Raw genomic sequence first — 56,248 nt, forward strand, 5'->3', positions numbered from 1 at the left:
ATCTGCTGCCAAAACAGATTGAGCGTAACGCACTGAAAGCCAACGAACTGACCGTCGAGGACAGCGCGATTATCGGCATCATTCGCTACTACACTCGCGAAGCGGGCGTGCGTAGCCTTGAGCGTGAAATCTCGAAACTGTGCCGTAAAGCGGTGAAACAGCTGTTGCTGGATAAGAGCCTGAAGCACATCACCATTAACGGCGACAATCTGCATGCCTATCTGGGCGTTCAGCGTTTCGACTATGGTCGTGCGGACAACGAAAACCGCGTGGGTCAGGTCACCGGTCTGGCATGGACGGAAGTGGGCGGCGATCTGCTGACCATCGAAACCGCCTGTGTGCCAGGTAAAGGTAAGCTGACCTACACCGGTTCTCTGGGTGAAGTCATGCAGGAGTCTATCCAGGCGGCCTTGACCGTGGTTCGCGCACGTGCGGAGAAACTGGGGATCAACCCGGATTTCTACGAAAAACGTGACATCCACGTTCACGTCCCGGAAGGGGCAACGCCGAAAGATGGCCCAAGCGCCGGTATCGCGATGTGTACCGCGCTGGTCTCCTGTCTCACAGGGAACCCGGTGCGCGCTGATGTCGCAATGACCGGTGAAATTACCCTGCGTGGTCAGGTTCTGCCAATTGGTGGGTTAAAAGAAAAACTGCTGGCGGCACATCGTGGTGGGATCAAAACCGTATTGATTCCTTACGAAAATAAACGCGATCTGGAAGAAATTCCGGACAACGTGATTGCCGATCTGCAGATTCATCCTGTTAAGCGAATTGAGGAGGTTCTTACTCTCGCATTGCAGAATGAACCCTCCGGAATGCAGGTTGTGACCGCAAAATAGTGACCTCGCGCAAAGAGCGTCAATAAAAACAAGGCTGGTAAGTCATTTCGCACTTGCCAGCCTTTTTTTGTATAGCTAATTTAGATTGCTGATTAGGTCAGCCATCAACAACGGGTGTTGTAAGGTCATGGCAGGCCTGATATAACTGCTGCGCGGTCGCGTTGTGAAGGATTCAGGCGCGATATAAATTATAAAGAGAGGAAGAGAACAGTGAATAAATCTCAACTGATTGACAAAATTGCTGCTGGTGCTGATATTTCTAAAGCTGCAGCTGGACGTGCGTTAGATGCATTAATTGCTTCTGTTACTGAATCTCTGCAGGCTGGGGACGACGTTGCACTGGTAGGCTTCGGTACTTTTGCTGTTAAAGAGCGTGCTGCCCGTACTGGCCGCAACCCTCAGACCGGTAAAGAGATCACCATTGCTGCCGCTAAAGTGCCGGGTTTCCGTGCAGGTAAAGCGCTGAAAGACGCAGTAAACTGATTGCTTTCCCGTTTCAGGGAAGCTGAAAAGTACAAGGGCGCATCATTTGATGTGCCTTTTTTATTTGTCCAGACCTGATTTGTGCGAGTTTATGCGAGTTGTGGGCTGACAATCGCCCCGTTTTCTTGTCACAATACGCCTTTACGCGCGACGGTCAGGATTTTCCGTTAGCGTCAGGTAACCAGTCACCTACAGCGGAGTGTTGTTACACCATGATGGACAGCTTACGCACGGCTGCTAACAGTCTCGTGCTCAAGATTATTTTCGGTATCATTATCGTGTCGTTCATATTGACCGGCGTGAGCAGTTACCTTATCGGCGGTGGCGCAAACTATGCCGCAAAAGTGAACGGCCAGGAAATCAGCCGCGGTCAGTTCGAGAACGCGTTTGCCGGTGAACGTAACCGTATGCAGCAACAGCTGGGCGACCAATTCTCTGAGCTGGCTGCGAACGAAGGATACATGAAAACCCTGCGCCAGCAGACGCTGAACCGCCTGATTGACGAAGCGCTCCTCGATCAATATGCCAAAAAACTGGGTCTGGGTATCAGCGATGAGCAGGTTAAAAAAGCCATCTTCTCGACTCAGGCTTTCCAGTCTAACGGCAAGTTCGACAACGCTCGCTATAACAGCATTGTGAATCAGATGGGCATGACGGCCGATCAATACGCGCAGGCGCTGCGTAACCAGCTGACGACACAACAGCTCATCAATGCGGTGGTTGGTACTGATTTCATGCTCAAAGGTGAAACTGACGAACTGGCAGCCCTGGTGGCACAGCAGCGTGTTGTGCGTCAGGCGACCATCGATGTGAATGCGCTCGCGGCGAAGCAGCAGGTGAGCGACGCAGAGGTTAATGCCTGGTACGAGCAGAATAAAAACAGCTTTGTTGCACCTGAGCAGTTCCGCGTGAGCTATATCAAGCTGGATGCTGCTGCGTTGCAGGAAACCGCGACTGATGCAGAAATCCAGTCTTACTACGATCAGCATCAGGATCAGTTCACTCAGCCCCAGCGTAACCGCTACAGCGTGATTCAGACCAAAACCGAAGCCGATGCCAAAGCGGTGCTGGATGAGCTGAACAAAGGCGCAGATTTCGCCACCGTCGCGAAAGCAAAATCCACCGACATCATCTCTGCCAAAAATGGCGGCGATATGGGCTGGCTGGAAGCGGCGACTACGCCGGATGAGCTGAAAAATGCCGGTCTGAAAGACAAGGGCCAGCTGTCGGGTGTGATTAAATCGTCCGTTGGTTTCCTGGTTGCGCGTCTGGATGATATCGAAGCCGCTAAAACCAAACCTCTGGCTGAGGTGCGTGATGATATCGCCGCCAAAGTGAAGCAGGAAAAAGCGCTTGATGCGTACTATGCCCTGCAGCAGAAAGTGAGCGATGCGGCGAGCAACGACAACGAATCTCTGGCCGGTGCAGAGCAGGCTGCTGGCGTGAAAGCGGTTGAGACCGGCTGGTTTGGCCGTGACAACCTGCCGGAAGAGCTGAACTTCAAACCGGTTTCGGATGCCATCTTCAACGGTGGTCTGGTGGGTGAGAACGGTACGCCGGGCAGCAACTCCGATATCATTACCGTTGACGGTGACCGTGCGTTTGTTCTGCGCGTGAGCGAGCACAAGCCTGAAGCGGTAAAACCGCTGGCGGAAGTGAAAGATCAGGTTGTGGCGCAGGTTAAACATAGCAAAGCGGAACAGCAGGCAAAACTGGATGCTGAGAAGATCCTGGCTGACCTGAAAGCCGGTAAAGAAGACGCCCTGAAAGCGGCGGGTCTGAGCTTCGGTGACGCGAAAACGCTGAGCCGTACCGGTCAGGACCCAATCAGCCAGGCTGTGTTTGGTCTGAGCCTGCCAGCGAAAGACAAACCGAGCTTCGGGACAACAACCGACATGCAGGGGAACGTCGTTCTGCTGGCGCTGGATGAAGTGAAAGCCGGCACCATGCCAGAAGCGCAAAAGAAAGCAATGGTTCAGGGTATCACCCAGAACAATGCCCAGATTGCTTTCGAAGCGATGATGAGCAACCTGCGTAAAGAAGCCAAAATCAAGCTGGGCGATGCCATCACTCAGCAGCAATAATTACATGTCTGCTCGCAGATTTTCGTAACGCTCTGCAAACCCTGAAGGCCGCTTTCGCGGCCTTTTCCATTTCTGCAAACGCATGTTTGAGCCTCCTTTGGCTGACGGCTATGGTGACATGGCTGTCAACAAACAAGGAGATAACAGCATGAAATGTGGAATCAAAGCACTGCTAATCACACTGGCTATTGCCACTACCGGAATGAGCGCAGGCGCACTGGCGGCGTCCCCCGCAGCCAAAACGCAGTCTGTACAGAGCAAAACTGACCCCGCTGCACAAGCATCTGCCCAAACTAAAGCCGCTGAACCTGGCAAAAGCACAGAGGACGACGGTACACGCGTCAGCATCAACACGGCCTCGGCTGAAGATCTCGCCCGCGTGATGAACGGCGTAGGGCTCAAAAAAGCGCAGGCTATCGTCAGTTACCGTGAAGAGTACGGCCCGTTTAAAACGGTTGACGACCTCAGGCAGGTTCCGGGGATGGGCAGTTCACTGGTTGAGCGCAATCTCTCACACCTGACGTTGTAATTTCAGTTTTACTTGCACAGCAGCAAAAGTTTGCCAGGATAAAGAGGTCATACCAGTCTTGACCTCTTATCCTATAACAACAGTAAAGGCTATTGCGCTATGCAGACAAAAATCAAAGTACGCGGTTTTCATCTTGATGTTTACCAGCACGTGAATAACGCCCGCTATCTCGAATTTCTTGAAGAGGCGCGCTGGGATGGGCTGGAAAACAGCGAAAGCTTCCAATGGCTGACCGCGCACAACATCGCGTTCGTGGTCGTCAACATCAATATCAACTACCGTCGCCCGGCCGTGCTGGGGGATGTGCTTACAGTGACCAGCCAGGTGCAACAGCTAAACGGGAAGAGCGGCGTGCTCAGTCAGGTCGTGACGCTGGATCCGGAAGGGCAGGTGGTAGCCGATGCGCTGATCACCTTCGTTTGTATCGATCTGAAAACGCAGAAAGCACTGCCGCTGGAAGGGGAGTTGCGGGAAAAGCTGGAGCTGATGATCGTGTGATTTTTTGTCTTTTATAAAAGACAAAGTGTTTTTCCAGGGATAGAATAATGGACAGGGACTATGTTGTTGAGCGTTATCGGACCCGTGACGGCAAAGTGCCGTTTGAGGAGTGGATAACCAGGATGCGTAGAAAGGATCCGGAGACTGTTTTACGGATCCTTATGCGTATTAACCGTGCAATAAAGCATAATTTTGGTGATTACAAATACCTTAGAGAAGGTGTTTGGGAGATGCGAATTGATAGTGGTCCCGGTTACAGGATCTATTTTGCCGTAGAGCATCAGAGGGTCTTGTTGTTACTCATCGGTGGTGACAAGAAGAGTCAAAAACAAGATGTTAAACAGGCGGTAGATTTCTTGAAAGATCATCTATCTAAAGGAAAAACAGATGAGCACTTCTAAACGACACTATTCAAGTTCTGTTAACCATCACGATGCGGTTGTAAAAATGCTTCGTGAAAACCCTTCCTACGCTCAACTTTACCTGCAAATAGCACTGGAAGAAATTTATGAGGATCAGGGGATCCCTGCCTATCTCATTGCACTCCGCCAGGTCATCGAATCCCGCGGCGGCATAGGTGAAATTGCTGCCAAAGCAGGTCTTTCCCGCCAGCAGCTATACCGAACCTTGTCTGATAATGGCAATCCAACACTGACGACGCTAATGAAAGTCACGCGTGCTGCCGGTGTAAAACTGTTCGACAGCACGGTCAAATAACCCTATTTCAGCCCGGTTTTTTTCTGCATTGCGGCCATCACACCGGCTTTATCTGCCAGGTAGTGATTCAAGCCATTGGCACGCAGGTTACAGGCGGCGCACTGGCCGCATCCGTCGCCCTTAATGCCGTTGTAGCAGGTCAGGGTTTCGCTGCGAACCAGATCCAACTTGCCCCAGTAGTCCGCCAGTGCCCAGGTTTCCGCTTTATCAAGCCACATTAGCGGCGTTTCAAAGCGCGTCTCCTTGGCCATCCCCAGATTTACCGCATGATTAAGCGCTTTTACAAACTCGTCGCGGCAGTCCGGGTAACCGGAGAAGTCGGTTTCGCAAACGCCGGTGATCACCGCTTCGGCTTGCACTTGGTAGGCATAGATGGCCGTCAGGGTCAGAAAAAGAATATTACGCCCTGGCACAAAGGTATTGGGAATACCGCTGGCGTCAGGTTTGTAATCAGGAACAGGAATACTGTCGCGGGTGAGGCTGCTGACGGCCAGTTCGTTTAACAGCGTGACGTCCAGCACCTTATGCGCGCGTGCGCCCAGTTTCAGCGCCAGTTCGCGGGCAACGTCGATTTCAGCGCGATGGCGCTGGCCATAATCGAAAGTGACACAATGCACTTCATCGTACTGGTGAAGCGCCTGAACCAGGCAGGTAGTGGAATCTTGTCCTCCGCTGAACACGACGACGGCACGTTTCATAAATCATCTCGACAGTTACGGTAAAAACATTATGTTACCGTCTGACTTCGGCGACGACCAGCTTCTTCACGACCGGGGGGCTGGAAGCCAGGCTTCAGTGAAATCAAACCAGCCACGGGTATTCAGTCGTATTCCGTTTACTCCCGGTGGCGCGCTAATTTGATACTGGTAGTTAAACAGCGGCGTCAGCACCGCATTGTCCATCAGCCGGGTAAAGATGGCTCTCAGGCCAGCGTGTCTTGCCTGCTCATCGGCCTGAGTCTGTACGGCATCCAGCGTGGCCTGCAGATGCGCAACTTGCGGCGCGCTTAGCAGATGCGGCCAGAGGGTATCGCACCGAAGCCACTGTTCAAGCGTGTACTCCGGCGCTTCGCCAATCAGCCTGTCTCCCATCATCATGTCCGCATCGGCAAGCTGCGGACATCCGTCCCACGTCTTCGCATCGTGAAAGATAACGGTCAGTTCGCAGCCCTGCTGCGCAAGATACTGTTTTAGCTGGTTTGCCATGGTGTGTAACTCAACGGGCAAATGGTAGACGAGGGTTAACGCTGCCGGTAAAGGAACGTGCGTTAAATCCGGCCACCGGGGAATAGGCAGGCCTGGAAGCAGCTCTTCTGTTGGGGTAATCAACCCTTCGTTCAGCGGGAGCGTATGCAGCAGCGTTGAGAGATGGATGATATTGATTAGCCGTCGAGCCTGCAGTTCGCTCATCCGGTCGCTCTGTTTCAGGGTGAGATAACAGAAGCCCAGGCTGGTGCTGTTACTTACCAGCCGCAGGCTCTCCAGTTCATCAGGCTCGCCAATGGCAATCTGGACCGGATGACGACAACTGGTCCCCAGTCCGTAATCAAATAGCGTCGGCGTGATCCAGTATTCAATCGCCTTGATCAGCGGGTGGCTAAGATGGTACTGCTCGTGGCTTTCCAGACGCACCAGCTCGGAATCAAATACGCTCAGCCTGAAAGGGCCGCTGCCCGTCATGGGCTGGTCAGGGTGGGCCAGACGGCTACAGTAGGTCGCCAGACGATGGGGCAACCAGTAGTCCGGTTGATGCAGGGTAAACGTCAGGCACTGCGGGTGAGTGACCTCGATGTCTAATACGCTCTGGAACAGTTTGCGCAGGGCTGGCAGCATAAGCAGGGCCTTCAGGCTCCGCTGCAACTGCGCTGTCTCAATTTTGTCGCCGTTATGCCAGTGCAGGGTCGAGCGGATATAAAAATGCCAGCGCAGGCCGCCATCCGTGACTTCCCAGTGATGGGCAAGATCGCCTGTTGGTTCGCTGCTGTTACCGTTAAAGCGCGTCAGCCCGGAGAAAACCTGGCCTGCCAGGTGCTGCTCCGCCCGGCCGGGTAAAAAGCCAGGCTGTAGCGCATCCAGTGAGCGGTAATAGGGAATGCGCAGCGTCGGCGTATCGTTTTGCCACTGTCCGCCCAAAAAGGGATGCAGCAACTCCCGCAACTCTTCCGGCGCAAGCTGGGCCAGCTCCAGGGCGTTATGCTGCTGCCCATGCTTCAGCGCTTCTTCCATCATCGTATTGCGCAGTGATTCCGGGCTGACATAAAACCTGAGCTCGCCGCGCTTGCCGCGACCAGACTGCGCATGCCAGTTCAGCCAGCCAGCCTCCTGCGCCTGACGCAGCAGGGTGCGCACATGCCGCTCGCTGCAAAAACAGCGGCTGGCGAGCTCCGCAATGGTGACCTGCTGCGGTGCCCCTTCGGAGGGCTGCCACAGGCGTTGATACTGTTTGAGGCGGTTGAGCTGGCGCATAATAAACCCGGAACAATAATTCTCATCTATTCACTATTACTTCCGTATATCTCAAGCAATACTGATGCACAAGTTAATCGCATCACATTTCGGGAGTTATGATGGCTCGGCTCGCTGCATTTGATATGGACGGCACGTTGTTAATGCCGGATCACCGTTTAGGGGAGAAAACCCTGAACACCCTTAAGCGCCTGCGTGAGCGTGATGTAACCCTGACGTTTGCCACTGGCCGTCATGTGCTGGAGATGCGCCATCTGCTGGGCGCATTTTCCCTGGATGCATTTCTGATTACCGGCAACGGAACACGAATTCATTCGGTCGAAGGGGAGATGCTGCACCGTCAGGATCTCAACCCGGAAGTGGCGGATATTGTGCTGCACAGTACCTGGGATACCCAGGCCAGCGTTCATGTCTTTAACGATAACGGCTGGTTTACCGGGCGTGAAATCCCTCAACTTCTCCATGCGCATGTCTACAGCGGTTTTCGCTATCAGTTGATGGATCTGCGCCGCATACCTGCCCACGCGGTGACCAAGATCTGTTTTTGTGGCGATCACGACGATCTCTGCCGCTTACGTATTCAGTTGAATGAGGCGTTAGGCGACCGGGCCCATCTGACCTTTTCGGCGGTGGATTGTCTGGAAGTGTTGCCGGTGGGGTGTAACAAAGGTTCTGCCCTGGCGGTCCTGAGCGACCACCTGGGCTTGACGCTGCAGGAGTGTATGGCGTTTGGTGACGCCATGAACGACCGCGAGATGCTGGGCAGCGTCGGGCGCGGTTTGATTATGGGGAATGCTATGCCGCAGCTGATCTCTGCGCTTCCTCATCTGCCGGTTATCGGACACTGCCGTAATGAAGCTGTGTCCCATTTTTTAACACATTGGCTGGACAACAACACCCTCCCATATTCCCCCGAATAGTGAGACCCTTCCAGCAAGCCAGACTTCGGTCTGGCTTTTTTTATTTCACCAGCTGTGCAATTTGCGCTTGCCACGGCGCAATATCGCCGATGTTTGCCTGCACCCACTCCGCGTTGTAATAGGTTTCCAGGTAGCGCTCCCCGCTGTCGCACAGCAGCGTGATGATAGAGCCCGTGCGGCCCTCTTCACGCATGCGTGCTGCCAGCTGCAGCGCACCCCACATATTGGTACCGGTAGAGGCACCCACCTTGCGGCCCAGCTGCGTCTCCAGCCAGTGCGCCGTCGCGACGCTGGCGGCATCCGGTACGCGGAGCATTTCATCCACCACATCAGGAATGAACGACGGCTCAACGCGCGGGCGGCCAATCCCTTCAATTTTACTGCCCACCGGACTGCGCAGGTCGGCATTGCGGCTTTGCCAGTAGTCGAGGAAGACCGAGTTTTGCGGATCAACCACCATCAGTTGCGTATCGTAGCCCTGACAGCGGATATAGCGGCCAATGGTGGCCGAGGTTCCGCCCGTACCGGCGCTCATGACGATATATGACGGAACCGGATGGGGCTCATGAGTCATCTGACGGAAAATACTGTCCGCTATATTGTTATTGCCACGCCAGTCGGTTGCACGCTCGGCGAAGGTGAACTGGTCCATATAGTGGCCGTTCAGCTCACGGGCCAGCATTTCCGAGGCGGCGTAAATTTCGCAGGCGCTTTCTACAAAGTGGCAGCGTCCGCCATAAAATTCGATCTGTTCGATTTTGCGTTTCGCGGTGCAGGAGGGCATCACGGCGATAAACGGCAGGCCCAGCAGGCGGGCGAAATAGGCTTCGGAGACGGCGGTTGAACCGGATGACGATTCAATAATTGTCGTGCCTTCTTTAATCCAGCCGTTACACAAGCCATACAGGAACAGCGAACGCGCCAGACGATGCTTCAGGCTCCCCGTAGGATGGGTGCTTTCATCTTTCAGATACAGCTGAATCCCCGCAAACCCCGGCAGGGCGAGGCGGATTAAATGGGTGTCGGCCGAGCGCTGGTAGTCGGCATTGATTTCGCTGATGGCATGTTTAACCCAGTTGCTATTCATCGTAATTATCCGTTTGTCATTTTGTGCCCAGCATAGCGAAAAGCACAGAAAAAATTGTTGCTATCTGGCCTTTAAAATAGAATGAAGGGAGAAAAATTTTCTCTGTGAGGTGGGTATGCTAGATAAAATTGACCGCAAGCTGCTTTCATTGCTGCAAAGTGACTGCACCCTCTCTTTGCAGGCGCTGGCAGATGCCGTTAATCTGACCACCACACCGTGCTGGAAGCGCCTCAAGAAGCTGGAAGATGACGGCATTCTGCTGGGGCGTGTCGCGTTATTAGATCCCGAAAAACTGGGGCTGGGCCTGACGGCCTTTGTCCTGATAAAAACGCAGCACCACAGCAGCGAATGGTATTGCCGCTTCGTAAACCAGGTCTCTGACATGCCGGAGGTCCTCGGCTTCTGGCGTATGGCCGGGGAGTACGATTATCTGATGCGTGTCCAGGTGGCAGACATGAAGCGCTATGATGATTTCTACAAGCGGCTGGTGAATAGCGTACCGGGCTTGTCGGACGTCACCTCAAGCTTCGCCATGGAACAGATTAAATACACCACAGCGTTACCCATTGAATAACTCCATAAAATACCTTCAGGAACAAACCGCGTGCGATTATTTGCCCAACTAAGCTGGTACTTTCGTCGGGAGTGGCAGCGCTACCTCGGCGCAGTTCTCCTGCTTATCATCATTGCCATTTTGCAGCTGATCCCGCCGAAGGTGGTGGGCTACGTCGTGGATGGCGTTACGGAACAGCATTACACCACCGCACGGGTGTTGATGTGGATTGGCACGCTGGTGCTGACGGCCGTCATCGTCTATTTGCTGCGTTACGTCTGGCGCGTGCTGCTGTTTGGCGCGTCCTATCAGCTTGCCGTTGAGCTGCGCGAGGATTTTTACCGTCAGCTGAGTCGCCAGCACCCCGAGTTTTACCTGCGCCACCGCACCGGGGATCTCATCGCCCGCGCCACCAACGACGTCGATCGCGTGGTGTTCGCCGCCGGGGAAGGGGTGTTAACGCTGGTGGATTCGCTGGTGATGGGCTGCGCGGTTCTGATTGTGATGTCCACTCAGATCAGCTGGCAACTTACCCTGCTGGCATTGCTGCCGATGCCGCTGATGGCGCTGGCGATCAACCGTTATGGCGAACAACTGCACGAGCGTTTCAAGCTGGCGCAGGCGGCGTTTTCGTCGCTAAACGATCGCACGCAGGAGAGTATGACCAGTATCCGCATGATCAAAGCCTTTGGTCTGGAGGATCGGCAATCTGCCCTGTTTGCGGCCGATGCCGCAGACACCGGCGCAAAAAACATGCGCGTTGCGCGTATTGATGCGCGCTTTGATCCGACCATCTATATCGCCATTGGCATGGCCAACCTGTTGGCCGTCGGTGGCGGGAGCTGGATGGTGGTGCAGGGCACCTTGACCCTGGGGCAGTTAACCAGTTTTGCCATGTACCTGGGGCTGATGATTTGGCCGATGCTGGCGCTGGCCTGGATGTTTAATATCGTGGAGCGCGGCAGTGCCGCCTATAGCCGCATTCGCGCCATGCTGTCTGAAGCGCCAGTGGTCAACGACGGTACCGAACCGGTACCGGAAGGGCGTGGGGTGATGAACGTCGACATCCGTACGTTTGTTTATCCGCAGACGGAACATCCGGTGCTGGAAAACGTCAGCTTTACGCTGCAACCGGGGCAAATGCTCGGGATCTGTGGCCCGACGGGATCCGGTAAAAGTACCGTTCTTTCACTACTCCAGCGTCACTTTGATGTCACGCAGGGGGACATTCGTTTCCACAATCTTCCTCTCACGACACTGCAACTAGACGACTGGCGTCGCCGTTTGGCCGTGGTCAGCCAGACGCCGTTTCTCTTTTCTGACACCGTGGCGAACAACATAGCCCTTGGCTGTCCGTTGGCCACGCAGGAAGAGATTGAGCATGTGGCGCGCTTAGCCAGCGTACATGACGATATTTTGCGTCTGCCGCAGGGGTATGAAACGGAGGTGGGTGAACGTGGCGTTATGCTCTCTGGTGGGCAAAAACAGCGAATTTCCATTGCCCGTGCGCTGCTGCTCAATGCTGAAATCCTGATCCTGGATGATGCGCTTTCTGCTGTGGATGGTCGAACCGAGCACCAGATCCTGCATAACCTTCGCCAGTGGAGCGACGGACGGACGGTGATCATCAGTGCCCACCGTTTGTCGGCGCTGACAGAAGCCAGTGAAATTCTGGTGTTGCAGCACGGGCACATTGCCCAGCGCGGGCAGCATGACCAGCTTGCGGAGCAACCGGGCTGGTATCGCGATATGTATCGCTATCAGCAGCTTGAAGCGGCACTCGACGATGCCCCGGAACAGGAAGAGGAGGACGCTAATGCGTAAATCAAAAACGCAGTGGCCGACGCTAAAACGCCTGCTGGCCTACGGTTCGCCATGGCGAAAACCCCTTGCTCTTGCCGTCGTGCTGCTGTGGATTGCGGCGATTGCAGAAGTGAGCGGTCCGCTGCTCATCAGTTATTTCATCGACAATATGGTTGCGAAAAGCTATTTGCCGCTGGGGCTGGTGGCGGGGTTAGGCGTGGCCTATGTGGGGCTACAGCTGGCAGCGGCTGGCCTGCACTATGCGCAGTCGCTACTCTTTAACCGGGCGGCGGTGGGCGTGGTTCAGAAGCTGCGTACCGACGTTATGGATGCTGCTCTGCGCCAGCCGCTGAGCGAGTTTGATATCCAGCCGGTCGGGCAGGTGATTTCGCGGGTGACCAACGATACCGAGGTGATCCGCGATCTGTATGTGACGGTCGTGGCGACCGTGCTGCGCAGTGCCGCGTTGATTGGCGCCATGCTGGTGGCGATGTTCAGCCTTGACTGGCGCATGGCGCTGGTGGCGATCGCGATTTTCCCGGCGGTGCTGATTGTGATGGTGATCTATCAGCGCTACAGCACGCCCATTGTACGTCGGGTGCGGACCTACCTGGCCGATATTAACGATGGCTTCAACGAAGTGATCAACGGCATGAGCGTCATCCAGCAGTTCCGCCAGCAGGCTCGCTTTGGCGAGCGCATGGGCGAAGCCAGCCGTTCGCACTATATGGCGCGTATGCAGACGCTGCGCCTTGATGGTTTTCTGCTGCGTCCGCTGCTGAGCCTCTTCTCGGCGCTGGTGCTTTGCGGCCTGCTGATGCTCTTTGGCCTGAGCCCGGGCGGAACGATTGAAGTGGGGGTTCTGTATGCTTTTATCAGCTATCTGGGACGCCTGAACGAGCCGCTGATTGAACTCACAACCCAACAATCCATGTTGCAGCAGGCGGTGGTTGCCGGAGAGCGCGTCTTTGAACTGATGGACAGACCGCGTCAGACCTATGGTGAGGACACAGCACCGCTGCAAAGCGGGGCGATTACGTTTGACCATGTCTCGTTTGCCTACCGTGAAGACAGGCTGGTGTTGCAGGACATCAATCTTGATGTGCCGTCGCGCGGCTTTGTGGCGCTGGTGGGGCATACCGGCAGCGGCAAGAGTACGCTTGCAAGCCTGTTGATGGGCTACTACCCGTTAACGAAAGGCGAAATTCGTCTGGATGGACGTCCGCTGGCGTCGCTCAGCCACAGCGTATTGCGTAAAGGTGTAGCGATGGTGCAGCAAGATCCGGTTGTGCTGGCCGATACCTTTTACGCCAACGTGACCCTGGGGCGTGATTATACCGAGGAGCAGGTCTGGGCAGTGCTGGAAAAAGTGCAGCTCGCGGAGCTGGCACGCGGATTCAGCGACGGAATCAACACCCGGCTGGGCGAGCAGGGGAATAATCTTTCTGTCGGGCAAAAACAGCTTCTGGCGCTGGCGCGTGTGCTGATTGAAACGCCACAGGTGCTGATTCTGGATGAAGCGACGGCCAGCATCGACTCCGGTACTGAACAGGCTATCCAGCAGGCACTGGCCGCCGTGCGCGATCACACGACGCTGGTGGTTATCGCGCACCGTCTTTCAACGATTGTCGACGCAGATACCATTCTGGTGCTGCATCGCGGACAGGCCGTTGAACGCGGTACGCACCGGGCGCTCCTGGAGGCGAAAGGCCGCTACTGGCAGATGTATCAGCTGCAACTGGCGGGTGAAGAGCTGGCGGCCAGCGTCCGGGAGGAAGAGTCGCTTAGCGCCTGATGCACCAAAAACAGGCAACGTGCTAACAGTCACCGCTGTTGGTGCAAAACCGAAACGCGCCATGCACTGCCATGGTGCGTTTTTTTTCACCTGTTGACCATGAATGGTCTTTTAACGCGCATTGCGCCGCTTTTCCCTTCCGTTTTCATTTCTGGCACACCCCTTGCAATGTCTCCTGCGTGTTAGCTGCGGCCATTACCGAATTCTGACTGGAGGGGATCTATGAAGCTGGTTACGGTGGTAATCAAACCATTCAAACTCGAAGACGTGCGTGAAGCGTTGTCTTCAATGGGTATTCAGGGACTGACTGTCACCGAAGTGAAAGGCTTCGGTCGTCAGAAGGGTCATGCCGAGCTTTATCGCGGGGCGGAATACAGCGTTAACTTCCTGCCAAAAGTAAAAATTGATGTCGCGATTGCTGATGACCAGCTTGATGAAGTCATCGATGTGATCAGCAAAGCGGCCTATACCGGCAAAATTGGCGACGGCAAAATTTTCGTTGCCGAACTGCAGCGCGTCATTCGCATCCGTACCGGCGAATCTGACGAAGCGGCACTGTAAGTAACTCCTGGCACACAGTGATAGGGATCGAGAAAATGAAGATAGCAACAATCAAAACGGGTCTGGGTTCGCTGGCACTGCTGCCGGGCCTGGCAATGGCTGCTCCTGCGGTGGCAGACAAAGCCGATAACGCCTTTATGATGATCAGCACCGCGCTGGTGCTGTTCATGTCTATTCCGGGCATCGCGCTGTTTTACGGCGGCCTGATCCGTGGCAAAAACGTTCTCTCCATGCTGACGCAGGTTGCCGTGACGTTCGCGCTGGTTTGCGTGCTGTGGGTGGTTTACGGCTACTCTCTGGCCTTCGGTGAAGGTAACGCTTTCTTCGGCAACTTCAACTGGGCCATGTTGAAAAATATTGAACTGACCGCGGTGATGGGCAGTTTCTATCAGTACATCCACGTTGCGTTCCAGGGATCGTTCGCCTGTATCACCGTGGGGCTGATTGTGGGTGCGCTGGCTGAGCGTATTCGCTTCTCTGCCGTTCTGATCTTTGTAGTGGTCTGGCTGACACTCTCCTATGTGCCGATTGCACACATGGTCTGGGGTGGCGGTCTGCTGGCGTCGCACGGCGCGCTGGATTTCGCAGGCGGTACCGTTGTTCACATCAACGCCGCGGTAGCGGGTCTGGTGGGTGCATACCTGATTGGCAAACGCGTGGGCTTTGGCAAAGAAGCGTTCAAACCACACAATCTGCCGATGGTCTTTACCGGTACAGCAATCCTCTATTTTGGCTGGTTCGGCTTCAACGCCGGCTCTGCGAGCGCTGCTAACGAAATCGCTGCGCTGGCCTTCGTGAATACCGTGGTGGCCACGGCGGGTGCAATCCTCTCATGGGTGTTTGGTGAGTGGGCGGTTCGCGGTAAACCTTCTCTGCTGGGCGCGTGCTCGGGTGCCATTGCCGGTCTGGTGGGGATCACCCCAGCATGTGGTTACGTCGGTGTCGGTGGTGCGCTGCTTGTCGGCCTGGTGTCAGGTCTGGCGGGTCTGTGGGGGGTGACGGCGCTGAAACGTCTTCTGCGCGTGGATGACCCTTGCGATGTCTTTGGCGTGCACGGCGTGTGCGGTATCGTCGGTTGTATCATGACCGGTATCTTCGCCGCGAAATCGCTGGGCGGAGTGGGTTACGCTGAGGGCGTTGACATGGTTCACCAGGTGCTGGTGCAGCTGGAAAGTATCGCCATTACCGTTGTGTGGTCTGCTGTGGTGGCCTTCATTGGCTACAAACTGGCGGACATGACTGTGGGTCTGCGCGTACCGGAAGAGCAGGAGCGCGAAGGTCTCGACGTCAACAGCCACGGCGAGAATGCGTACAACGCATAATAAACAGCAAAACGGCAATCTCCGATTGCCGTTTTTAGTGTTTATTCCCTCTCCCCGTGGGCTGAGGGCCAGGGTGAGGGCATCAGGCCGCACAAGGCAAAAGCAAAACGGCAATCCTTGATTGCCGTTTTTAGTGTTTATTCCCTCTCCCGGTGGGAGAGGGCCAGGGTGAGGGCATCAGGCCACACAAGGTAAAAGCAAAACGGCAATCTCCGATTGCCGTTTTTAGTATTTATTCCCTCTCCCAGTGGGAGAGGGCCAGGGTGAGGGCATCATCACCCGCGATTACGCATCACCCCTTCCTGCACCGTCGAGGCGACCAGCACGCCGTCCTGCGTATAAAACTCTCCACGTACAAACCCGCGAGCGCTGGACGCCGAGGTGCTTTCCACGCTGTAGAGTAGCCAGTCATTCATGTTAAATGGACGATGGAACCACATCGAGTGATCGATCGTCGCAACCTGCATCCCTTTTTCAAGGAACCCCACGCCGTGCGGCTGCAGTGCAACCGGCAGGAAGTTAAAATCTGACGCATAGCCCAGCAGATACTGATGCACGCGGAAATCCTCTGGTACGGTGCCGTTGGCGCGGATCCAGACCTGGCGTTTCGGCTCGGCCGTATGGCCCTTCATCGGGTTATGGAATTCGACCGGGCGGATCTCCAGAGGTTTATCACAAAGGAACTTCTCTTTGACCTGCGGTGGCAGTAAGTGGGCCAGCGCGCGGGCGATATCGGTCTCCGATTTGAGATCGTCCGGCGACGGTGCCGCTGGCATCGTTTTCTGGTGCTCATAACCCGGTTCCGGTGCCTGGAAAGAGGCGGTCATGTAAAAGATGGGCTTGCCATTCTGAATGGCCGCCACGCGGCGCGCGCTAAAGCTGTTGCCGTCACGCAGCACTTCCACATCGTACACAATGGGTTTTGCGCTATCGCCAGGACGCAGAAAATAGCTGTGAAAGGAGTGCACCAGACGGTCTGCCGGGACGGTCTCCTTGGCAGCGTACAGTGCCTGTCCGACGACCTGCCCGCCAAAGACCTGACGCAAGCCCAAATCTTCGCTCTGTCCGCGAAAGAGTCCTTCCTCAATTTTTTCCAGATTCAGTAATGTCAGCAGATTGCTCAGTGCCTGACTCATAGTTGTCCTCAATAAACGCCGTGGCGAAAGATAGGCAGAGTATAACGCAGAAATGAAAGTGGTCCGACGGGTAGAATTATCTGAATATCAGGGAGAATTTAGGCATTAATCAGTGATCTGTGCCACACTTGAATACGATATGTGTTTGAAACGACATCGGATGGGATCGATCCCGCTGGTGCATTGATGATAAGGAGACTTCAATGAAACTCGTGCCCATGCTAAGTGGTGTAGCTATTGCGGTGGCGTTGTCCGCCTGTGCAGGTAAGAGCGCCCAGGTGCCGGTGCCAGCAGCAGATCCAAATGGGATTAATACACTCTCACAGCAATCCATTCAGCAACCTAATGTTTCCGGTACTATCTGGATCAAACAGCGAGTCGCTTTACCACCGGATGCGGTATTAACGGTCACGCTGTCTGATGCTTCTCTGGCCGACGCGCCGTCGAAAGTGGTGGCCCAGCGTGCTGTTCGTACCGAAGGTAAGCAGGCACCGTTTAGCTTCGTGCTGCCGTATAACCCGGCAGACGTACAGCCGAACGCCCGTATCCTTCTGAGCGCTGCGGTAACCATCAACGGTAAGCTGGTGTTTATTACCGATACGGTTCAGGAAGCCATCAACAACGGTGGGACGAAAATCGACCTGAACCTGGTGCCGGTGCAGCAAACCGAAGTGCCGATTGCGCCACAGACGAACCAACCGTCTGTACCTACCCCACCGACTCAGCTGTAATGTGTTCCCCTCTCCTTCGGGGGAGGGGCTCAATACACCCAGCGATACTTCTGCAAATCAATCTGCCCTGACCCGGACACCTGTACCCCTTCTGAAAGTAATGCCTGCCTCTGGCGCTGCAAATCCGGCCCGGTGAGCGAGATGGCACCATGACGATTCACAACCCGATGCCAGGGCAATGTACTGCCTTCAGGAAGCCGTTTTAGCACGCCACCCACCTGACGCGCCGCGCGGGGGGAGCCAGCAAGACGTGCGACGTCACCATAGGTTGTCACGTAGCCCTCCGGAATGGAGGCCACAATTTGCCACACTCGCTGTGGAAAGGAGTCGTGTTCGTCCATCAGTACACCTGTGGGGATGAGTGAAGTGCCATGTTAAACGAAGATTGCGCCGATTGCTGTGCCTGTTTGCGCAAGAAACCACCATCCGGTTGCTGGCAGCTTGCAATTGACCGTTAGCACAGGGATAATGCGCCAGCGCGTTGGGTAACAACGCTCACAATGGGGGCTCTGTTGGTTCTCCCGCAACGCTACTCTGTTCACCAGGTCAGGTCCGGAAGGAAGCAGCCAGGGCAGACGACGTGTGTGCCGGGATGTAGCTGGCAGGGCCCCCACCCATTTGTGCTTCTGGCAACATCTCCCCGTTTTTTACTTCCTTCCGGCATGGCTATTCCACAGAATTAACAAGGTTTAATTCGTGATGTAATATATATTTCATCGCGCTGAAATATTACTGTCATAAACCTGTAATAATAGACTGTCATTTTATTTCTGGGCGTCTTTTTTCTGTCATAAGTTAAAAATATATATCTGGATTACATTGTTAACATCGTGTATTAAATAAAGCACTTATTCCGAAGGGAAGTGACAATCATGGCTACTGCGGTATTAAACGTTAAGATTGACGAAGCGCTAAAAGAAAGACTTCGCCACTATGCGGAAGTGAATAACGAGAACTTAAGCGTGACCACAGAGAAGTTGCTGCTGCTGGCATTTGAAGCCGCAGACGAGGTGGGAGTATCGGAAGAGGATATTGATAATCAGCATACGGAAGAAGAGAATGTAACGCCTTTTACTCCTAAAGAAATCAAAGCTCTACGTAAACTTCTGAAGAAGAGAAAATGAAACAACAACTATCGACCGCCAGTGACTACAAAGAAGCCTGCGATCTGTTGCGTTCAGGCTACGTAAAGCATGTCCGTCTTGGCTGGAATGTAGGAAGTGATGAGTTCTTTCGTATTGCGTCTGACTGGTGTGATACCGGCGCAAAAATAAAGAAAGACGGTGAAAGTTTTGTTATTTCACTGAAAGGTTTTCCTATTCCTCCTCAGCACTGATTCCTGACTGGTGAAAACTGCTGACTGCCGTATGACAGTCAGCAGTTTTTATTTTATGATCCACTTCAAACTTTTATATTAAACAAGACTGCGTTTTACCGACGGCGCGGTTTTATTTAATGCGAGCCAAACCGGTTTGATTCGTAGCAACGCCTGCTCAAGCTCTGCCGACTCAAGCGAGAAGGGCATGCGTAAGTAGCGGTCAAACGCACCCGATAAACCAAAGCGTGTGCCGGTTCCCAGATTAATCCCCAGCATTTCTGCACGTGCGGCGAGCTGTGTCGCCAGCATGCCCGGCAGCTCAATCCAGTAGGATAGCCCGCCTTCCGCCTCCTGAAACCGCCACTGGGGAAAATGTTCGCGCAGCAGTTCACCGCAGCGGTCGCGTCGCTCCTTCAGTATTTTCCGGCGCGCAGGCAGAAATGTCTCGCTATTGTTGATGAGCCACAGCGTGGCCAGCTGTTCCAGCAGCGGCGAGCCTAAATCCAGCGTATCCCGCGTCTGGGCAAGTGTGGCAATGGTGCGCGACGAGGCGCGGATCCAGCCGAGGCGCAGCCCACCCCAGTAACTTTTTCCCGCCGAACCCAGGGTGATCACCGTAGCCTGCTGGTTAAACGACGCCAGCGGCGGCGGGGGCGGTGCTTCAAACCAGAGATCGACCATCGTTTCATCGACCACCAGCGTGGTACGGGTGCGAGCGGCAATGTCGGTTATTGCCTGACGGGTGGCGATATCCATGCATCGCCCTGTTGGATTGTGAAAATCCGGCATCAGGTACGCCAGGCGCGGTGCCGTCTGCGCCAGCGTGGCGGCAAAGCCATCCGTATCCCAGCCGCTTTCCGGCAGCGACACGCCCACCGGCCGACACGATGCCCCCTGGATGGCAGCAATCGCCAGCGGATAGGTGGGATGATCGACCACGACGCGATCGCCCGGGCCGGCCATCATCCGCAGTACCAGCGCAAACCCGCTGACGGCACCATTAACCACCATCACTTCGTCTGCGCGGGTCGGCAGCCCGCGTGCGGTATAGCGAGCGGCAATGGCGTCGCGCAGAGCCGCCAGGCCGAGCTGATCGTAACCGGTCAGCGCGAGGTGCTGGGTGATCGCGGTGAGCGCCCAGGTGTAAGCCTGGTGGATCTCTGGCCCGGCATTCAGGGCGGCAGTGGAGAGATCCAGCGCTGCGCTTGCCGCTGAAAGCGTCGGTATGGCACGGGTATCGGGCAGGATCACGCGTGAACCGCTGCCGTGGCGGCTCTCCAGATACCCTTCTTCTCGCAGATGGGCCAGCGCGCTGCTGATGGTCGTCCGGCTTACATCTAACGCCGTGGCCAGTTCACGTTCACCGGGCAGGCGCGTGCTCAACGCCAGCCTGCCGTCGAGGATCAGCAGGCGCAACGCGTCGGCCAGCTGTCGCCAGAGTGGGGTTCGGGACGGGGTTTGTTGCCAGTGGCCCAAAAGGCGAACCAGCGACTGACTTCCGAAACGGCGTGATGACATATGCAGTCCACTATTTGAAAACTGGACATTAATCATAGTGCCATTTTCGAACAAGATGAAAGCCTGGTTCACTGGAGAAGCTAAAATGGTACGTCGTCTGCTGCAACTGTACGTTGGTTTAGGCCTGTACGGGCTTTCAACCGCGATGTTTATTCGTTCGGATCTGGGGGTTGACCCATGGGATGTGTTTCACCTTGGGGTGGGATTACAGCTGGGGATGACCATCGGTACGGTGATTATTTTGACCGGTGCCGCGGTGCTGCTGCTGTGGATCCCGCTGCGTCAGATGCCTGGGCTGGGAACGCTCAGTAACGTAGTCTGTATTGGCCTGGCGGCGGATGCCTCGATGGCCCTTATCCCCGAGCTGGATTTTCTCCCCATTCGGATTGCTCTGCTGGTTGGGGGCATTGTGCTGAACGCGATAGCAACCGGTATGTATATCGGTGCCGGGTTCGGGGCGGGCCCACGCGATGGACTGATGACCGGCATTCACGCCCGGCTGGGGTGGTCAATCCGCAGCGTTCGAACCTCAATTGAAGTGAGTGTTCTGCTGATTGGCTGCGTCCTTGGCGGAACGTTTGGCGTCGGGACGGTACTGTATGCCCTGACCATCGGCCCGCTTATCCAGCTCTGTTTGCCGTGGTTCCGTCAGAAGCCGCGTACGGATAACGTTCCTCAGACAGAGCGGGTTGTTTAATTTTGCGAAGCGCTCACAGGTATTAATGGCCGCGCTGTGCCACAATAGACGGCTCTGTTAACACCAAGCCGGAACGCATGAAAGCCATTACCCTCTATGATGTTGCCCTCCTTGCGGGGGTGTCTTATCAAACCGTTTCCCGTGTGATCAACGACGCGGAGCATGTTTCTGCCCGGACACGGGAAAAGGTGCAGCAGGCCATGGCGGAGCTGCACTATGTTCCTAACCGTGGCGCGCAGCAGTTGGCGGGTAAGCGCACCCGTACGCTGGGACTGATCACTACCGATCTGGCGCTGCATGCGCCTTCGCAAATTGTCTCTGCGGTTAAATCCCGGGCGGTAGAAAAGGGGGCGAGCGTACTGATCTCAATGGTGGAACATCCGCAACAGTGCCAGGCCGCGCTTCAGGAACTTCTGGCGCAGCGTGTGGAAGCCCTGCTGGTGAACGTGCCGCTTGACGATCCCCACGCCGAACAACTCAAGGCACTGGCGTCGCCCGTGCCGGTGCTGTTTCTGGATGTCTCTCCGTCGGCAGCGGTCAACAGCCTGGTGTTCAATGCTGAACAGGGTGCTCGTCTGGGCGTTGAACATTTGCTGTCGCTCGGGCATCAGCGTATTGCATTGCTGAGCGGGCCGGAAAGCTCTGTTTCCGCTCGTGCCCGTCTGGCGGCATGGAAAGCCGCGCTGGAGGAAGCCGGCCTTGAGGCGGCGGCGGTGGCCTACGGCGACTGGAGCGCAGCCTGCGGTTATGAGAAGGGGCATGCGCTGTTGTCTGCTGCAACGTTACCGGATGCCATTCTGGTGGCTAACGATCAAATGGCGCTGGGGGTGATGCGGGCCTGCGCGGAAAAAGGGGTGACGATCCCGGGCCAGATATCGATAGTGGGGTTTGACGATACCGCCGACAGCGCCTGGTTTTCACCTCCGCTTACCACCATCCGTCAGGCATTTCGCGAGGCAGGTGAACAAAGTGTGGAGTGGCTGCTGGCTCCCGCCCGCCATGAAGCCTGCTGGCAGGTTCAGTTGCCCGTCACGTTGATTAGCCGACAATCCAGTGCTCGTCGCACCCCGCAGCAGGCCGATCGTGAGGATCTTGCGCAGCAGCTGAGAAGCCTGGCCCTGCTGGCAGAGCAACTTGCTCGCCAGTAACACTTTTGTGATCTGACTCGCTACACGGCGATCCCACGCTTTACCGCGGCAGTTTGCCAGGGCATGTTGAGTAAAATTGTGAGCGCTTCGCAAAGAGGAAAACATGTCCAATACTGTCTCACTGACTCTCAGCGCACTTCTGGCCCGTCGGGACTGGGAAAATCCCGGCGTCACCCAGTGGAACCGGCTGGCGGCGCATGCGCCATTTCATAGCTGGCGTAATGAACACGCCGCCAGAGAGGACGCGGCATCCATCAGCCGACGTTCCCTGAATGGGGAGTGGCGATTTAGCTTCTTTTCTGCACCTGAGCAGGTTCCGCAGGCATGGACAGGCGAAGATTGCCCGGATGCCGTTGCGATGCCGGTGCCGTCAAACTGGCAGATGCAGGGGTTTGATACACCTGTTTACACCAACGTCACCTATCCCATTCCCGTCAATCCGCCCTTTGTTCCGGCAGAGAATCCGGTCGGTTGTTACTCGCTCACATTTGAGGTGGAGGACGCGTGGCTCGAGGGCGGGCAAACCCGCATTATCTTTGATGGCGTGAACTCGGCGTTTCATCTCTGGTGCAACGGTCAGTGGGTGGGGTATTCCCAGGACAGCCGTCTGCCGGCCGAATTCGATCTCTCGGACGTGTTGCGTGCTGGTCAGAACCGTCTGGCCGTGATGGTTTTGCGCTGGTGCGACGGAAGCTATCTGGAAGATCAGGACATGTGGCGCATGAGCGGGATTTTCCGCGATGTGTCGCTGCTGCATAAGCCGGAGACGTACATCGCGGATTATCAGGTGGTCACCGACCTCAATGCGGAGCTGGATCGCGCCGTGCTGAAGGTGGATGTCGCCCTGGCGGGCGCTCACTTTACGGAGTGCGAGGTGGCAATAACGCTCTGGCGCAACGGTGAACGCTGTGCCAGCGCCACCCGGCAGCCAGGCTCGGCCATTGTGGATGAACGCGGCAACTGGGCCGAGCGGTTGACGGTGGCGATCCCGGTTGCGTCACCCGCCTTATGGAATGCTGAGACCCCAGCGCTTTATCGGCTGACGATCGCACTGCTGGACCCGCAGGGTGAGGTGCTGGAGATTGAAGCCTGTGATGTGGGCTTCCGCCGCGTTGAAATCAGCAATGGCCTGCTGAAGCTCAACGGCAAGCCACTGCTGATCCGCGGGGTCAACCGGCATGAACATCACCCGGAATACGGCCAGGTGATGGACGAAGCGACGATGCGTCGCGATATCGAAATCATGAAGCAACACAACTTCAACGCCGTGCGCTGCTCGCACTACCCGAACCATCCTCTGTGGTACCGGCTTTGCGATCGCTACGGCCTGTATGTGGTTGACGAGGCCAATATCGAAACCCACGGCATGGTGCCGATGAGTCGTCTCGCTGACGATCCCCGCTGGCTGCCCGCCATGAGCGAGCGCGTGACCCGCATGGTGCAACGCGATCGTAATCATCCGTCCATTATCATCTGGTCGCTGGGCAATGAGTCTGGCCACGGTGCAAATCACGACGCGCTGTATCGCTGGCTAAAAACCACCGATCCGACGCGCCCGGTTCAATATGAAGGCGGTGGGGCGAACACGGCGGCGACCGATATCATTTGTCCGATGTATGCCCGTGTTGATCAGGATCAGCCGTTCCCGGCGGTGCCGAAATGGTCCATTAAAAAATGGATCGGGTTGCCGGATGAAACCCGACCGCTGATCCTCTGCGAATACGCCCACGCAATGGGCAACAGCTTTGGCGGCTTCGCCAGATACTGGCAGGCGTTTCGTAGCCATCCGCGTCTGCAGGGAGGATTTGTCTGGGACTGGGTCGACCAGGCGCTGACGAAGAAAGATGAAAATGGCACCCCGTTCTGGGCCTACGGCGGCGATTTTGGTGATACACCCAATGACCGACAGTTCTGCCTTAACGGGCTGGTATTCCCCGATCGCACGCCGCACCCGGCACTGTATGAGGCTCAGCGCGCCCAGCAGTTCTTTACCTTTACGCGGGTAAGCACTTCTCCGCTGGTGGTGGACGTGCAAAGCGATTACCTGTTCCGTCATACGGATAACGAGGTGCTCAGATGGTCGGTGACCCGTGACGGAACGGTGCTGGCTAAGGGGGAGGTTACGCTCTCCATCGCGCCTCAGAAGACTCAGCGTCTGGACATCTCGCTGCCCGCGCTGACGGCAGAGCCGGGCGAGGTCTGGCTGAATGTAGAGGTGTACCAGCTGAAGGCAACGCCGTGGTCACCGGAAAACCATCGCTGCGCGTGGGATCAGTGGCCACTCCCGGAACCGTTGTTTATCGCCCCGCCCGCACCGGTGGGGGTGCCGCCGGTACTGACGCAAACCGATGAGATGCTGACCCTGACGCACCAGCAGCAGCGATGGATAGTTGACCGTACCTCAGGACACCTGACGCAGTGGCTGAACAATGGCGTTGAAACGCTGCTCTCGCCGCTGACGGATAACTTTACCCGCGCGCCGCTGGACAATGATATCGGGGTCAGCGAGGCCACGCGTATCGATCCAAATGCATGGGTGGAGCGCTGGAAGGCGGCGGGGATGTACGACATTACCCCGCGGTTGCTGCGTTGTGAAGGAGAGCAGCATGCCCGCGAGGCGGTAGTCACGACGCTGCATGCCTGGGAACATCTCGGCAAAGCGCTGTTCCTGAGCCGTAAAGCCTGGCGGGTGGACGATCAGGGTGTGCTGCACGGTGAGGTTGAAGTAGAGGTTGCGTCTGATATTCCGGAGCCTGCGCGTATTGGCCTGAGCATGCATCTTGCCCGGCCGCCGGAAGCCGTTCACTGGCTGGGGCTGGGGCCGCATGAAAACTACCCGGACAGAAAGCTGGCAGCACAGCAGGGACGCTGGACGTTGCCGCTGCAGGCAATGCATACGCCGTACATCTTCCCGACGGAAAACGGCTTGCGGTGCGATACCCGTGAACTGGTGCTGGGGACGCATCAGTTGAACGGGCAGTTCCATTTCTCTGTGAGCCGCTACAGCCAGCAACAGCTGCGTGAGACAACCCATCACCATCTGCTGCGTGACGAGCCGGGGTATTGGCTCAATCTTGATGCGTTCCATATGGGCGTGGGTGGAGATGACTCCTGGAGCCCCAGCGTCTCGCCGGAATTTATCCTGCAAAATCGCCAGCTTCGCTATCGCTTTAGCTGGCGTCAGAACCTCAACTGACCTTCGGTGGCGGCCACGCGTTGGCCGCCTGGTTCAGGCCAGGATACCGCCTAACCCGTGCAGGATCATGTAACCCCCCACCAGGATAATCAGTGCCGCAGAGAACCACGGTGCTTTGCGAGAAAACTCGCTGAACCCCGGCCAGCGTTTTGTGGCATGTTTAAGGCTTAACGCGGCAATCGCGCCCGATGCCACCAGCGTTAACGCCAGACCAATACTGAAGCTAAATACCAGCGTGGCGCCCAGGGCAAAGTGCTTGAGCTGCAGGCAGATCAGCAGGACGGTGATTGACGCCGGGCAGGGGATCAACCCGCCGGTCAGCCCAAACATCGCAATTTGCCCGGTGGTGACGTTTTGTCCGTTAAAACGACGATTGATATCCTGCGCATGGGCGCGCTGGTGGGCGTCTTGCCACTCCTCTGCAACCAGTTGATGTTCATGGTGGTGATGATCATGATGGTGGTCATGGTCATGGTCATGGTCATGGTCATGGTCATGGAGGTGATGATGATCGTGCGGCTGATTCTCCTTCCAGGTACGCCACGCCATCCACAGCGCGATCAAAACGATCAATACCCCAGAGATAAGCTGGAACCAGGGTTCTGAGGTTTGCGCATCCCAGCCGCGACCAAACCATAATCCCGCCATGGCAATGATCCAGACCACCGCGGTATGGGAAAGCGTGGCCGCCAGCCCCAATAATACCGCCTGTTTCAGCGTGCCACGGATCGCCACAATAAAGGCTGCCATCATTGTTTTAGAGTGGCCCGGCTCAAGACCATGCAGGGCACCGAGCAGGATCGCGCTGGGAATGAATAGCCATGCGTTGCCCTGTTGCAGAAGAGAAGCAAAATCGTTCATTACAAAATCCGCACTGGAAAAGGTGCGCAGATAGTACTCCCCCCCAGTAGTTGAATACTACCCCCCAGTAGAAAAATACTCAGGGGGAGTAGGGCGTGTTATGCTTTACCCGCCAGAAGAAGAAGGATGCAGAGATGTCACATACGGTTCGTCACAAGAAGATGTTATTGACTCGCCTGAAGAAAATTCAGGGACAGAGCACCGCGCTGGAAAAAATGCTCAGTAACGACGAGCATGAGTGTGCCGAGGTATTACAGCAGCTGGCCGCGATCCGCGGTGCGGTGAATGGCATGATGCTGCAGCTGATCGAAGGCCATTTAACCGATCACGTCGTCAAAGAGCCTGAGGAAGATCAGCGTGAGGCCGATCTTGGCGTGGTTTTACAGGTGATCAAATCTTATCTGAAGTAGAAGGGGCGTTAAGGTTATTTTCTGCCCATGCCATAAATTCCGCTTTTGGCAGCGCCTTACTGTAGTACCAGCCTTGCCCGTATTGCACGCCGTGACGGTGCAGCCAGGCGAGCTGCCCTGCGGTTTCCACGCCCTCAGCAACCATCGCCAGCTTCAGTGATTTCGCCATTTCTATAATGTGTGGCGTTACGTTTTTGTACTCCAGCGCATCCACGAACGACTTATCAATTTTCAGCGTGTCGACGTCCAGATCCTGCAGATAGCTCAGGCTGGAATAGCCCGTGCCAAAATCATCGATGTAAATGGCGTGGCCCGAACGGCGAAAAGCGGCGATGGCCGGTGCGCTGATTTTGGGATCGGCAAAGCCGCGTTCGGTTAATTCAAGCGCTATCTGTTCCGGGCGGACTTGCCATTTATTGAGTAGCTGGCTCAGGAGCGGCGGCAGCTTGCCGGAGGTTAAATCTGCAGGCGCGAGGTTGACGGAGATATGCTGATCGGCATGGAGATGCAGCCAGTTGCCCATATCCTCGAACACTTTTTCGATCACCAGATGCGTGAGGCGCGAGATAAGCCCCGTTTGTTCCGCCAGCGGGACGAAACTGTCAGGCGACAGGCTACTCCCGTCAGGCTGAGGCCAACGCGTTAGCGCCTCTGCGCCCACTATTTTCCCGCTACAGAGCGCCACAATAGGCTGGTAGTGAACCTCGAATTCGCGGTTATTGATGGCATCAAGCAGGCGGTTACGCGGTGACTGGATGCGACGCAATATCCGCAGAACAAACAGGGCGGCAAGCAGGCTTATCAGCATGCCAAACGGCAGCCAGAAAAGGAGCTGCCGGTGCCAGGTTTCCGCCAGCGGTTTCAGCGCAGCCCATGCAACAACGTTTATTCCCAGCTCCGGTACGGGCTTCATGACGTACATTGCACCGTTGTACTCAACACTGACCATCTCCTGATCTTTAATCATGTCGCGGATGTGCGGATCCAGTTTGCTGCTGCTGGAGAATACGAGATGCGTTGCGTTCGCTACCAGGGCGGCATCGATAGAAATATCGGCGAAGGGGATCACATCCACCAGCGAGGCGGGATCGACCAGTACCAGATAATGTCCTTGCCCCAGCACGGCCATGTTGCGGTTGAAACCGAGTTCGTTTGGCCTCGTAAGCCACGCGCTATAGCCATCTTCCGTAATGCGCATGGGCGGCGGGAACGCGGTCGCTTTGCTGACCTGTTCCAGCGACGAGCACAGCGGTTTAAGGTTATCGGTGTAGATCACTTCCTGAACATAGAGCCACGAGAAGGCGATCCGGCGCATTTCCCGTAAATGCAGATGGCTACAGGGAGGGCCTTTAAAGGTCTGCAGTTGCGTGAGCGCTTCCTTGGCCTGCCCAACAACCCTGTCCGTACGCAACAGCACGCGTGAGGCATAGCTGTCCAGCGCATCGACAAATTTTTCTTCCGCATGGCGATGCGCCAGCCAGATACTGAGGCAAATCGGTATCAGCACAGAAAAGATCAGTATGCCAGTCACCAGGCTGACCAGATGTCGGGTTTTCATGCTGCCGTGTCCTTCCTCATATGCCCATTCCAGGGCACTGAGACGCTTGCCAGAGGAGAAAGTTTTTACCGCGAAATGATATAGTTATAGCACGTGAGCGTCATGGTTTTCGTTCCGCAGCAGTGAAATCAAAAAATATCGTCGGAAATGTGATGCACTCTCGGGGGTTGTTTTTACCGCAGAGCCTGGATATTATTTTGTTATGTTATAACAAAACATGAGTGATTCACGATGAAACCCAATATCCATCCAGCCTATCGCACCGTGGTGTTTCACGACACCAGCGCCAATGAATACTTTAAAGTTGGTTCAACCATCAAGACTGACCGCGAAATTGAACTCGACGGTGAAACCTATCCTTACATCACCATCGAGGTCTCTTCAAAATCGCATCCGTTTTATACCGGCAAACAGAAAACCTTCTCGACGGATGGCAGCGCGGCGCGCTTCCGTAAACGTTTTGGCGGCTTTCTTAATGCGAAGCGGGGGTGATCATGCAGGTACTTAACTCGTTGCGGAGTGCGAAACAGCGTCACCCGGATTGCCAGATAGTCAAACGTAAGGGACGCCTGTATGTGATTTGCAAATCAAACCCGCGCTTTAAAGCGGTGCAGGGACGTAAAAAAAGACGCTAGACGCCCGTTTCACGCCAGCTTTCCAGGGATCTTTTCTGTTTGCCATCGGCAGTAAAATTGTCGGTGGCAAGCCAGCTTTCAAAGGCGCTCGCCAGCGCTGGCCACTCTTTGTCGATAATCGAAAACCAGTCCGTATCCCGGTTATGGCCTTTAGTGACCAGCGCCTGGCGAAAACGCCCCTCAAACAAAAAGCCCAGACGCAGCGCAGCCTTGCGGGAAGGCTCATTCAGGCTGTTGCACTTCCACTCATAACGCCGGTAGCCCAGGGTATCGAACACGTATTGCATCAGCAGAAACTGCGCTTCGGTAGACATCGGCGTGCGGCTCAACAGCGGGGAAAAATGAACGTGTCCCACCTCCACAACGCCATTTTTGGGGTCGATACGCATCAGGGCCAGGGTTCCCACCGGGGAGCGGGTCTGATTATCGAAGACGGTAAAGTGTATCGGGTCTGATAATTCACTCACGCTTGCCACCCATGCGGCAAATTCACCTGCCGTGGCATCGGGTTCACGCAGAAGCCATGTCCAGCTTCGGGTATCCCCGGCGAGCGAATAAGCGGCAAACAGCGCACCGGCATGCTCCACCTGCAGCGGCTCAAGCCAGCAGTAGCGGCCCTGAAGGACCACCCGGGAAGGGTGCTGACGGGGCTGCCAGTCGATTAGCGCTTCGCCCACCGGCTGCCCAAACTGATTGAAAGTATTCATCTTCATCTCCGTGACGTTGTAAAGAGTTCCAGACTAGTGAAGAAGTGGTTCCTTAAAAAGGACCAACAGGCTATGTTTTGGTGGTACCACGAGGAGGGGCGATGAATATTCCTGGCGATGAACTGTATACCTTGCTGAATACGGCGCTGAAAAAACGCGGACAAGAGACGCTGCAGCGCACGCTTTATCTTTCATTGCGGGAGTACATATTGTCCGGCAGGTTACAGTCCGGTAGTCGCCTGTCTGGTTCCAGAACGCTGGCCGGGCATCTCTCCCTTTCCCGAAACACCGTTAATGGGGCACTGGAACAGCTCACGCTCGAAGGGTATCTGTTGCGTAGCCGCCAGGGAACGCGGGTGGCACCGCTGGCGGCCCGTCAGCTCGCGCAGGATTTACCGGCACCTGCGGTTGCGCTTGCCGGGCGGGTTAGCGCACTGCCTGCCCCTGTACCACGTAGCACGCCGGTTCTGGCCTTTACGCCGGGGACACCGGCCATCAACTATTTTTCCTTGCCGCTCTGGCGGCGCCTGTACGATCGCGTGTTGCGGGAGGAGGGAAGTACCCTGTTGGGCTACGGCGATCCCGCCGGGGAACCTGCTTTGCGGGCGGCCATTGCCCGCCACCTTGCGCTTTCCCGCGGGATTGACTGCGACGCCAGCCAGATTGTGATCACCGAAGGCGCACTGGAAGGTGTGAACCTCTGCACCCTGCTATTGAGTGAGCCGGGCGATGTTGCCTGGGTGGAAGATCCCGGCTATGCCGGCGCAAAAAGCGCCTTTGTGAAAGCGGGTTTAGCCATAACGGGAATACCGGTTGATGGAGAGGGCATGTGCTGGGAAGGAACAGATGCGCCGTCCCCTTCGCTTATTTTTACTTCACCTTCACATCAGTTTCCGTACGGAAGTGTCCTCAGCGCGCGGCGGCGTCTGGCGTTACTGGATGTGGCGCGACAACATAACGCCTGGATTATCGAGGATGATTACGACAGCGAGTTTCGTTATAGCGGTGAGCCGGTACCGGCGATGCTGGGAATGATTAACCATGCGCCCGTTGTTTATCTGGGAACATTCAGCAAAACGTTATTCCCGTCGCTCAGAATGGGGTTTATGGTTTTCCCCCGGGCGCTGGCGAAAGTGGCACGCCCGGCCATCGGTTCGTTATTGCGCGGTGGGCATCGCGCCGAGCAGCGTACCCTGGCGCTGTTCATTGAAGAGGGTCACTATGCCCGCCATTTGGCAGCCATGCGTCGTCTCTATCGTAAACGCTACCGGCAGCTACGTGAGGCTCTGAATGCGGAGCTTCATGTACCACACCGGATTCTGGCGGGGGAAGGGGGCATGCATCTGACGGTGGCGATTGACGGAATCGACGACAGGCAACTGGTGGAACAGGCCAGGGCGTATCAGCTGGCTCCAGCGGCATTGAGCGGGTATTACCTTGATACAAAACAGGGGCAGAGCGGTCTGGTATTAGGCTACGGGAACACATCCGCTTCACTGTATGCGTCGGCTATCCGACGCATACAGATACTCATCACGCAACAGCAGGGCGGGAAAGGGTAAAGACATCATAGAAAGAGAGCTGGCCTTTGGTTGAGACCATTTTTTGCAGTTTCTCTTTTTGTTCGGTTTCTACTGCAGGGGAGTGCAGAATGCTGTCGATCAGCTCCGGCGGGACAAAACGGGTGTTGTACCACTCGCCGTTATAGCAGACCCGGAAATCGAGCACGTCGATATCTTCATAACGATAGCGCGGATGCACGTCAAAAAAGAAAAACGCGTTAAATACCACAAACAGCACCACAAGCAGCCAGACGGAGTCCACCAGCGTTTCGGATTTCAGCATGACAATCAGCGTTGCCAGCCAGGCGGCATACATTGCGACAAACAGGCCTGGATGTTTGCGAATAAAGCTAATGCTAAAGCGCGGGCGATTATCGCGCTTTTCGCGGATGTTGAGATCGTCGATGGTGGCGGTAAGCAGGCGCTGTATTTCGGTCATTTTTTGCCTTCATGATTGTTGAATACAGGGGATCTGCCTATTTTAGGGGAGCCATTTGACTGAAAAAAGTAACAGTTATGCGCTGAAAGACCATAACAGTTGACTCCCCACATCCTCACAGCATTTTGATAATTTTCGCCGGATTACCCCCGACGACGGCATTGGCCGGGACATCTTTTGTCACCACAGCGCCGGAGGCAATCACCACATTATCCCCCACCGTGACGCCCGGGTTAATCACCGCCCGTCCGCCGATCCAGACATTATTGCCAATGCGCACGGGTTTACCGTATTCCACTCCGCTGTTGCGTTCTTCGGCATCCAGCGGGTGGGTGGCCGTATAAATATGCACGCCAGGCGCGAGCATACAGTTATCACCAATATGAATAGGGCAGACATCGAGCATCACGCAGTCGAAGTTAGCGTAAAATTCTTTGCCCAGGAAAATGTTATAGCCATAGTCACAACGGAAAGTTGGCTCAATATAAGCCCCTTCACTTTGCCCCAGCAGTTCCGCCAGAATCTTCTGGCGTTCTGTTTTCTCATCGGGGGCGGAGTGGTTATAGCGGTGAACCAGATGGCGGGCACGCAGTCGGTCGGCCCGTAATGTTTCATCACCAGGACGGTAATGTTCACCCGCAATCATTTTCTGTTTTTCTACGCTCATAGGATGCCTCTCTGGGTTCGATTACCGCAGGGTAATCGGGATAAGCCAGGAAGGGAACGTTCCCGAAAAGCGCGTGTGACTAAAGTCACAACATTGTTGCTAATGATCACGTTTTACACGGAGACCTGGCTTTAACACCGGGATCGTAATTCGAAAGGTATAAACAACTAAGAGAGTGGCGTAGAACCTCTACAGACACACTTCAACAACTAACGGACAAATTTCCACACGGAAGGCGGGATTTTGTCATACAGTTTATTCATGGTCAGCTCGGCAAGACGATGGTCAGCGGCTGAATAAAATACGGTCAGTTCATTATCAGAAAGCTCGTATTTATTTTTTTCAATCACGCGTTCGAGTGTGTCAATTGACTGGCAACGTCGTAAGCGCATCAAATAATCGGTTTTTGTGAGTGGTTTATCAGACATAAATTCACCTTAGTCATTGTAATAATTTTAACAGGAAAGGCTAACAGGGTTAGCTCTGCTCACGTTGACGAAACAGCGGAATAGCCGGTTTCCAGATTTACGCCATTTCTGCAAATCCTGCGCGTTAATGCCGTAGCTGCTGAACAACATAAAGGTGTCATCCAGGTATTCGTCAATTTGCTCAATCAGTTTATTATCTTCATTGTACTTAATTTTATAATTAAGTGCGAAGGTCGCGATATGCTCTATCAACTCATTCAATTGCAAATTGATGGCCGATGTTGGATCGTTCACCCAGCCATGATTACTTTCATCAAGATTGGCAAGGCAGTCATGGTACAAGGATTCGCAGAGAAATTTCAACTGCGCGATATCATGCCTTTTTGGCGAGTACTCGTCCATAGCGCATCCCCTTCTGAGTGATTTCTTACTCACCGAACGTCATTGTCGGGATGGATACAACCTACTTAGCTCTGCGGGTGCTGTGCTCCTGTTCACTCTAACTATAAGCCACTCTGATCAGGATTTCACCGCGCTATTACGAAAAATTACAATTAAAATCAGAGTCTGCGAGCGTTTACGCAATAGTACATCCTAAGATGAACACTTTTATCCAAATTAACGCTGGTTTTTTTTCGCTTCCTTACGTTTCATTGATTTAGCGTAAACACGCGGAAAAAGTCCGGATTCAGAATTTTCTTTGTATGGACTTGTTATTAGGAATATTCCTAATAAGTTAAGCGGCGAAATGGAATTAAAACAATCCTGAGTTCGCCCATTAAGTTTTCTGCTAATTATGATATGCCTTTTAAACATGGCATAAAATAAATAAAACGACAATAAGCGTATTTTATGATTTTTTACAGAAATGAAAAAGGCCGCTAATGCGGCCTTTTTATCATGTGAAACCGGTATCAGTGAGGTTCTACCGAATGACTGTGTTCAATATCTTCATTCTTCCGGCTGAAGCGGCGGCGAACCACCACAAAGAACACCGGTACGAAGAAGATAGCCAGTACGGTCGCGGTGATCATACCGCCCATTACCCCGGTACCTACCGCGTTCTGTGCGCCGGAACCCGCACCAGAGCTGATAACCAGCGGCAGTACCCCGAGGATAAATGCCAGTGAGGTCATCAGAATAGGACGCAGACGCATACGAACAGCTTCAAGCGTGGCTTCGATCAGGCCTTTACCTTCTTTCTCCATCAGATCTTTGGCGAATTCGACGATAAGTATCGCGTTCTTCGCCGACAAGCCAATGGTTGTCAGCAGGCCTACCTGGAAGTACACGTCGTTGGTCAGCCCACGGAACGTTGCGGCCAGCAGCGCACCGATAACCCCCAATGGCACCACCAGCATAACGGAGAACGGAATTGACCAGCTCTCATACAGTGCCGCCAGACACAGGAACACCACAATCAGTGAAATGGCGTACAGGGCAGGGGCCTGGTTACCGGACAGACGTTCCTGATAGGACATACCGGTCCAGTCATAGCCAATACCCGCAGGCAGCTTGCTGGCCAACTCTTCCATCAGGTTCATGGCTTCACCGGTGCTTCGACCCGGCGCGGCCTGACCCAGAATTTCCATGGATGGCAGCCCGTTATAACGTTCCAGACGCGGTGAACCGTATTCCCAGCGCGACGTCGAGAAGGCTGAGAACGGCACCATCTGGCCATCGCTGCCGCGAACGTACCAGTTGTTGATATCGTTCGGCAACATACGGTATTGCGCTTCAGACATCACGTACACTTTCTTCACACGGCCGCGGTCGATGAAGTCGTTAACGTAGCTACCGCCCCAGGCTGCGCCCAGTGTGGTATTGATGTCGCTGATGGATACACCCAGCGCCTGCGCTTTCTCCTGGTCGATGTCGATCTTGTACTGCGGCGTATCTTCCAGGCCGTTAGGACGCACGCCGACCAGCAGGTCAGGGTGTTTAGCCACTTCGCCAAACAGCTGGTTACGCGCCTGAGTCAGTTTCTCGTGGCCCAGACCGCCCTGGTCAATCAGCTGGAAGTCGAAACCGGTCGCCGTACCCAGTTCAACGATCGCTGGCAGGTTAAAGGCGAAGACCATCGCATCTTTAATCTGCGAGAAGGTGCCCATTGCACGGCCGGTGATCGCTTCAACCTTGTTCTCTTCGCCCGGACGTTCAGACCAGTCTTTCAGTGAAACGAAGGCGATACCGGTGTTCTGGCCACGACCCGCAAAGCCAAAGCCGTTAACCGCAAACACGGATTCAACGTTCGCTTTTTCTTTGGTGAGGTAGTAATCCGTCACTTCATCCAGCACTTTCTGGGTACGTTCTTGCGATGCACCCGCCGGAAGCTGCGCCATCGTCAGGAATACGCCCTGGTCTTCATCTGGCAGGAACGAGCTTGGCAGACGAACGAACAGATAGGCCATGCCCACCACGATGATGATATAGAGCAGCAGATAACGACCGGTGCTGCGCAGAATGTTCCCCACGCTGTCGGTATAGTGGTGCGTGCTCTTATCAAACATGCGGTTAAACCAGCCGAAGAACCCTTTGTGCTCGCCGTGACCGCCTTTCTGAATCGGTTTCAGCATGGTTGCACACAGCGCAGGCGTCAGGATCAACGCCACCAGCACCGACAGCGCCATCGCAGAAACGATGGTGATGGAGAACTGACGGTAAATCGCACCGGTAGAGCCCCCGAAGAAGGCCATCGGAATAAATACGGCGGACAGCACCATCGCGATACCGACCAGCGCGCCCTGGATCTGGCCCATGGATTTACGGGTTGCTTCCTTCGGCGGCAGACCTTCTTCCGCCATGACGCGCTCGACGTTTTCTACCACCACGATGGCGTCATCCACCAGCAAGCCGATGGCGAGCACCATCCCGAACATCGTCAGGGTGTTTATCGAGTAGCCAAATATTGCCAGTATGGCGAAGGTTCCGAGCAAGACGACCGGTACGGCGATGGTTGGAATCAGCGTCGCGCGGAAGTTCTGCAGGAACAGATACATCACCAGGAAGACCAGGATGATCGCTTCTACCAGGGTTTTAACCACTTCGTGAATCGAAATTTTAACGAACGGCGTGGTGTCATACGGATAAACGATCTTCAGACCTGACGGGAAGAACGGTTCCATCTTCTTCAGTTCTGCACGGATAGCCGTTGCGGTGTCCAGGGCGTTAGCACCGGTCGCCAGTTTGATACCCAGACCAGAAGCCGGTTTGCCGTTAAACTTCGCAATGATGTCGTAGTTTTCGCCACCCAGCTCCACTTTTGCCACGTCACGCAGGCGAACCTGCGAACCGTCCTGATTCACTTTCAGCAGAATTTTGCTGAATTCATCGGCGGAGGTCAGACGGGTTTGCGCGATGATGGACGCGTTAAGCTGCTGGCCTTTCACCGGCGGCGTACCGCCTAACTGACCGGCTGCAACCTGGGCGTTCTGCGCTTTAATGGCGTTGATGACGTCAACCGGCGTCAGCTGGAAGTTGTTCAGTTTGTTCGGGTCCATCCAGATACGCATCGCGTACTGGGAACCAAACAGCTGAACGTCACCCACACCTGAAGTACGGCTGATGGCGTCCTTCATGTTGGCGCCCACGTAGTCGGAAATATCCTCCTGCGTCATGGTGCCGTTGGTGTTGATAACGCCAACAACCATCAGGAAGCTACTGGACGATTTCTCGACGCTCACACCCTGCTGTTGTACTTCCTGCGGCAGCAGCGGCATCGCCAGCTGCAGTTTGTTCTGCACCTGAACCTGCGCGATGTCAGCATCAGTACCAGACTCGAAGGTCAGGGTGATCTGAACCGTACCGGTGGAGTCACTGTTTGAGGACATGTACATCAGGTTATCGATACCGTTCATGTTCTGTTCGATAACCTGCGTAACGGTATCCTGCACCGTTTTCGCATCCGCCCCCGGGTAGGTTGCGGAGATCGTCACCGCCGGTGGCGCAATGGTCGGATATTGCGCAACAGGCAGCTTCAGGATCGCAAGTCCCCCGGCCAGCATGATAATAATGGCGATCACCCATGCGAATATGGGGCGATCGATAAAGAAATTAGGCATGTCTTAACGGCTCCTATTTAAGTTAAGACTTGGTTTGTTCTGACTGGCCAGCGGCCGAAGCTTGTTGTTTATCGTCAGACTTCACTTCCTGTGCTTTAACCTGCGCGCCAGGACGAACTTTTTGCAAACCAGTAACAATCACGCGATCGCCATCTTTCAGACCGTCCGTCACCAGCCATTTATCGCCAATCGCCTGCGTAGCAGTGATATTGCGCATTTCGACTTTGTCACCAGCGCCAACAACCAGTGCGCTCGCATCGCCGCGTGGCGTACGGGTCACACCCTGCTGTGGAACCAGAAGTGCGGTTGGGTTAGTCCCTTCTTCCAGACGTGCGCGAACGAACATACCTGGCAACAGGGTGTGGTCAGGGTTCGGGAAGATCGCACGTAAGGTGATGGAACCGGTGGTCTGGTCGACCGTCACATCAGAGAATTCCAGCGTACCCGCCTGTGGATATTTGATGCCGTCGTTAGTGACCAGCTCCACTTTGGCTTTACCGTTCTCCTGCTTCAGGGTGCCGTTTGCCAGCTCTTGTTTCAGTCGCAGGAAATCGTTGCTGGACTGCGTCACGTCAACGTAGATCGGATCAAGCTGCTGCACGGTTGCCATCGCTGTGGCCTGACCGTTTTGCACCAGTGCCCCTTCGGTCACGGAGGATTTACCAATACGACCGCTGATAGGGGAGGTCACTTTGGTATAGGCCAGGTTGATGCGCGCGGTTTCGACAGCCGCTTTTGCTGCCACAACGGCCGCGTTAGCCTGCTGTGCATCCGCCAGGGCTGTGTCGTAGTCCTGTTGGCTGATGTACTGCGTACCGAGCAGTTTTTTGTAACGATTCAACGTCAGCTGAGAGATTTTGGCCGCCGCTTCCGCTTTCGCCAGGTCGCCTTTCGCGCTTTCATACGACGCCTGATACGTTGCGGGATCAATCTGATACAGAGACTCACCGGCTTGCACATCGCCGCCTTCGGTAAAGTTACGTTTCAGGATAATGCCGCTCACCTGAGGACGAACTTCTGCAATGCGATAAGCACTTGTGCGGCCAGGCAATTCGGTGGTGATCTGAAGAGGTTCGGATTTGAGCGTCACAACGCCAACTTCTGGCATCTGCTGCGCTCCTTGTTGAGCCTGTTTGTCGTCACATCCTGTAAGCGCTAAGCTGCCTGAGAGCATCAGAACGACCGCCAGAGGCGTTAACCCTCTGTTTTTGTTCATATGTAAACCTCGAGTGTCCGATTTCAAATTGATCAATGGTCCTGAGTCCAAAAACCCATTGCTGCGTTTATATTATCGTCATGCTATGGTACATACATTCACAAATGTATGTAAATCTGACGCCTGTAAATTCACCCACTTATGGCACGAAAAACCAAACAACAAGCGCTTGAAACCCGACAACACATTCTGGATGTGGCAATCCGCTTATTTTCTCAGCAAGGTGTTTCGTCAACCTCGCTGGCACAGATTGCTCAGGCCGCTGGCGTTACGCGGGGAGCGATTTACTGGCATTTTAAAGACAAGTCAGATCTGTTCAGTGAAATCTGGGAGCTTTCAGAGTCCAGCATTAGCGATCTCGAGAGTGAGTATCGGGCAAAATTCCCTGACGATCCACTCTCAGTATTAAGAGAAATATTAGTATATATCCTTGAAGCGACGGTAGTTGAAGAGCGCCGTCGGTTAATGATGGACATTATTTTCCATAAATGTGAGTTTGTGGGAGAGATGGCTGTTGTGCAGCAGGCGCAGCGCAGCCTTAGCCTGGAAAGCTATGACCGCATTGAACAGAACCTGAACCAGTGCATGCAGGCTAAACTGCTACCGGCCAATCTCCTGACCCGCCGGGCGGCTATTCTGATGCGCAGCTACATTTCGGGCCTGATGGAAAACTGGCTTTTCGCCCCGCAATCCTTTGACTTAAAAGCGGAGGCCCGCAGCTACGTGGCGATTTTACTGGAAATGCTACAGCTCTGCCCGACGCTGCGCAGCGACGCGCCTTCGCTCACTGCCTGAGCCATTTCCAGGATTTATCTCAGAGGCTCACGTTCGCGCTATTCTGCTTCAGGCGAGCGTGATATTCTGCACGCCGGACTATTTTCGGTCATCTTCTGACATCATTCACGACTATGCTGCACACCAATCGCTCGCAACATCCTGTTCTTGCACTACTCTTCGCGACGCTGTTTTTCTTCGCAACGGCACCGCTTTCCTGGGCCCGCGCCGATAACGGCAATGACATTCCATCCCGTGCTGATGTTCAGTCGCAGCTCGACGCCATGAATAAACAAAAAGATCTCACGCCTCAGGACAAACTCGTTCAGCAGGATCTGACGGAAACGCTGGAATCACTGGATAAAATTGAGCGCGTCAAAGCGGAAACCACCCAGCTTCGTCAGAAGGTGGCGCAGGCGCCTGAAAACATGCGTAAAGCAACGGATTCGCTAAATGCCCTGAGCGACGTGGATAACGACGACGAAACGCGCAAAACGCTGGCAACGCTGTCGCTGCGTCAGCTGGAGTCACGCGTCGCACAACTGCTCGACGACCTGCAAACCGCACAGTCGGATCTCGCGACCTACAACAGTCAGCTTGTCTCTTTGCAGACTCAGCCCGAGCGCGTACAAAACGCGATGTACGCCGCGTCTCAGCAACTGCAGCAAATCCGCAACCGCCTTAACGGCACCACGGTGGGTGAAGGCACGCTGCGCCCGACGCAGCAAACGCTGCTGCTGGTTCAGCAGTCGTTACTGAATGCGCAAATTGAACAGCAGCGTAAAAGCCTGGAAGGGAATACGGTGCTGCAGGACACGCTACAAAAACAGCGTGATTACGTGACCGCTAACATCAACCGTCTGGAACACCAGCTTCAGCTGTTGCAGGAGGCGGTGAACAGCAAGCGCCTGACGCTGACGGAAAAAACCGCCCAGGAGGCGGTATCGCCGGACGAAACCGCCCGCATCCAGGCCAATCCGCTGGTGAAGCAGGAGCTCGACGCGAACCATCAGCTGAGCGAGCGTCTGATTCAGGCGACCGAAAACGGTAACTCGCTGGTTCAACAGAACATTAAAGTTAAAAACTGGCTGGACCGCGCGCTCCAGGCGGAACGTAATATCAAAGAGCAAATTGCGGTGCTGAAAGGCAGCCTTCTGCTGTCACGCATTCTTTACCAGCAACAGCAGACGCTGCCCTCTGCCGACGAGCTGGAGGACATGACCAACCGCATTGCGGATTTACGTCTGGAACAGTTTGACGTCAACCAGCAGCGCGATGCCCTTTTCCAGAGCGATACCTTTGTCGCCAAAATAGAAGAGGGTCACTCCAGTGAAGTGAACCCGGAAGTGCACGACGCGCTGTTGCAGGTGGTGGATATGCGCCGCGAGCTGCTTGACCAGCTCAATAAACAGCTGGGTAACCAGCTGATGATGGCGATTAACCTGCAGATCAACCAGCAGCAGCTGGTGAGCGTTTCTAAAAGTCTGCAGGAGATTTTGACCCAGCAAATTTTCTGGGTTAACAGCAACAAGCCGATGGACTGGGACTGGGTTAAATCCTTCCCCGAAACGCTGAAAACGCAGATTAAAAGCATGAAAATCACCGGGAACTGGGAGAAAGCCTGGCCCGCGGTGATGATTGCCTTCCTGGCGGGATTACCGCTGCTGCTGATTGCGGGCGTGATCCGCTGGCGTCTGGGATGGCTGAAGAACTATCAGGCGAAGCTGGCCTCAGAAGTGGGGCAACTGCGAAATGACAGTCAGCTGCATACGCCAAAAGCGATTCTGATCGATCTCATTCGCGCGCTGCCGGTGTGCCTGATCATCCTGGCGGTTGGCCTGATCCTGCTCACCATGCAGCTCAACGTCAGCGATTTGCTGTGGGCTTTCAGTAAAAAGCTGGCCCTGTTCTGGCTGGTGTTTGGTCTGTGCTGGAAGGTGCTGGAAAAAGACGGCGTGGCGGTGCGTCACTTCAATATGCCGCAGCAACTGACCAGCCACTGGCGTCGTCAGATTGTCCGCATCAGCCTGGCGCTCCTGCCGCTGCACTTCTGGTCGGTGGTTTCCGAGCTTTCTCCGCTGCATCTGATGGATGACGTTCTGGGTCAGCTGGTCATTCTGCTGAACCTGCTGTTGATTGCCATCCTGATGTGGCCGATGTGCCGCGATAGCTGGCGTGATAAAGAGTCCCACAATCTGCGCCTCGCCACCGTCACGGTGTTGGCAATCATTCCGCTGGCGCTGATGGTGCTCACGGCGACGGGCTACTTCTACACCACGCTGCGTCTGTCCGGCCGCTGGATAGAAACCGTCTATCTGGTGATTGTCTGGAACCTGCTCTACCAGACCGTGCTGCGCGGCCTGAGCGTGGCGGCTCGCCGTATCGCTTATCGCCGCGCCATTGCGCGTCGTCAGCATCAGGTGAAAGAGGGCGCCGAAGGCGCGGAGCCGCAGGAAGAGCCGACCATCGCGCTGGAGCAGGTTAACCAGCAGACGTTGCGTATCACCATGCTGGTGATGATAGCCCTGTTCGCAGTGATGTTCTGGGCCATCTGGTCTGATTTGATTACTGTCTTTGCCTATCTCGACAGTATCACCCTCTGGCAGTACAGCGGGACCGAAGCCGGTGCTGCGGTGATGAAGAGCGTCACCATGGGCAGTCTGCTGTTTGCGGTGGTGTCGTCGATGGTGGCCTGGGCGCTGATTCGAAACCTGCCGGGTCTGCTGGAGGTGCTGGTGCTGTCGCGCCTGAACCTGCGTCAGGGGGCGTCCTATGCCATTACCACCATCCTCAACTACGTCATTATTATTGTCGGGGCGATGACGGTCTTCGGCTCGCTGGGCGTGTCATGGGACAAACTGCAGTGGCTGGCGGCAGCGCTCTCTGTGGGTCTCGGTTTTGGCCTGCAGGAGATTTTCGGTAACTTCGTTTCCGGCCTGATCATCCTGTTCGAACGTCCGGTGCGAATTGGCGATACGGTGACCATCGGGACCTTCTCCGGTACCGTCAGCAAGATCCGCATTCGTGCGACCACTATTACCGACTTCGATCGCAAAGAGGTGATCATCCCGAACAAAGCGTTCGTGACCGAGCGTCTGATCAACTGGTCGCTCTCTGATACGACGACGCGTGTGGTGATCCGCCTCGGCGTAGCCTACGGTTCGGATCTGGATAAGGTGAAAGAGGTATTGCTGAAGGCCGCAAAAGAGCATCCAAAGGTTATGCACGAGCCGGCGCCAGACGTCTTCTTCACCACCTTTGGGGCGAGCACGCTGGATCACGAGCTGCGTTTATACGTGCGTGAGCTTCGCGATCGCAGCTACACCGTGGATGAACTGAACCGCTCCATCGACCGTCTGTGCCGTGAAAACAATATCAATATTGCTTTCAACCAGCTTGAGGTTCACCTGCATAACGAGAAAGGTGACGAGCATACGGAAGTGAAGCGTGAGATTAAGGGTGACGATCCGACTCCCGCCTGAACTATTTTCCCTCTCCCGGTGGGAGAGGGTTAGGGTGAGGGCAACCGGCCTTCACCTTTCCCTCAAAATCCCGCCGCACAATCTCCAGTGCCTTCAGCACCGTCTCAGCCGGGATCTCATGATTCTCCAGCAGCATAATCAAATCGACGGCCAGTTTGACCTCATCGGGGGCATTTTCCAGCGACATGTGTGGCTCCTTTTAACGGGTCAGGCGTTCAATGACGCGTTCGATCTCATCCAGCGCCTGACGGCAGCGGACAAGACGTCCATCCAGCGCGTCGATTTCGCGCATCAATAACTGCTGCTCTTCCAGCGTTTCACTGTTGTTCAGACGTGCTTCCCGCTCGCGCTTCATCTCAAACAGACGGCGTTCAAACTCCTGGTGCTCCAGCCGTTTGCGCTGCCATTTACCGAGGCCGGGCGACGCGCTATCCCACGTACGCAGGGGCCAGGCTGCGATCTCCCGGTACAAGGCGGTGATCTGACTGGTGAGATGCTCCGCAAGCCAGGCCACCTGCTCATGTTTTCCGTCATTCACGGACTGTCGCAGTTCGTCGAGGTTGGTCTGCGCCTCATCAAGATAGTCTTTCATCAGCGTACTACGCGTATGAAATAACTGCCGGTCAAAGCGCGGTTTGAGCGTCGCATGCTGCATCAACGGTGACGCCTGCGTGCGCAGGGCAACGAGCTGATTTTGCAGCGTCTCTAAAAGCAGGGCTATTTTCAAGGCGCGCTCCAGTGGTAAAGTAGCCGTTCAGTTTGATAACGATTCGCATTATGCAGCGTACTATTTTAATCATCATTGGCTGGCTGGCGGTAGTGTTAGGCACCCTGGGCGTGGTTTTGCCACTTTTGCCCACGACGCCGTTTATTCTGCTGGCAGCCTGGTGTTTTGCCCGCTCATCCCCGCGTTTTCATCACTGGCTGCTGTATCGCTCGTGGTTTGGCGGCTATCTGCGCCACTGGCAGAAACACCGGGCCATGCCGCCTGGCGCAAAGCCGCGTGCGATTGCAGTCATCCTCATCACCTTCGCCATTTCATTATGGCTGGTGAAAATGATGTGGGTGCGGATCCTGCTGCTGGTTATCCTGACCTGCCTGCTTATCTTCATGTGGCGGATCCCCGTGGTTGATGAAAAGCAACAAAAGCACTGAAGCCTTATAATGGCTGTTGCAATTATTGCGCGCAGCCAGTAAATTCGACCGTTTTCGAGCACAGGCGCGCCTGGTTAAAGGTTAAACAATTGTTACCTTTACCGCCTCTTTGCGCGCTGTGAGTAACACTGTTTCATTTAGGCACAAACCGATGACCGCAACTGCACAGCAGCTTGAATATCTGAAAAACAGCATCAAAAGCATCCAGGACTATCCAAAACCTGGCATTCTTTTCCGTGATGTCACCAGCTTGCTGGAAGACCCGAAAGCGTACGCGCTCAGCATTGAACTGCTGGTAGAGCGTTATAAAAACGCCGGGATCACCAAAGTAGTAGGTACCGAAGCCCGTGGCTTCCTGTTTGGCGCACCGGTGGCACTGGCAATGGGCGTAGGTTTTGTGCCAGTGCGTAAGCCGCGCAAACTGCCGCGTGAAACCATCGCGGAGAGCTATGAGCTGGAATACGGCACCGATCAGCTGGAAATCCACGTCGATGCCATTAAGCCTGGCGACAAAGTGCTGGTGGTGGACGATCTGCTGGCAACCGGTGGCACTATCGAAGCGACCGTGAAGCTGATTCGTCGCCTGGGTGGTGAAGTGACCGACGCGGCCTTCATCATCAATCTGTTCGATCTGGGCGGCGAACAGCGCCTGGAAAAACAGGGTATTACCAGCTACAGCCTGGTGCCTTTCCCGGGTCATTAATCCCGTTTCTCACAACCTCGCTCAATGGGTGAGGTTGTGATAGCATTCCCCTCCATTAATTCACCTTCCAGCGTTGCAGAGCCTGCCCATGAGTTATCAGGTGTTAGCCCGTAAATGGCGACCACAAACCTTTGCCGACGTTGTCGGTCAGGAACATGTGCTGACGGCCCTGGCGAACGGCTTGTCGCTAGGTCGTATCCATCACGCCTATCTCTTCTCCGGTACCCGCGGCGTCGGTAAAACCTCTATTGCCCGTTTGCTGGCAAAAGGTCTGAACTGCGAAACCGGGATCACCGCCACGCCGTGTGGCGTGTGTGACAACTGCCGTGAGATCGAACAGGGGCGCTTTGTCGATCTGATCGAGATCGACGCCGCCTCGCGCACCAAAGTTGAAGATACCCGTGACCTGCTGGATAACGTGCAGTACGCCCCGGCGCGTGGGCGCTTCAAGGTCTATCTGATCGATGAAGTGCACATGCTGTCACGTCACAGCTTCAACGCCCTGCTGAAAACGCTGGAAGAGCCGCCTGCGCATGTGAAATTCCTGCTGGCGACCACCGATCCGCAAAAGCTGCCGGTGACGATTCTGTCGCGCTGTTTGCAGTTCCATCTGAAGGCGCTGGACGTTGAACAGATCCGTACTCAGCTGGAACACATTCTCGACGAAGAGAACATTGTCCACGAGCCGCGCGCCCTGCAACTGCTGGCCCGTGCAGCGGACGGCAGCCTGCGCGATGCGCTCAGCCTGACGGATCAAGCCATTGCCAGCGGTGACGGTAAACTGTCGACGGAGGCGGTCAGCACCATGCTCGGCACGCTGGACGACGACCAGGCGCTCTCCCTGATTGAAGCCATGATCGCCGCGAACGGTGAGCGCGTCATGTCGCTGGTGAATGCCGCTGCAGCCCGTGGCGTCGAGTGGGAAGCCTTGCTGGTCGAGATGCTTAGCCTGCTGCACCGTGTAGCGATGCTTCAGCTCTCTCCGTCAGCGATGGGGGCGGATATGGCGGCCATTGAACAGCGGATGCGTGAGCTTGCCCGTACCGTGCCGCCTGCTGACGTACAGCTTTACTACCAGACCTTGCTGATTGGCCGTAAAGAGCTGCCGTTTGCGCCGGATCCTAGAATGGGCGTTGAAATGACGCTGCTGCGTGCGCTGGCGTTCCACCCGCGTATGCCGCTGCCAGAGCCTGAAGTGCCCCGGCAGTCATTCGCCCCGACCGCCCCGACGGCAGTGATGTCGCCGCAGCAGGTGCCAGCACAGCCGGCAGCGCCGCCGCAAAATGTACCGCTGTCGGATGCCACCAGTTCGGTGCTTGCCGCCCGCAGCCAGTTGCAGCGAGCGCAGGGAGCAACCAAACCAAAAAAGAGTGAACCGGCAGCGCCAGGAAGAGCGCGGCCGGTTAACAACGCCGCGCTTGAACGACTGGCCTCGGTAACGGAGCGCGTACAGGCGCGCCCGGCACCGTCCGCGCTCGAGCAAAAAGCCCCGGTGAAAGAAGAGGCTTACCGCTGGAAGTCGACGACCATCGTCGAAGAGGTGAAGAAAGAGGTCGCCACGCCAAAAGCGCTGAAGAAAGCGCTGGAGCATGAAAAAACACCGGAGCTTTCCGCGAAGCTCGCGGAAGAGTCTATCGCGCGTGACGCCTGGGCCGCTGAGGTCAGTAAACTGCAACTGCCTAAGCTGGTCGAGCAGGTTGCGCTGAATGCCTGGAAAGAGCAGGACGGTAATCAGGTGCGTCTGCATCTGCGTCCTGGTCAACGGCATCTGAACTCCCCCGGCGCACAAAAAGCGCTGGCGGAGGCGCTGGCCACATTGCAGGGTGCACCGGTTGAATTGACTATCATTGAAGATGATAATCCGGCGGTGCGAACGCCACTGGAGTGGCGCCAGGCCATTTATGAAGAGAAACTCGCGCAGGCGCGTGAGTCGATTATTGCGGATAACAACATCCAGACCCTGCGCCGGTTCTTCGACGCCGATCTGGATGAAGAGAGTATTCGCCCCATTTGATCGTGAGTCTGACTTACGGTTGTCATCGTTAAACGTGAAAGAGAGAGAAGCCTATGTTTGGTGGAAAAGGCGGTCTGGGTGGCCTGATGAAGCAGGCTCAGCAGATGCAGGAAAAAATGCAGAAGATGCAGGAAGAGATCGCTCAGCTGGAAGTCACGGGTGAATCCGGTGCCGGTCTGGTCAAGGTGACCATCAACGGTGCGCATAACTGCCGCCGCGTTGAAATCGATCCAAGCCTGCTCGAAGACGACAAAGAGATGCTGGAAGATCTGGTTGCAGCCGCGTTCAACGATGCCGCTCGCCGTATCGACGAAACCCAGAAAGAGAAAATGGCCTCTGTATCCAGCGGTATGCAACTGCCGCCGGGCTTCAAGATGCCGTTCTGATGCAAACCAGTCCGCTGCTCACGCAGTTAATGGAAGCGTTGCGCTGCCTGCCGGGCGTAGGCCCGAAGTCGGCGCAGCGTATGGCGTTTACGCTATTGCAGCGCGACCGCAGCGGCGGGATGCGCCTGGCGCAGGCTCTGACCCGCGCCATGTCAGAGATTGGTCACTGTGCGGATTGCCGTACTTTTACCGAGCAGGACGTCTGTAATATTTGCTCGAATCCGCGTCGTCAGGAGAACGGTCAGATTTGCGTGGTGGAGAGTCCGGCGGACATCTATGCCATCGAACAAACCGGGCAGTTTTCTGGCCGCTATTTCGTGCTGATGGGGCATCTCTCCCCGCTGGACGGTATTGGCCCGGATGATATCGGTCTTGATCGCCTTGAACAGCGTCTGGAGTCCGAGACCATCAAAGAGGTGATCCTCGCCACCAACCCCACGGTGGAAGGGGAGGCAACCGCCAACTACATCGCCGAGCTGTGCGCGCAGTACGGTGTTGACGCCAGCCGTATCGCTCACGGCGTGCCGGTTGGCGGCGAGCTGGAGATGGTTGACGGCACCACGCTGTCGCACTCTCTGGCCGGACGTCACAAGATTATTTTCTGACCAAACGGAGGCGGCATTCGCAGCCTCCGCTTGAAAATTTCCCTGCTTATCCCCATCTCTCCCTCAACGTTTTACAACCCCATTAAATGGCATTGTTGAGGTCGACTTAGATGAAAGGACAAGAAACCCGTGGTTTCCAGTCAGAAGTAAAACAGCTTCTGCACCTGATGATCCATTCCCTGTATTCCAACAAAGAAATCTTCCTGCGTGAGCTGATTTCCAACGCCTCCGATGCGGCGGACAAGCTGCGCTTCCGCGCGCTGTCTAACCCGGATCTGTATGAAGGCGACGGCGAGCTGCGCGTGCGCGTCTCTTTCAATAAAGAGAACCGTACCCTGACCATCGCCGATAACGGCATCGGTATGAACCGCGACGAGGTGATCGACCACCTCGGGACTATCGCCAAATCCGGGACCAAAGCGTTCCTGGAATCAATGGGCTCTGACCAGGCGAAAGACAGCCAGCTGATCGGCCAGTTCGGCGTGGGCTTCTATTCGGCGTTTATCGTGGCGGACAAAGTGACCGTGCGTACACGTGCGGCGGGCGACAGCGCGGAAAACGGGGTGTTCTGGGAATCTAAAGGTGAAGGTGAATACACCGTTGATGACATCACCAAAGCGGATCGCGGCACCGAAATCACCCTGCACCTGCGTGAAGGCGAAGACGATTTCCTGAACGACTGGCGCGTGCGCTCCATCATCAGCAAATATTCCGACCACATTGCCCTGCCGGTTGAGATTGAAAAACAGGAAGAGAAAGACGGTGAAACCGTGGTCTCCTGGGAGAAAATCAACAAGGCGCAGGCACTGTGGACGCGCAATAAGGCTGAAATCAAGGACGACGAATACAACGAGTTCTACAAACACATCGCCCACGACTTTACCGATCCGCTGACCTGGAGTCATAACCGTGTGGAAGGTAAGCAGGAGTACACCAGCCTGCTGTATATCCCGTCGCAGGCGCCGTGGGATATGTGGAACCGCGATCACAAGCACGGTCTGAAGCTTTACGTTCAGCGTGTCTTCATCATGGATGACGCCGAGCAGTTCATGCCGAACTACCTGCGCTTTGTCCGTGGCCTGATAGATTCCAACGATCTGCCGCTGAACGTCTCCCGTGAAATTCTGCAGGACAGCACCGTGACCCGCAACCTGCGTAACGCGCTGACCAAACGTACGCTGCAGATGCTGGAAAAACTGGCGAAAGACGACGCGGAAAAATACCAGACCTTCTGGAAGCAGTTTGGCCTGGTACTGAAAGAAGGCCCGGCGGAAGACACCGCGAACGTAGAAGCGATCGCCAAACTGCTGCGCTTTGCCTCTACGCACACTGACTCCTCCGCGCAGACCGTGTCGCTGGAAGAGTACGTTTCCCGCATGAAAGAAGGGCAGGAGAAGATCTACTACATCACCGCCGACAGCTACGCCGCGGCGAAGAGCAGCCCGCACCTGGAGCTGCTGCGTAAGAAAGGCATCGAAGTGCTGCTGCTTTCTGACCGCATTGACGAGTGGATGATGAACTACCTGACCGAGTTCGACGGTAAGCCATTCCAGTCTGTTGCCAAAGCCGATGAATCCATCGACAAGCTGGCGGATGAAGTGGATGAAAGCGCGAAAGAAGCCGAGAAGGCGCTGGAGCCGTTCGTTGAGCGCGTGAAAACTCTGCTGGGCGACCGTGTGAAAGAGGTGCGCTTCACCCACCGTCTGACCGATACGCCGGCGATTGTGACTACCGATGCGGACGAAATGGGTACCCAGATGGCGAAACTGTTCGCCGCGGCAGGTCAGGCGATGCCAGAAGTGAAATATATCTTCGAGCTCAACCCGGATCACCCGCTGGTGAAACGCGCGGCGGATACCCAGGACGAAACCCGCTTTGCTGAGTGGGTTGAACTGCTGCTGGATCAGTCTCTGCTGGCCGAGCGCGGCACGCTGGAAGATCCTAACCTCTTCATTAAACGTGTGAATGCGCTGCTGCTGGCGTAATTGACCACGCCTCCCCTGGTCTTCTCCCTCTCCCCGTGGGTGTACGGTCCGGGGACATGGTAGACAGGTGTTCGGGGACATGGTGAACACTTTTTAACATCCTTTACCCATGGTGATCGACTTTTTCTTCAGGTCGATCACCCCCACTTTTGTGCTGTACCACCACACCTCGTAGCGGCCGTCTTCCTGCATCTCCTTCAGCCCGACCCGTTCTCCCCTGAACGCCTTGCCCGCGCTCAGACTTACCCCTTTCACGCTCAGCTTTCCGCTGATATCCACTTTCCTGACCATCACACCCTCGTCGTATTCCGGGGGCGTTATGTTACCGCTGTACTGCCGTGCAGACGGCTTATACCGCGAGCCCGGTACCGCCATGTCCAGCGCCTCATGCGGGCGTTCAAGGTTATAGACCGTCCGCCAGTGGTCGAAGGCGCGCTGCAGTTCGCCCTCGTTCGCGAACCACTTACCCTGCAGCACCTCCGTCTTCAGGCTGCGGTGAAAACGCTCCAGCTTGCCCTGCGTCTGCGGATGATACGGCCGGGAGTGTCCCACCCGGATACCGTGGCGCATCAGCCACAGCTCCAGCGCCGTCCAGGTGCCGGTGGTGTCTCCCCACGGGGCGCCGTTATCCATCGTCATCTGGTCCGGCAGGCCGTAACGCTCAAACACGCTGACCAGCCGCTGCTGCACGGTCTCACGCCGTTCATCGGTACAGTGCGCCAGGCACAGGGAAAAACGGGAGTGGTCATCCAGCAGGGTGAGCGGATGGCAGCGGCCACCGCCAAAGGGAAAGTGGCCCTTAAAATCCATCTGCCAGAGCCGGTTCGGCGCGTCATGTTCGAACCGCCCCGTGGCGGGAATGCCCGGAGAAGTACCGGGCAGCAGGCCGTGACGGGCCATCAGGTTATGAACGGTGCTGAAGGCGGGCATACGGTGCCCCCGGTCTTCCAGCCAGCGCTTTATCTTGCGTGCGCCCCAGCGTTCATGGCGGTCATGGGCCATACGCAGCAGGGCGGTGATGTCGTCAGATGAGCGGTTCGGGGAATGGTGCGGTATGCGCGGGCGGTCCTGAAGGCCGGAGGCACCTTCCTCCCCCCATCGGCGAAGCCACTTGTAGCCGGTGGCAGGTGAAATGCCGAAGCGACGGCAGAGGGAACGGATGTTCGCCCCGTCCTGCGAGGCGAACAAAACAAACTCAGTACGTAATGACATGGTATCTCTCGCATCCCAGGGCATAAGCGACTCCATAAACGGGTTCTTATGCCTTAGTTGTAAGTGTCTACCATGTCCCCGAACAAGTGTTCACTATGTCCCCGGACCGTACAGTGGGAGAGGGCCGGGGTGAGGGCACCAGACCGCACTCCCCCAAATTATCTCCCCCCATTAACCGTTTCAGCCTTCCCGCCTTCCTTGAGCCGCATCCGTTCTGGTGGTATTGTTTAGCGCTTTTGAAAAATTGAATCGACTTTTGAGGGGATTTTCGCAATGCGTATTATTCTGCTTGGCGCTCCGGGCGCGGGTAAAGGAACTCAGGCTCAGTTCATCATGGAGAAATACGGTATTCCGCAAATCTCCACCGGTGATATGCTGCGCGCCGCTGTAAAATCTGGCTCTGAGCTGGGTAAACAAGCGAAAGACATCATGGACGCTGGCAAACTGGTGACCGACGAGCTGGTTATCGCTCTGGTCAAAGAGCGCATTGCTCAGGAAGACTGCCGTAACGGTTTCCTGCTGGACGGCTTCCCACGCACCATTCCTCAGGCTGACGCCATGAAAGAAGCGGGCATCAACGTAGACTACGTGCTGGAGTTCGACGTACCAGACGAGCTGATCGTTGATCGTATCGTTGGTCGCCGTGTGCACGCCGCTTCTGGCCGCGTTTACCACATTAAATTCAACCCACCTAAGGTTGAAGGTAAAGACGACGTAACCGGCGAAGAGCTGACCACCCGTAAAGACGACCAGGAAGAGACCGTGCGTAAGCGCCTGGTGGAATACCATCAGATGACTGCGCCGCTGATCGGCTACTACACCAAAGAAGCGCAGGCGGGTAACACCAAATACGCGAAAGTTGACGGCACCAAAGCCGTGGCTGACGTTCGTGCAGAGCTGGAAAAAATCCTCGGCTAATCGCACTGCTCTCACCCGGGTCCCCGGGTGAGAATATTTCTCATCTTACCTATTACAGCAATGGGTTCCGTTTAAACGCATTTCCGCTACAATTGACAACCATTCAAATGGTTAAGAGGCGTGAATGAGTCAGGCGAAAACCGGCATCCTGCTTGCCAATCTGGGCACCCCAGAAGCACCTACGCCAGAAGCGGTAAAACGCTATCTGCGACAATTTTTAAGCGACACGCGCGTTGTGGATACTCCAAGACTGCTGTGGTGGCCATTACTGCGTGGCGTGATTCTGCCCATTCGTTCACCGCGCGTCGCCAAACTCTATCAGTCTGTCTGGATGGAAGAGGGCTCGCCGCTGATGGTCTACAGCCGTCGCCAGGAGAAAGCGCTGGCTGCCCGCCTGCCGGATATGCCTGTCGCACTCGGCATGAGCTATGGCAAACCGTCTCTGGAAAGTGCGGTCGACGCGCTGCTGGCGCAGGGGGTTGAGCACATTGTGGTGCTGGCACTCTACCCGCAGTACTCCTGCTCGACAGTCGCTGCGGTGTGGGACGAACTGGCCCGCATTCTGGCGACCCGCCGCCGCATTCCGGGCGTGACCTTTATACGCGACTACGCCGATAACGAACTCTATATCAAAGCGCTTGCCAGCAGTGCCCGCGCGTCGTTTGAAAAACACGGCGAGCCGGATCTGCTGCTGTTGTCCTATCACGGCATTCCGCAGCGTTTCGCTAACGAAGGGGATGATTATCCGCAGCGCTGTCGCGATACCACGCGTGAACTGGTGTCCGCGCTCGGCCTGCCGCCGGAGAAGGTGATGATGACTTTCCAGTCGCGCTTTGGTCGCGAGCCGTGGTTGACACCGTATACGGATGAAACCCTCAAAATGCTCGGCGAGAAAGGCGTGAAGCATATTCAGGTAATGTCCCCGGGCTTTTCGGCCGATTGCCTGGAAACGCTGGAGGAGATCGCGGTGCAAAACCGGGAGTTTTTCCTTGAGGCTGGTGGTGAGAAGTACGAGTATATTCCGGCACTTAACGACGCTCCGGAACATATCGACATGATGGTCTCGCTGGTGACCAACAGCCGCTGATCGCACTCAGGGCCGGGTTTGTGCTACCATTCCCGGCCCATATTCTATGCACAGTTCAGACCATGAAATTTCCCGGTAAACGCAAATCCAAACACTACTTCCCTGTTGATGCCCGCGATCCGCTCCTGCAGCAAATCCAGCCTGAAAATGAAACCAGCGCCGCATGGGTCGTCGGTATCGATCAGACGCTGGTGGACATTGAAGCGAAAGTGGATGATGCGTTTGTCGCCCGTTACGGTCTGAGCGCCGGCCACTCGCTGGTAATTGAAGACGACGTTGCGGAGGCGCTCTATCAGGAGCTGGTGCGTGACAACCTGATCACCCATCAGTTTGCCGGTGGCACTATCGGCAATACCATGCACAACTACTCCGTTTTGGCAGACGACCGCTCAGTGCTGCTCGGCGTGATGTGCAGCAACATCGAAATTGGTGGCTACGCCTACCGTTACCTGTGCAATACCTCCAGCCGTACCGATCTTAACTATCTGCAGGGTGTCGACGGCCCCATTGGCCGCTGCTTTACGCTGATCGGTGAATCCGGCGAGCGTACCTTTGCCATCAGCCCTGGCCACATGAACAAGCTGCGTGCCGAGAGTATTCCCGAAGAGGTGATTGCGGGCGCGTCGGCGCTGGTGCTCACCTCCTACCTGGTGCGCTGCAAGCCGGGCGAGCCGATGCCGGAAGCCACCATGAAGGCGATTGAGTACGCTAAAAAGTACGATGTGCCGGTGGTCCTGACGCTGGGAACGAAATTTGTGATTGCCGACAACCCGGAGTGGTGGCAGGCCTTCCTGAAAGAGCATGTCTCGATTCTGGCGATGAACGAAGAAGAAGCTGAGGCTCTCACCGGCGAGAGCGATCCGCTGCTGGCCTCCGATAAAGCGCTGGACTGGGTGGATCTGGTGCTCTGCACCGCCGGACCGGTAGGGCTGTATATGGCAGGCTTCACGGAAGAAGAGAGCAAACGCAAAACCCAGCATCCGCTGCTGCCTGGCGCCATCGCCGAGTTCAACCAGTATGAGTTCAGCCGTGGCATGCGTTATAAAGACTGTGTTAATCCGCTGCGGATCTACTCGCACATCGCCCCGTACATGGGCGGCCCGGAGAAGATCATGAACACCAACGGCGCGGGCGACGGCGCGCTGGCGGCACTGCTGCATGACATCACCGCCAATGCCTACCACAAAACCAACGTGCCGAATTCCAGCAAACATAAGTTCAGCTGGCTCACCTATTCGTCGCTGGCGCAGGTATGTAAATACGCGAACCGCGTCAGTTATCAGGTGCTGAACCAGCACTCCCCGCGCTTAACGCGTGGCCTGCCGGAAAGGGAAGACAGCCTCGAAGAGGCGTACTGGGACAGGTAAAAGAAAACCCCTCACCCTAACCCTCTCCCCACAGGGGAGAGGGAACTCAAACACCCTCGCCCCTGTGGGGAGAGGGCTGGGGTGAGGGGACCAGGCCGCACAAGCTAGCCCGTCACCTCTTCTTCAACCGGCGGCTTCGCCAGCAGCGCCAGCATCGTATTCGCAATTTCGCGCTCACCCATCACCACCTGATTCGCACCCCGTTCGGTGATGTAATCCACCTCGTCGTCGTAATGGGCGCGGGCAATGATCTCAATCGTTGGGCATTTCTCACGTGCAGTGGCCACAATCTCACCCGCTTCGTAGCCGTTTGGAATGGTCAGCAGCAGCCAGCGGGCGCAGTCCAGATGCGCCAGGTTCATAATTTCTTCGTTTGCCGCATTGCCCAGCACTGCGCGAATACCGCGCTCGCGCAGCTCATCGACGCGGGTACGCGAGGTTTCAATCACCACCAGCGGGATCCCCTGCGCCATCAGCTTCTCGCCGAGCAGGCTTCCCACGCGGCCAAAGCCGACCAGCAGGGCGTGGTTGCAAATATCCACCGGGATCTGCTTCTCTTCTTCAATGGCCTCTTCGAGCGTCTGCTCTTCAAGGGTTTCTGTTTTATCGAGATATTTTTCCAGCAGTGCGAACAGCACGGGGTTCAGCATAATCGAGAGGATCGCTCCCGCCAGCACCAGGTTCTGCCCGGCCTGCGGCAGCAGGTTCAGCGCCATCCCCAGACCTGCCAGAATAAAGGCGAACTCACCAATCTGTGCCAGGCTTGCGGCGATGGTAAGAGCGGTACGCGGCGAGTGGCCGAACATTCGCACCAGGAAAAAGGCGGCGACCGACTTACCAAAGATGATAATCGCCAGCGTCCCCAGTACGGCCAACGGCTGCTGAACCAGAATCATCGGATCAAACAGCATCCCGACGGAGACAAAGAACAGCACCGCGAAGGCATCACGCAGGGGGAGGGTGTCGTGCGCCGCTCGGTGGCTCAGTTCGGATTCGTTCAGCACCATCCCGGCGAAGAACGCGCCAAGGGCAAAGGAGACGTCAAAGAGCTCCACCGCACCAAAGGCAATCCCCAGCGCCAGCGCAAGGACGGAAAGGGTGAACAGTTCACGCGAGCCGGTGGCTGCGCTGCGCGACATGATCCACGGCACCAGACGGCGGCCTACCAGCATCATGATGGCGATAAACGCCACCACTTTCCCGATGGTGATGCTCATATCCAGCGCCAGCGAGGCAAAGCCGAGGGTGTCTTTTTCCATCATTCCGGCGACGGCAGGCAGCAGGACCAGCGTCAGCACCATCACCAGATCTTCAACAATCAGCCATCCAATTGCGATTTGTCCGCGCTGGCTATCTATCAGCTGCCTCTCTTCAAGCGCGCGCAGCAGCACCACGGTACTGGCGGTTGAGAGACACAGCCCAAATACGATGCCGGTCATTAACGACCAGCCCAGTACGGCTGAAAGCGCCATGCCCAGCAGCGTCGCCACCCCTATCTGGGCGATCGCTCCCGGTATGGCGATAGACTTTACCGCCATCAGATCCTTCAGGGAAAAATGCAGCCCCACGCCAAACATCAGCAGAATCACGCCCAGTTCCGCCAGTTCAGGTGCCAGTTTGGTATCCGCAACGAAGCCAGGCGTAAACGGTCCCGCCAGTACCCCGGCTAACAGATAGCCCACAAGAGGGGAAATACGCAGTTTATTGGCAATCATGCCGAGAATAAAAGCGAGCACAAGTCCACCAACAATGGTGGTGATAAGCGGTGTGGCGTGGTGCATTCCGTCTCCTTTCGTTGTGGGTGTTCCATTTTGGTGAAAACCAAAAACCGAGTAATAGTTTATGACAATTTTTACCTTTGTGTTTATGAATAATTGTTGAAGTTTGAATAAAACGGCAATATGCCTCAGAAAAGGCAGGTTTTGATAAATTCAGAGAAGGGATGAACAGGAAAGCCTTATGCCATGAGGGCATCAGGCTGCCAAAGTTTCACTTTGGCAGCCATGAAATTACGCTTTATGACGATTATCAGGCAGGAATATGGTCAACATCCCCAGAAGTGGCAGGAAAGCGCAGATTTTATAAACCAGGAAGATACTGGTGTGGTCGGCAACCATACCTAACACGGCTGCACCAAGGCCGCCCATGCCAAAGGCGAAACCAAAGAAGAGCCCGGAAACCATACCAATACGCCCCGGTAACAACTCCTGCGCATACACCAGGATAGCCGAGAACGCCGAAGCCAGAATAAAACCAATAATCACCGTTAAAATGCCCGTCCATTCAAGGCTGGCGTAAGGTAAAATAAGGGTAAAAGGGGCAACACCAAGGATAGAGCCCCAAATAACATATTTACGGCCGATTTTATCCCCGACTGGCCCGCCAATCACCGTCCCTGCTGCGACGGCAAACAGGAAAGCAAACAGATGGAACTGCGCGTTTTGTACCGATAATCCGAATTTTTGCATCAGGTAAAAGGTGTAATAGCTGCTGATGCTCGCCATATAGAAATATTTCGAGAAAATCAGCACCAGCAGCACGGACACGGCCAGGATCACCTTATTGCGTGGAAGGGGATTGATAACCTTCACTTTTGGTTTGCCTTTGTTTACG

Annotated in this window: 54 protein-coding genes, 1 other RNA gene and 1 other annotated feature (2 of these 56 only partly in view); of the genes, 35 read left to right on the forward strand and 20 right to left on the reverse strand. The window is 55.5% G+C overall.

The window, feature by feature from the left end; all coding sequences use genetic code 11:
* From lon to ACQG2G_RS04920, 7 genes are all read left to right on the forward strand, one after another.
* Window positions 1-842, forward strand: the final stretch of a protein-coding gene (gene lon / locus ACQG2G_RS04890; protein ID WP_013095859.1) for an endopeptidase La. It extends 1,513 nt beyond the left edge of the window; 842 of the gene's 2,355 nt are visible here — the last part of the coding sequence; the start codon falls outside the window, past its left edge; it ends in the stop codon at window positions 840-842.
* A 210-nt stretch (window positions 843-1,052) separates the two neighbouring features.
* Window positions 1,053-1,325: a nucleoid-associated protein HU-beta gene (gene hupB, locus ACQG2G_RS04895; protein WP_002444653.1), complete on the forward strand. Its 273-nt coding sequence runs from the start codon at window positions 1,053-1,055 to the stop codon at window positions 1,323-1,325.
* 212 nt (window positions 1,326-1,537) lie between these two features.
* A complete protein-coding gene (gene ppiD / locus ACQG2G_RS04900) occupies window positions 1,538-3,409 on the forward strand; it encodes a peptidylprolyl isomerase (RefSeq protein WP_038418799.1) in 1,872 nt (623 codons plus the stop codon).
* 148 nt (window positions 3,410-3,557) lie between these two features.
* Window positions 3,558-3,938, forward strand: coding sequence for a helix-hairpin-helix domain-containing protein (locus tag ACQG2G_RS04905; protein ID WP_028028047.1), 381 nt, complete (start codon window positions 3,558-3,560; stop codon window positions 3,936-3,938).
* Between the two features lie 99 nt (window positions 3,939-4,037).
* Window positions 4,038-4,436, forward strand: a complete 399-nt coding sequence (locus ACQG2G_RS04910; RefSeq protein WP_014830880.1) for a YbgC/FadM family acyl-CoA thioesterase — start codon at window positions 4,038-4,040, stop codon at window positions 4,434-4,436.
* 47 nt (window positions 4,437-4,483) lie between these two features.
* On the forward strand, window positions 4,484-4,837 hold the full coding sequence (locus tag ACQG2G_RS04915) for a type II toxin-antitoxin system RelE/ParE family toxin (protein ID WP_020686128.1): 354 nt from the start codon (window positions 4,484-4,486) through the stop codon (window positions 4,835-4,837).
* Window positions 4,824-5,153, forward strand: a complete 330-nt coding sequence (locus ACQG2G_RS04920) for an addiction module antidote protein (RefSeq protein WP_013095863.1) — start codon at window positions 4,824-4,826, stop codon at window positions 5,151-5,153. The genes ACQG2G_RS04915 and ACQG2G_RS04920 overlap by 14 nt, the downstream gene beginning before the upstream one ends.
* Window positions 5,154-5,155: 2 nt before the next feature.
* Here the strand turns inward: ACQG2G_RS04920 and queC are convergent, their stop codons facing one another.
* A complete protein-coding gene (gene queC, locus ACQG2G_RS04925) occupies window positions 5,156-5,851 on the reverse strand; it encodes a 7-cyano-7-deazaguanine synthase QueC (RefSeq protein ID WP_013095864.1) in 696 nt (231 codons plus the stop codon).
* A gap of 66 nt (window positions 5,852-5,917) precedes the next feature.
* Window positions 5,918-7,618, reverse strand: a complete 1,701-nt coding sequence (locus ACQG2G_RS04930) for an SgrR family transcriptional regulator (RefSeq protein WP_045292941.1) — start codon at window positions 7,616-7,618, stop codon at window positions 5,918-5,920.
* A 101-nt stretch (window positions 7,619-7,719) separates the two neighbouring features.
* On the opposite strand from ACQG2G_RS04930, the gene cof reads away from it, so the two are divergent.
* Window positions 7,720-8,538, forward strand: coding sequence for an HMP-PP phosphatase (gene cof, locus ACQG2G_RS04935; protein ID WP_248766904.1), 819 nt, complete (start codon window positions 7,720-7,722; stop codon window positions 8,536-8,538).
* 40 nt (window positions 8,539-8,578) lie between these two features.
* Here the strand turns inward: cof and ACQG2G_RS04940 are convergent, their stop codons facing one another.
* On the reverse strand, window positions 8,579-9,625 hold the full coding sequence (locus tag ACQG2G_RS04940) for a PLP-dependent cysteine synthase family protein (protein ID WP_248766795.1): 1,047 nt from the start codon (window positions 9,623-9,625) through the stop codon (window positions 8,579-8,581).
* 115 nt (window positions 9,626-9,740) lie between these two features.
* Here ACQG2G_RS04940 and ACQG2G_RS04945 point away from each other — a divergent pair, with 115 nt between their 5' ends.
* From ACQG2G_RS04945 to amtB, 5 genes are all read left to right on the forward strand, one after another.
* Window positions 9,741-10,199 carry an Lrp/AsnC family transcriptional regulator gene (locus ACQG2G_RS04945; protein ID WP_020686133.1) on the forward strand — a complete coding sequence of 153 codons (459 nt, stop codon included), beginning with the start codon at window positions 9,741-9,743 and terminating at the stop codon, window positions 10,197-10,199.
* A gap of 30 nt (window positions 10,200-10,229) precedes the next feature.
* Window positions 10,230-12,002 carry a SmdA family multidrug ABC transporter permease/ATP-binding protein gene (locus tag ACQG2G_RS04950; RefSeq protein WP_248766796.1) on the forward strand — a complete coding sequence of 591 codons (1,773 nt, stop codon included), beginning with the start codon at window positions 10,230-10,232 and terminating at the stop codon, window positions 12,000-12,002.
* A complete protein-coding gene (locus tag ACQG2G_RS04955) occupies window positions 11,995-13,776 on the forward strand; it encodes a SmdB family multidrug efflux ABC transporter permease/ATP-binding protein (RefSeq protein WP_013095870.1) in 1,782 nt (593 codons plus the stop codon). Before ACQG2G_RS04950 ends, ACQG2G_RS04955 begins: the two co-directional genes overlap by 8 nt.
* A gap of 222 nt (window positions 13,777-13,998) precedes the next feature.
* Window positions 13,999-14,337, forward strand: coding sequence for a P-II family nitrogen regulator (gene glnK, locus ACQG2G_RS04960; protein ID WP_008503304.1), 339 nt, complete (start codon window positions 13,999-14,001; stop codon window positions 14,335-14,337).
* A gap of 35 nt (window positions 14,338-14,372) precedes the next feature.
* On the forward strand, window positions 14,373-15,659 hold the full coding sequence (gene amtB, locus ACQG2G_RS04965) for an ammonium transporter AmtB (protein ID WP_013095872.1): 1,287 nt from the start codon (window positions 14,373-14,375) through the stop codon (window positions 15,657-15,659).
* Window positions 15,660-15,934: 275 nt separating this feature from the next.
* Here amtB and tesB read toward each other — a convergent pair whose 3' ends face one another.
* Window positions 15,935-16,795, reverse strand: a complete 861-nt coding sequence (tesB, locus tag ACQG2G_RS04970) for an acyl-CoA thioesterase II (protein ID WP_040021540.1) — start codon at window positions 16,793-16,795, stop codon at window positions 15,935-15,937.
* 203 nt (window positions 16,796-16,998) lie between these two features.
* Here tesB and ACQG2G_RS04975 point away from each other — a divergent pair, with 203 nt between their 5' ends.
* A complete protein-coding gene (locus ACQG2G_RS04975; RefSeq protein ID WP_013095874.1) occupies window positions 16,999-17,526 on the forward strand; it encodes a YbaY family lipoprotein in 528 nt (175 codons plus the stop codon).
* 29 nt (window positions 17,527-17,555) lie between these two features.
* Here ACQG2G_RS04975 and ACQG2G_RS04980 read toward each other — a convergent pair whose 3' ends face one another.
* Entirely contained in the window at window positions 17,556-17,867 is a 312-nt protein-coding gene (locus ACQG2G_RS04980) for an MGMT family protein (RefSeq protein ID WP_013095875.1), read from the reverse strand.
* Between the two features lie 169 nt (window positions 17,868-18,036).
* On the opposite strand from ACQG2G_RS04980, the gene ffs reads away from it, so the two are divergent.
* The 3 genes from ffs (at window position 18,037) to ACQG2G_RS04995 (ending at window position 18,862) form a co-directional block, all read left to right on the forward strand.
* Window positions 18,037-18,133, forward strand: an RNA gene (ffs, locus tag ACQG2G_RS04985) — signal recognition particle sRNA small type.
* Between the two features lie 265 nt (window positions 18,134-18,398).
* On the forward strand, window positions 18,399-18,650 hold the full coding sequence (locus ACQG2G_RS04990) for a hypothetical protein (protein WP_262789422.1): 252 nt from the start codon (window positions 18,399-18,401) through the stop codon (window positions 18,648-18,650).
* Entirely contained in the window at window positions 18,647-18,862 is a 216-nt protein-coding gene (locus ACQG2G_RS04995) for a hypothetical protein (protein WP_013095877.1), read from the forward strand. The genes ACQG2G_RS04990 and ACQG2G_RS04995 overlap by 4 nt, the downstream gene beginning before the upstream one ends.
* 78 nt (window positions 18,863-18,940) lie before the next feature.
* Here the strand turns inward: ACQG2G_RS04995 and ACQG2G_RS05000 are convergent, their stop codons facing one another.
* Entirely contained in the window at window positions 18,941-20,362 is a 1,422-nt protein-coding gene (locus ACQG2G_RS05000) for a PLP-dependent aminotransferase family protein (RefSeq protein ID WP_348596070.1), read from the reverse strand.
* An 85-nt stretch (window positions 20,363-20,447) separates the two neighbouring features.
* Between ACQG2G_RS05000 and ACQG2G_RS05005 the strand changes: the two genes are divergently transcribed.
* From ACQG2G_RS05005 to ACQG2G_RS05015, 3 genes are all read left to right on the forward strand, one after another.
* A complete protein-coding gene (locus tag ACQG2G_RS05005; RefSeq protein WP_248766798.1) occupies window positions 20,448-21,059 on the forward strand; it encodes a YczE/YyaS/YitT family protein in 612 nt (203 codons plus the stop codon).
* Between the two features lie 77 nt (window positions 21,060-21,136).
* Complete coding sequence (locus ACQG2G_RS05010; protein ID WP_057071120.1) at window positions 21,137-22,207, forward strand: LacI family DNA-binding transcriptional regulator; 1,071 nt, start codon at window positions 21,137-21,139, stop codon at window positions 22,205-22,207.
* Window positions 22,208-22,310: 103 nt separating this feature from the next.
* Entirely contained in the window at window positions 22,311-25,403 is a 3,093-nt protein-coding gene (locus ACQG2G_RS05015) for a beta-galactosidase (RefSeq protein WP_348596072.1), read from the forward strand.
* A 33-nt stretch (window positions 25,404-25,436) separates the two neighbouring features.
* On the opposite strand, the gene ACQG2G_RS05020 is transcribed toward ACQG2G_RS05015, so the two are convergent.
* Entirely contained in the window at window positions 25,437-26,264 is an 828-nt protein-coding gene (locus tag ACQG2G_RS05020) for a nickel/cobalt efflux protein RcnA (protein WP_348596074.1), read from the reverse strand.
* A 134-nt stretch (window positions 26,265-26,398) separates the two neighbouring features.
* Between ACQG2G_RS05020 and ACQG2G_RS05025 the strand changes: the two genes are divergently transcribed.
* Window positions 26,399-26,674 (forward strand): metal/formaldehyde-sensitive transcriptional repressor, encoded by a 276-nt coding sequence (locus ACQG2G_RS05025; protein ID WP_348596076.1) that lies wholly within the window; start codon window positions 26,399-26,401, stop codon window positions 26,672-26,674.
* Here the strand turns inward: ACQG2G_RS05025 and ACQG2G_RS05030 are convergent.
* Complete coding sequence (locus tag ACQG2G_RS05030) at window positions 26,655-28,232, reverse strand: EAL domain-containing protein (RefSeq protein ID WP_348596078.1); 1,578 nt, start codon at window positions 28,230-28,232, stop codon at window positions 26,655-26,657. The two genes, ACQG2G_RS05025 and ACQG2G_RS05030, sit on opposite strands and share 20 nt — an antisense overlap.
* A gap of 231 nt (window positions 28,233-28,463) precedes the next feature.
* Between ACQG2G_RS05030 and ACQG2G_RS05035 the strand changes: the two genes are divergently transcribed.
* The gene (locus tag ACQG2G_RS05035; protein WP_006176933.1) at window positions 28,464-28,724 is read left to right on the forward strand and encodes a type B 50S ribosomal protein L31; all 261 of its coding nucleotides are present in this window, start codon (window positions 28,464-28,466) and stop codon (window positions 28,722-28,724) included.
* 2 nt (window positions 28,725-28,726) lie between these two features.
* The gene (gene ykgO / locus ACQG2G_RS05040) at window positions 28,727-28,867 is read left to right on the forward strand and encodes a type B 50S ribosomal protein L36 (protein WP_003859006.1); all 141 of its coding nucleotides are present in this window, start codon (window positions 28,727-28,729) and stop codon (window positions 28,865-28,867) included.
* On the opposite strand, the gene ACQG2G_RS05045 is transcribed toward ykgO, so the two are convergent.
* On the reverse strand, window positions 28,864-29,574 hold the full coding sequence (locus ACQG2G_RS05045; RefSeq protein WP_023620096.1) for a GNAT family N-acetyltransferase: 711 nt from the start codon (window positions 29,572-29,574) through the stop codon (window positions 28,864-28,866). The two genes, ykgO and ACQG2G_RS05045, sit on opposite strands and share 4 nt — an antisense overlap.
* Before the next feature lie 101 nt (window positions 29,575-29,675).
* On the opposite strand from ACQG2G_RS05045, the gene ACQG2G_RS05050 reads away from it, so the two are divergent.
* Window positions 29,676-31,136 (forward strand): PLP-dependent aminotransferase family protein, encoded by a 1,461-nt coding sequence (locus ACQG2G_RS05050; RefSeq protein ID WP_348596080.1) that lies wholly within the window; start codon window positions 29,676-29,678, stop codon window positions 31,134-31,136.
* Here ACQG2G_RS05050 and ACQG2G_RS05055 read toward each other — a convergent pair.
* From ACQG2G_RS05055 to acrA, 6 genes are all read right to left on the reverse strand, one after another.
* Window positions 31,108-31,575 carry a YlaC family protein gene (locus ACQG2G_RS05055; RefSeq protein WP_013095887.1) on the reverse strand — a complete coding sequence of 156 codons (468 nt, stop codon included), beginning with the start codon at window positions 31,573-31,575 and terminating at the stop codon, window positions 31,108-31,110. The two genes, ACQG2G_RS05050 and ACQG2G_RS05055, sit on opposite strands and share 29 nt — an antisense overlap.
* Before the next feature lie 115 nt (window positions 31,576-31,690).
* Window positions 31,691-32,242 (reverse strand): maltose O-acetyltransferase, encoded by a 552-nt coding sequence (maa, locus tag ACQG2G_RS05060; protein ID WP_348596082.1) that lies wholly within the window; start codon window positions 32,240-32,242, stop codon window positions 31,691-31,693.
* A gap of 209 nt (window positions 32,243-32,451) precedes the next feature.
* Entirely contained in the window at window positions 32,452-32,670 is a 219-nt protein-coding gene (locus ACQG2G_RS05065) for an HHA domain-containing protein (RefSeq protein WP_013095889.1), read from the reverse strand.
* Window positions 32,671-32,697: 27 nt separating this feature from the next.
* Window positions 32,698-33,072 carry an Hha toxicity modulator TomB gene (gene tomB, locus ACQG2G_RS05070; RefSeq protein WP_008499288.1) on the reverse strand — a complete coding sequence of 125 codons (375 nt, stop codon included), beginning with the start codon at window positions 33,070-33,072 and terminating at the stop codon, window positions 32,698-32,700.
* A 512-nt stretch (window positions 33,073-33,584) separates the two neighbouring features.
* A complete protein-coding gene (gene acrB, locus ACQG2G_RS05075) occupies window positions 33,585-36,731 on the reverse strand; it encodes a multidrug efflux RND transporter permease subunit AcrB (protein ID WP_013095890.1) in 3,147 nt (1,048 codons plus the stop codon).
* A 22-nt stretch (window positions 36,732-36,753) separates the two neighbouring features.
* Window positions 36,754-37,947, reverse strand: a complete 1,194-nt coding sequence (gene acrA, locus ACQG2G_RS05080; protein ID WP_023620093.1) for a multidrug efflux RND transporter periplasmic adaptor subunit AcrA — start codon at window positions 37,945-37,947, stop codon at window positions 36,754-36,756.
* 141 nt (window positions 37,948-38,088) lie between these two features.
* Here acrA and acrR point away from each other — a divergent pair, with 141 nt between their 5' ends.
* Together acrR and mscK are read left to right on the forward strand one after the other, a co-directional pair.
* The gene (acrR, locus tag ACQG2G_RS05085) at window positions 38,089-38,742 is read left to right on the forward strand and encodes a multidrug efflux transporter transcriptional repressor AcrR (RefSeq protein ID WP_348596084.1); all 654 of its coding nucleotides are present in this window, start codon (window positions 38,089-38,091) and stop codon (window positions 38,740-38,742) included.
* A 113-nt stretch (window positions 38,743-38,855) separates the two neighbouring features.
* Window positions 38,856-42,203 (forward strand): mechanosensitive channel MscK, encoded by a 3,348-nt coding sequence (gene mscK, locus ACQG2G_RS05090; RefSeq protein ID WP_248766802.1) that lies wholly within the window; start codon window positions 38,856-38,858, stop codon window positions 42,201-42,203.
* A gap of 1 nt (window position 42,204) precedes the next feature.
* Here the strand turns inward: mscK and rsmS are convergent, their stop codons facing one another.
* Both rsmS and priC read right to left on the reverse strand, forming a co-directional pair.
* Entirely contained in the window at window positions 42,205-42,390 is a 186-nt protein-coding gene (rsmS, locus tag ACQG2G_RS05095; protein ID WP_029882635.1) for a pleiotropic regulatory protein RsmS, read from the reverse strand.
* 12 nt (window positions 42,391-42,402) lie between these two features.
* Window positions 42,403-42,930 carry a primosomal replication protein N'' gene (priC, locus tag ACQG2G_RS05100; RefSeq protein ID WP_094085044.1) on the reverse strand — a complete coding sequence of 176 codons (528 nt, stop codon included), beginning with the start codon at window positions 42,928-42,930 and terminating at the stop codon, window positions 42,403-42,405.
* Window positions 42,931-42,980: 50 nt separating this feature from the next.
* On the opposite strand from priC, the gene ACQG2G_RS05105 reads away from it, so the two are divergent.
* The 6 genes from ACQG2G_RS05105 to htpG all read left to right on the forward strand — a co-directional run bounded on the left by ACQG2G_RS05105 (window position 42,981) and on the right by htpG (window position 49,051).
* Entirely contained in the window at window positions 42,981-43,358 is a 378-nt protein-coding gene (locus ACQG2G_RS05105) for a DUF454 family protein (protein ID WP_013095896.1), read from the forward strand.
* Between the two features lie 151 nt (window positions 43,359-43,509).
* Window positions 43,510-44,061: an adenine phosphoribosyltransferase gene (gene apt, locus ACQG2G_RS05110; protein ID WP_000127359.1), complete on the forward strand. Its 552-nt coding sequence runs from the start codon at window positions 43,510-43,512 to the stop codon at window positions 44,059-44,061.
* Between the two features lie 88 nt (window positions 44,062-44,149).
* Window positions 44,150-46,075: a DNA polymerase III subunit gamma/tau gene (gene dnaX / locus ACQG2G_RS05115; RefSeq protein WP_061771750.1), complete on the forward strand. Its 1,926-nt coding sequence runs from the start codon at window positions 44,150-44,152 to the stop codon at window positions 46,073-46,075.
* Window positions 45,405-45,469 (forward strand) — a sequence feature (DnaX frameshifting element). (Overlaps the previous gene by 65 nt.)
* A 53-nt stretch (window positions 46,076-46,128) precedes the next feature.
* Window positions 46,129-46,461: a YbaB/EbfC family nucleoid-associated protein gene (locus ACQG2G_RS05120; RefSeq protein ID WP_003858972.1), complete on the forward strand. Its 333-nt coding sequence runs from the start codon at window positions 46,129-46,131 to the stop codon at window positions 46,459-46,461.
* Window positions 46,461-47,066, forward strand: a complete 606-nt coding sequence (recR, locus tag ACQG2G_RS05125) for a recombination mediator RecR (RefSeq protein WP_013095898.1) — start codon at window positions 46,461-46,463, stop codon at window positions 47,064-47,066. The genes ACQG2G_RS05120 and recR overlap by 1 nt, the downstream gene beginning before the upstream one ends.
* Before the next feature lie 110 nt (window positions 47,067-47,176).
* On the forward strand, window positions 47,177-49,051 hold the full coding sequence (gene htpG, locus ACQG2G_RS05130) for a molecular chaperone HtpG (protein ID WP_023620089.1): 1,875 nt from the start codon (window positions 47,177-47,179) through the stop codon (window positions 49,049-49,051).
* 93 nt (window positions 49,052-49,144) lie between these two features.
* Here the strand turns inward: htpG and ACQG2G_RS05135 are convergent, their stop codons facing one another.
* Complete coding sequence (locus tag ACQG2G_RS05135) at window positions 49,145-50,287, reverse strand: IS481 family transposase (RefSeq protein WP_426722954.1); 1,143 nt, start codon at window positions 50,285-50,287, stop codon at window positions 49,145-49,147.
* 249 nt (window positions 50,288-50,536) lie between these two features.
* Here ACQG2G_RS05135 and adk point away from each other — a divergent pair, with 249 nt between their 5' ends.
* From adk to ACQG2G_RS05150, 3 genes are all read left to right on the forward strand, one after another.
* On the forward strand, window positions 50,537-51,181 hold the full coding sequence (gene adk / locus ACQG2G_RS05140; protein WP_006809841.1) for an adenylate kinase: 645 nt from the start codon (window positions 50,537-50,539) through the stop codon (window positions 51,179-51,181).
* A gap of 124 nt (window positions 51,182-51,305) precedes the next feature.
* On the forward strand, window positions 51,306-52,268 hold the full coding sequence (gene hemH / locus ACQG2G_RS05145; RefSeq protein ID WP_013095900.1) for a ferrochelatase: 963 nt from the start codon (window positions 51,306-51,308) through the stop codon (window positions 52,266-52,268).
* Window positions 52,269-52,330: 62 nt separating this feature from the next.
* Window positions 52,331-53,635 carry an inosine/guanosine kinase gene (locus ACQG2G_RS05150; protein ID WP_020685011.1) on the forward strand — a complete coding sequence of 435 codons (1,305 nt, stop codon included), beginning with the start codon at window positions 52,331-52,333 and terminating at the stop codon, window positions 53,633-53,635.
* Window positions 53,636-53,739: 104 nt separating this feature from the next.
* Here ACQG2G_RS05150 and ybaL read toward each other — a convergent pair whose 3' ends face one another.
* Entirely contained in the window at window positions 53,740-55,416 is a 1,677-nt protein-coding gene (ybaL, locus tag ACQG2G_RS05155) for a YbaL family putative K(+) efflux transporter (protein WP_040021505.1), read from the reverse strand.
* Between the two features lie 228 nt (window positions 55,417-55,644).
* A protein-coding gene (locus tag ACQG2G_RS05160) for an MFS transporter (protein WP_013095903.1) crosses the window boundary here: on the reverse strand, window positions 55,645-56,248 show its 3' end. 617 nt of this gene lie beyond the right edge of the window; 604 of the gene's 1,221 nt are visible here — the last part of the coding sequence; its start codon lies off the right edge, out of view — the gene reads right to left on this strand; its stop codon occupies window positions 55,645-55,647.

This window comes from Enterobacter cloacae complex sp. 382A5 (genome assembly GCF_050031095.1).
Lineage (GTDB): Bacteria > Pseudomonadota > Gammaproteobacteria > Enterobacterales > Enterobacteriaceae > Enterobacter > Enterobacter cloacae.

What these genes read in the sequence shown, in the direction of transcription:
- ppiD (WP_038418799.1), top strand. Translation starts at nt 1,538, where the DNA reads ATGATGGACAGCTTACGCACGGCTGCTAACAGTCTCGTGCTCAAGATT.
- ACQG2G_RS04905 (WP_028028047.1), top strand. Translation starts at nt 3,558, where the DNA reads ATGAAATGTGGAATCAAAGCACTGCTAATCACACTGGCTATTGCCACT.
- ACQG2G_RS04910 (WP_014830880.1), top strand. Translation starts at nt 4,038, where the DNA reads ATGCAGACAAAAATCAAAGTACGCGGTTTTCATCTTGATGTTTACCAG.
- ACQG2G_RS04915 (WP_020686128.1), top strand. Translation starts at nt 4,484, where the DNA reads ATGGACAGGGACTATGTTGTTGAGCGTTATCGGACCCGTGACGGCAAA.
- ACQG2G_RS04920 (WP_013095863.1), top strand. Translation starts at nt 4,824, where the DNA reads ATGAGCACTTCTAAACGACACTATTCAAGTTCTGTTAACCATCACGAT.
- queC (WP_013095864.1), bottom strand. Translation starts at nt 5,851, where the DNA reads ATGAAACGTGCCGTCGTCGTGTTCAGCGGAGGACAAGATTCCACTACC.
- ACQG2G_RS04930 (WP_045292941.1), bottom strand. Translation starts at nt 7,618, where the DNA reads ATGCGCCAGCTCAACCGCCTCAAACAGTATCAACGCCTGTGGCAGCCC.
- cof (WP_248766904.1), top strand. Translation starts at nt 7,720, where the DNA reads ATGGCTCGGCTCGCTGCATTTGATATGGACGGCACGTTGTTAATGCCG.
- ACQG2G_RS04940 (WP_248766795.1), bottom strand. Translation starts at nt 9,625, where the DNA reads ATGAATAGCAACTGGGTTAAACATGCCATCAGCGAAATCAATGCCGAC.
- ACQG2G_RS04945 (WP_020686133.1), top strand. Translation starts at nt 9,741, where the DNA reads ATGCTAGATAAAATTGACCGCAAGCTGCTTTCATTGCTGCAAAGTGAC.
- ACQG2G_RS04955 (WP_013095870.1), top strand. Translation starts at nt 11,995, where the DNA reads ATGCGTAAATCAAAAACGCAGTGGCCGACGCTAAAACGCCTGCTGGCC.
- glnK (WP_008503304.1), top strand. Translation starts at nt 13,999, where the DNA reads ATGAAGCTGGTTACGGTGGTAATCAAACCATTCAAACTCGAAGACGTG.
- amtB (WP_013095872.1), top strand. Translation starts at nt 14,373, where the DNA reads ATGAAGATAGCAACAATCAAAACGGGTCTGGGTTCGCTGGCACTGCTG.
- tesB (WP_040021540.1), bottom strand. Translation starts at nt 16,795, where the DNA reads ATGAGTCAGGCACTGAGCAATCTGCTGACATTACTGAATCTGGAAAAA.
- ACQG2G_RS04975 (WP_013095874.1), top strand. Translation starts at nt 16,999, where the DNA reads ATGAAACTCGTGCCCATGCTAAGTGGTGTAGCTATTGCGGTGGCGTTG.
- ACQG2G_RS04980 (WP_013095875.1), bottom strand. Translation starts at nt 17,867, where the DNA reads ATGGACGAACACGACTCCTTTCCACAGCGAGTGTGGCAAATTGTGGCC.
- ACQG2G_RS04990 (WP_262789422.1), top strand. Translation starts at nt 18,399, where the DNA reads ATGGCTACTGCGGTATTAAACGTTAAGATTGACGAAGCGCTAAAAGAA.
- ACQG2G_RS04995 (WP_013095877.1), top strand. Translation starts at nt 18,647, where the DNA reads ATGAAACAACAACTATCGACCGCCAGTGACTACAAAGAAGCCTGCGAT.
- ACQG2G_RS05000 (WP_348596070.1), bottom strand. Translation starts at nt 20,362, where the DNA reads ATGTCATCACGCCGTTTCGGAAGTCAGTCGCTGGTTCGCCTTTTGGGC.
- ACQG2G_RS05005 (WP_248766798.1), top strand. Translation starts at nt 20,448, where the DNA reads ATGGTACGTCGTCTGCTGCAACTGTACGTTGGTTTAGGCCTGTACGGG.
- ACQG2G_RS05010 (WP_057071120.1), top strand. Translation starts at nt 21,137, where the DNA reads ATGAAAGCCATTACCCTCTATGATGTTGCCCTCCTTGCGGGGGTGTCT.
- ACQG2G_RS05015 (WP_348596072.1), top strand. Translation starts at nt 22,311, where the DNA reads ATGTCCAATACTGTCTCACTGACTCTCAGCGCACTTCTGGCCCGTCGG.
- ACQG2G_RS05020 (WP_348596074.1), bottom strand. Translation starts at nt 26,264, where the DNA reads ATGAACGATTTTGCTTCTCTTCTGCAACAGGGCAACGCATGGCTATTC.
- ACQG2G_RS05025 (WP_348596076.1), top strand. Translation starts at nt 26,399, where the DNA reads ATGTCACATACGGTTCGTCACAAGAAGATGTTATTGACTCGCCTGAAG.
- ACQG2G_RS05030 (WP_348596078.1), bottom strand. Translation starts at nt 28,232, where the DNA reads ATGAAAACCCGACATCTGGTCAGCCTGGTGACTGGCATACTGATCTTT.
- ACQG2G_RS05035 (WP_006176933.1), top strand. Translation starts at nt 28,464, where the DNA reads ATGAAACCCAATATCCATCCAGCCTATCGCACCGTGGTGTTTCACGAC.
- ykgO (WP_003859006.1), top strand. Translation starts at nt 28,727, where the DNA reads ATGCAGGTACTTAACTCGTTGCGGAGTGCGAAACAGCGTCACCCGGAT.
- ACQG2G_RS05045 (WP_023620096.1), bottom strand. Translation starts at nt 29,574, where the DNA reads ATGAATACTTTCAATCAGTTTGGGCAGCCGGTGGGCGAAGCGCTAATC.
- ACQG2G_RS05050 (WP_348596080.1), top strand. Translation starts at nt 29,676, where the DNA reads ATGAATATTCCTGGCGATGAACTGTATACCTTGCTGAATACGGCGCTG.
- ACQG2G_RS05055 (WP_013095887.1), bottom strand. Translation starts at nt 31,575, where the DNA reads ATGACCGAAATACAGCGCCTGCTTACCGCCACCATCGACGATCTCAAC.
- maa (WP_348596082.1), bottom strand. Translation starts at nt 32,242, where the DNA reads ATGAGCGTAGAAAAACAGAAAATGATTGCGGGTGAACATTACCGTCCT.
- ACQG2G_RS05065 (WP_013095889.1), bottom strand. Translation starts at nt 32,670, where the DNA reads ATGTCTGATAAACCACTCACAAAAACCGATTATTTGATGCGCTTACGA.
- tomB (WP_008499288.1), bottom strand. Translation starts at nt 33,072, where the DNA reads ATGGACGAGTACTCGCCAAAAAGGCATGATATCGCGCAGTTGAAATTT.
- acrB (WP_013095890.1), bottom strand. Translation starts at nt 36,731, where the DNA reads ATGCCTAATTTCTTTATCGATCGCCCCATATTCGCATGGGTGATCGCC.
- acrA (WP_023620093.1), bottom strand. Translation starts at nt 37,947, where the DNA reads ATGAACAAAAACAGAGGGTTAACGCCTCTGGCGGTCGTTCTGATGCTC.
- acrR (WP_348596084.1), top strand. Translation starts at nt 38,089, where the DNA reads ATGGCACGAAAAACCAAACAACAAGCGCTTGAAACCCGACAACACATT.
- mscK (WP_248766802.1), top strand. Translation starts at nt 38,856, where the DNA reads ATGCTGCACACCAATCGCTCGCAACATCCTGTTCTTGCACTACTCTTC.
- rsmS (WP_029882635.1), bottom strand. Translation starts at nt 42,390, where the DNA reads ATGTCGCTGGAAAATGCCCCCGATGAGGTCAAACTGGCCGTCGATTTG.
- ACQG2G_RS05105 (WP_013095896.1), top strand. Translation starts at nt 42,981, where the DNA reads ATGCAGCGTACTATTTTAATCATCATTGGCTGGCTGGCGGTAGTGTTA.
- apt (WP_000127359.1), top strand. Translation starts at nt 43,510, where the DNA reads ATGACCGCAACTGCACAGCAGCTTGAATATCTGAAAAACAGCATCAAA.
- dnaX (WP_061771750.1), top strand. Translation starts at nt 44,150, where the DNA reads ATGAGTTATCAGGTGTTAGCCCGTAAATGGCGACCACAAACCTTTGCC.
- ACQG2G_RS05120 (WP_003858972.1), top strand. Translation starts at nt 46,129, where the DNA reads ATGTTTGGTGGAAAAGGCGGTCTGGGTGGCCTGATGAAGCAGGCTCAG.
- recR (WP_013095898.1), top strand. Translation starts at nt 46,461, where the DNA reads ATGCAAACCAGTCCGCTGCTCACGCAGTTAATGGAAGCGTTGCGCTGC.
- htpG (WP_023620089.1), top strand. Translation starts at nt 47,177, where the DNA reads ATGAAAGGACAAGAAACCCGTGGTTTCCAGTCAGAAGTAAAACAGCTT.
- ACQG2G_RS05135 (WP_426722954.1), bottom strand. Translation starts at nt 50,287, where the DNA reads ATGCCCTGGGATGCGAGAGATACCATGTCATTACGTACTGAGTTTGTT.
- adk (WP_006809841.1), top strand. Translation starts at nt 50,537, where the DNA reads ATGCGTATTATTCTGCTTGGCGCTCCGGGCGCGGGTAAAGGAACTCAG.
- hemH (WP_013095900.1), top strand. Translation starts at nt 51,306, where the DNA reads ATGAGTCAGGCGAAAACCGGCATCCTGCTTGCCAATCTGGGCACCCCA.
- ACQG2G_RS05150 (WP_020685011.1), top strand. Translation starts at nt 52,331, where the DNA reads ATGAAATTTCCCGGTAAACGCAAATCCAAACACTACTTCCCTGTTGAT.
- ybaL (WP_040021505.1), bottom strand. Translation starts at nt 55,416, where the DNA reads ATGCACCACGCCACACCGCTTATCACCACCATTGTTGGTGGACTTGTG.